Annotated in this window: 58 protein-coding genes and 7 pseudogenes (1 of these 65 cut by a window edge); 45 read left to right on the top strand and 20 right to left on the bottom strand. The window is 43.2% G+C overall.

Annotated features, from left to right (window positions below; translation table 11 throughout):
- On the bottom strand, positions 1-1,339 hold the 5' portion of the coding sequence (locus CDG76_RS00290; RefSeq protein ID WP_094347890.1) for a transglycosylase domain-containing protein. It extends 1,040 nt beyond the left edge of the window; only the first 1,339 of its 2,379 coding nucleotides appear in the window; its start codon is at positions 1,337-1,339; the stop codon falls past the left edge of the window.
- Positions 1,340-1,777: 438 nt separating this feature from the next.
- Between CDG76_RS00290 and folK the strand changes: the two genes are divergently transcribed.
- The 5 genes from folK to kdpA all read left to right on the top strand — a co-directional run bounded on the left by folK (position 1,778) and on the right by kdpA (position 6,855).
- Entirely contained in the window at positions 1,778-2,293 is a 516-nt protein-coding gene (gene folK / locus CDG76_RS00285) for a 2-amino-4-hydroxy-6-hydroxymethyldihydropteridine diphosphokinase (RefSeq protein ID WP_094347134.1), read from the top strand.
- A gap of 68 nt (positions 2,294-2,361) precedes the next feature.
- Positions 2,362-2,910, top strand: a complete 549-nt coding sequence (locus CDG76_RS00280; RefSeq protein WP_094347133.1) for an NUDIX hydrolase — start codon at positions 2,362-2,364, stop codon at positions 2,908-2,910.
- A gap of 7 nt (positions 2,911-2,917) precedes the next feature.
- Positions 2,918-3,784 carry an ADP-ribosylglycohydrolase family protein gene (locus CDG76_RS00275; protein WP_094347132.1) on the top strand — a complete coding sequence of 289 codons (867 nt, stop codon included), beginning with the start codon at positions 2,918-2,920 and terminating at the stop codon, positions 3,782-3,784.
- A 136-nt stretch (positions 3,785-3,920) separates the two neighbouring features.
- Positions 3,921-4,472, top strand: coding sequence for a hypothetical protein (locus tag CDG76_RS00270; RefSeq protein ID WP_094347131.1), 552 nt, complete (start codon positions 3,921-3,923; stop codon positions 4,470-4,472).
- Positions 4,473-5,109: 637 nt separating this feature from the next.
- Positions 5,110-6,855, top strand: coding sequence for a potassium-transporting ATPase subunit KdpA (gene kdpA / locus CDG76_RS00265; protein ID WP_094347130.1), 1,746 nt, complete (start codon positions 5,110-5,112; stop codon positions 6,853-6,855).
- A 113-nt stretch (positions 6,856-6,968) separates the two neighbouring features.
- On the opposite strand, the gene CDG76_RS35670 is transcribed toward kdpA, so the two are convergent.
- Entirely contained in the window at positions 6,969-7,250 is a 282-nt protein-coding gene (locus CDG76_RS35670; RefSeq protein WP_442946364.1) for a hypothetical protein, read from the bottom strand.
- A 134-nt stretch (positions 7,251-7,384) separates the two neighbouring features.
- On the opposite strand from CDG76_RS35670, the gene kdpB reads away from it, so the two are divergent.
- From kdpB to CDG76_RS00230, 7 genes and pseudogenes are all read left to right on the top strand, one after another.
- Positions 7,385-9,526, top strand: coding sequence for a potassium-transporting ATPase subunit KdpB (gene kdpB, locus CDG76_RS00260; RefSeq protein WP_094347129.1), 2,142 nt, complete (start codon positions 7,385-7,387; stop codon positions 9,524-9,526).
- A gap of 6 nt (positions 9,527-9,532) precedes the next feature.
- Positions 9,533-9,802, top strand: coding sequence for a potassium-transporting ATPase subunit F (locus CDG76_RS00255; protein ID WP_094347128.1), 270 nt, complete (start codon positions 9,533-9,535; stop codon positions 9,800-9,802).
- Entirely contained in the window at positions 9,802-10,440 is a 639-nt protein-coding gene (kdpC, locus tag CDG76_RS00250; protein WP_094347127.1) for a K(+)-transporting ATPase subunit C, read from the top strand. Before CDG76_RS00255 ends, kdpC begins: the two co-directional genes overlap by 1 nt.
- A gap of 116 nt (positions 10,441-10,556) precedes the next feature.
- Complete coding sequence (locus tag CDG76_RS38040) at positions 10,557-11,102, top strand: TrkA C-terminal domain-containing protein (RefSeq protein WP_223265085.1); 546 nt, start codon at positions 10,557-10,559, stop codon at positions 11,100-11,102.
- A gap of 136 nt (positions 11,103-11,238) precedes the next feature.
- Positions 11,239-11,637: a hypothetical protein gene (locus CDG76_RS00240; protein ID WP_094347126.1), complete on the top strand. Its 399-nt coding sequence runs from the start codon at positions 11,239-11,241 to the stop codon at positions 11,635-11,637.
- Between the two features lie 123 nt (positions 11,638-11,760).
- On the top strand, positions 11,761-13,221 hold the full coding sequence (locus CDG76_RS00235) for a hypothetical protein (protein ID WP_094347125.1): 1,461 nt from the start codon (positions 11,761-11,763) through the stop codon (positions 13,219-13,221).
- A 206-nt stretch (positions 13,222-13,427) separates the two neighbouring features.
- A pseudogene (locus CDG76_RS00230) lies at positions 13,428-13,657 on the top strand (transposase); the annotation flags it as partial.
- Between the two features lie 311 nt (positions 13,658-13,968).
- On the opposite strand, the gene CDG76_RS00225 reads toward CDG76_RS00230, so the two are convergent.
- Positions 13,969-14,256: a hypothetical protein gene (locus CDG76_RS00225; RefSeq protein WP_094347124.1), complete on the bottom strand. Its 288-nt coding sequence runs from the start codon at positions 14,254-14,256 to the stop codon at positions 13,969-13,971.
- A 277-nt stretch (positions 14,257-14,533) separates the two neighbouring features.
- Here CDG76_RS00225 and rpaB point away from each other — a divergent pair, with 277 nt between their 5' ends.
- Both rpaB and CDG76_RS00215 read left to right on the top strand, forming a co-directional pair.
- Positions 14,534-15,307 (top strand): response regulator transcription factor RpaB, encoded by a 774-nt coding sequence (gene rpaB / locus CDG76_RS00220; protein WP_094347123.1) that lies wholly within the window; start codon positions 14,534-14,536, stop codon positions 15,305-15,307.
- Between the two features lie 9 nt (positions 15,308-15,316).
- On the top strand, positions 15,317-15,997 hold the full coding sequence (locus tag CDG76_RS00215) for an SDR family oxidoreductase (protein ID WP_094347122.1): 681 nt from the start codon (positions 15,317-15,319) through the stop codon (positions 15,995-15,997).
- Between the two features lie 10 nt (positions 15,998-16,007).
- Here the strand turns inward: CDG76_RS00215 and CDG76_RS38035 are convergent, their stop codons facing one another.
- Positions 16,008-16,199 (bottom strand): hypothetical protein, encoded by a 192-nt coding sequence (locus CDG76_RS38035; RefSeq protein WP_223265084.1) that lies wholly within the window; start codon positions 16,197-16,199, stop codon positions 16,008-16,010.
- 401 nt (positions 16,200-16,600) lie between these two features.
- On the opposite strand from CDG76_RS38035, the gene CDG76_RS36910 reads away from it, so the two are divergent.
- From CDG76_RS36910 to CDG76_RS00190, 5 genes are all read left to right on the top strand, one after another.
- Entirely contained in the window at positions 16,601-16,768 is a 168-nt protein-coding gene (locus tag CDG76_RS36910) for a hypothetical protein (protein WP_180277612.1), read from the top strand.
- 412 nt (positions 16,769-17,180) lie between these two features.
- Positions 17,181-17,930 carry an SDR family NAD(P)-dependent oxidoreductase gene (locus CDG76_RS00205; protein WP_094347121.1) on the top strand — a complete coding sequence of 250 codons (750 nt, stop codon included), beginning with the start codon at positions 17,181-17,183 and terminating at the stop codon, positions 17,928-17,930.
- Between the two features lie 544 nt (positions 17,931-18,474).
- A complete protein-coding gene (locus tag CDG76_RS00200; protein ID WP_223265083.1) occupies positions 18,475-19,041 on the top strand; it encodes a cation:proton antiporter domain-containing protein in 567 nt (188 codons plus the stop codon).
- Positions 19,016-19,627: a GMC family oxidoreductase gene (locus CDG76_RS00195; RefSeq protein WP_223265082.1), complete on the top strand. Its 612-nt coding sequence runs from the start codon at positions 19,016-19,018 to the stop codon at positions 19,625-19,627. The genes CDG76_RS00200 and CDG76_RS00195 overlap by 26 nt, the downstream gene beginning before the upstream one ends.
- Positions 19,628-19,775: 148 nt before the next feature.
- Positions 19,776-19,937 carry a GMC oxidoreductase gene (locus CDG76_RS00190; RefSeq protein WP_094347119.1) on the top strand — a complete coding sequence of 54 codons (162 nt, stop codon included), beginning with the start codon at positions 19,776-19,778 and terminating at the stop codon, positions 19,935-19,937.
- Positions 19,938-20,038: 101 nt separating this feature from the next.
- Here CDG76_RS00190 and CDG76_RS00185 read toward each other — a convergent pair whose 3' ends face one another.
- From CDG76_RS00185 to CDG76_RS00175, 3 genes are all read right to left on the bottom strand, one after another.
- On the bottom strand, positions 20,039-20,803 hold the full coding sequence (locus CDG76_RS00185) for a gamma-glutamyl-gamma-aminobutyrate hydrolase family protein (protein WP_094347118.1): 765 nt from the start codon (positions 20,801-20,803) through the stop codon (positions 20,039-20,041).
- Positions 20,804-20,878: 75 nt separating this feature from the next.
- Entirely contained in the window at positions 20,879-22,225 is a 1,347-nt protein-coding gene (locus CDG76_RS00180; protein WP_094347117.1) for a glutamate-cysteine ligase family protein, read from the bottom strand.
- Positions 22,226-22,427: 202 nt separating this feature from the next.
- Positions 22,428-22,685 carry a hypothetical protein gene (locus CDG76_RS00175; protein WP_094347116.1) on the bottom strand — a complete coding sequence of 86 codons (258 nt, stop codon included), beginning with the start codon at positions 22,683-22,685 and terminating at the stop codon, positions 22,428-22,430.
- Between the two features lie 124 nt (positions 22,686-22,809).
- Here CDG76_RS00175 and CDG76_RS00170 point away from each other — a divergent pair.
- Positions 22,810-23,008: pseudogene (locus CDG76_RS00170) on the top strand (NblA/ycf18 family protein).
- Positions 23,009-23,216: 208 nt separating this feature from the next.
- Here the strand turns inward: CDG76_RS00170 and CDG76_RS36905 are convergent.
- The gene (locus tag CDG76_RS36905; RefSeq protein WP_190240716.1) at positions 23,217-23,381 is read right to left on the bottom strand and encodes a hypothetical protein; all 165 of its coding nucleotides are present in this window, start codon (positions 23,379-23,381) and stop codon (positions 23,217-23,219) included.
- 98 nt (positions 23,382-23,479) lie between these two features.
- On the opposite strand from CDG76_RS36905, the gene CDG76_RS36900 reads away from it, so the two are divergent.
- Entirely contained in the window at positions 23,480-23,647 is a 168-nt protein-coding gene (locus CDG76_RS36900) for a hypothetical protein (RefSeq protein WP_190240715.1), read from the top strand.
- 150 nt (positions 23,648-23,797) lie between these two features.
- On the opposite strand, the pseudogene CDG76_RS00165 reads toward CDG76_RS36900, so the two are convergent.
- Both CDG76_RS00165 and CDG76_RS00160 read right to left on the bottom strand, forming a co-directional pair.
- Positions 23,798-23,971 (bottom strand): annotated as a pseudogene (locus tag CDG76_RS00165) (DUF2254 family protein); the annotation flags it as partial.
- A gap of 19 nt (positions 23,972-23,990) precedes the next feature.
- Positions 23,991-24,278, bottom strand: a complete 288-nt coding sequence (locus CDG76_RS00160) for a hypothetical protein (protein WP_094347114.1) — start codon at positions 24,276-24,278, stop codon at positions 23,991-23,993.
- On the opposite strand from CDG76_RS00160, the gene CDG76_RS00155 reads away from it, so the two are divergent.
- Complete coding sequence (locus CDG76_RS00155; RefSeq protein ID WP_094347113.1) at positions 24,277-24,864, top strand: PEP-CTERM sorting domain-containing protein; 588 nt, start codon at positions 24,277-24,279, stop codon at positions 24,862-24,864. The two genes, CDG76_RS00160 and CDG76_RS00155, sit on opposite strands and share 2 nt — an antisense overlap.
- 142 nt (positions 24,865-25,006) lie before the next feature.
- Here CDG76_RS00155 and CDG76_RS00150 read toward each other — a convergent pair whose 3' ends face one another.
- A complete protein-coding gene (locus CDG76_RS00150; protein ID WP_094347112.1) occupies positions 25,007-25,240 on the bottom strand; it encodes an EF-hand domain-containing protein in 234 nt (77 codons plus the stop codon).
- 592 nt (positions 25,241-25,832) lie between these two features.
- Between CDG76_RS00150 and CDG76_RS39320 the strand changes: the two genes are divergently transcribed.
- From CDG76_RS39320 to CDG76_RS00090, 11 genes and pseudogenes are all read left to right on the top strand, one after another.
- Complete coding sequence (locus CDG76_RS39320) at positions 25,833-26,132, top strand: NAD(P)-binding protein (protein WP_317616109.1); 300 nt, start codon at positions 25,833-25,835, stop codon at positions 26,130-26,132.
- 157 nt (positions 26,133-26,289) lie between these two features.
- Positions 26,290-27,291 (top strand): ABC transporter substrate-binding protein, encoded by a 1,002-nt coding sequence (locus tag CDG76_RS00140; protein WP_223265081.1) that lies wholly within the window; start codon positions 26,290-26,292, stop codon positions 27,289-27,291.
- A gap of 283 nt (positions 27,292-27,574) precedes the next feature.
- Positions 27,575-27,886 carry a hypothetical protein gene (locus CDG76_RS00135; protein ID WP_094347111.1) on the top strand — a complete coding sequence of 104 codons (312 nt, stop codon included), beginning with the start codon at positions 27,575-27,577 and terminating at the stop codon, positions 27,884-27,886.
- 360 nt (positions 27,887-28,246) lie between these two features.
- Positions 28,247-29,833, top strand: coding sequence for a sugar ABC transporter ATP-binding protein (locus tag CDG76_RS00130; RefSeq protein ID WP_094347110.1), 1,587 nt, complete (start codon positions 28,247-28,249; stop codon positions 29,831-29,833).
- Positions 29,814-30,761 (top strand): ABC transporter permease, encoded by a 948-nt coding sequence (locus tag CDG76_RS00125; protein WP_094347109.1) that lies wholly within the window; start codon positions 29,814-29,816, stop codon positions 30,759-30,761. Before CDG76_RS00130 ends, CDG76_RS00125 begins: the two co-directional genes overlap by 20 nt.
- A 6-nt stretch (positions 30,762-30,767) precedes the next feature.
- On the top strand, positions 30,768-31,739 hold the full coding sequence (locus CDG76_RS00120) for an ABC transporter permease (RefSeq protein WP_094347108.1): 972 nt from the start codon (positions 30,768-30,770) through the stop codon (positions 31,737-31,739).
- A 309-nt stretch (positions 31,740-32,048) separates the two neighbouring features.
- A pseudogene (locus CDG76_RS00110) lies at positions 32,049-32,171 on the top strand (SDR family NAD(P)-dependent oxidoreductase); the annotation flags it as partial.
- A 671-nt stretch (positions 32,172-32,842) separates the two neighbouring features.
- Positions 32,843-34,696: a glycoside hydrolase family 2 protein gene (locus CDG76_RS00105; RefSeq protein WP_094347106.1), complete on the top strand. Its 1,854-nt coding sequence runs from the start codon at positions 32,843-32,845 to the stop codon at positions 34,694-34,696.
- Positions 34,675-35,775 (top strand): galactose-1-phosphate uridylyltransferase, encoded by a 1,101-nt coding sequence (gene galT / locus CDG76_RS00100; protein ID WP_094347105.1) that lies wholly within the window; start codon positions 34,675-34,677, stop codon positions 35,773-35,775. Before CDG76_RS00105 ends, galT begins: the two co-directional genes overlap by 22 nt.
- 222 nt (positions 35,776-35,997) lie before the next feature.
- The gene (locus CDG76_RS00095; protein WP_094347104.1) at positions 35,998-36,285 is read left to right on the top strand and encodes a hypothetical protein; all 288 of its coding nucleotides are present in this window, start codon (positions 35,998-36,000) and stop codon (positions 36,283-36,285) included.
- A pseudogene (locus CDG76_RS00090) lies at positions 36,285-36,680 on the top strand (type II toxin-antitoxin system VapC family toxin). The gene CDG76_RS00095 and the pseudogene CDG76_RS00090 overlap by 1 nt, the downstream one beginning before the upstream one ends.
- 7 nt (positions 36,681-36,687) lie before the next feature.
- Here the strand turns inward: CDG76_RS00090 and CDG76_RS38905 are convergent.
- On the bottom strand, positions 36,688-36,816 hold the full coding sequence (locus CDG76_RS38905; RefSeq protein WP_262984290.1) for a hypothetical protein: 129 nt from the start codon (positions 36,814-36,816) through the stop codon (positions 36,688-36,690).
- Between the two features lie 23 nt (positions 36,817-36,839).
- Here CDG76_RS38905 and CDG76_RS00085 point away from each other — a divergent pair, with 23 nt between their 5' ends.
- From CDG76_RS00085 to CDG76_RS00065, 5 genes are all read left to right on the top strand, one after another.
- Positions 36,840-37,934 carry a M24 family metallopeptidase gene (locus CDG76_RS00085; protein ID WP_094347103.1) on the top strand — a complete coding sequence of 365 codons (1,095 nt, stop codon included), beginning with the start codon at positions 36,840-36,842 and terminating at the stop codon, positions 37,932-37,934.
- Positions 37,935-37,939: 5 nt separating this feature from the next.
- Complete coding sequence (gene galK, locus CDG76_RS00080) at positions 37,940-39,019, top strand: galactokinase (protein WP_094347102.1); 1,080 nt, start codon at positions 37,940-37,942, stop codon at positions 39,017-39,019.
- Positions 39,009-39,395 (top strand): signal peptidase I, encoded by a 387-nt coding sequence (locus CDG76_RS00075; protein WP_094347101.1) that lies wholly within the window; start codon positions 39,009-39,011, stop codon positions 39,393-39,395. The genes galK and CDG76_RS00075 overlap by 11 nt, the downstream gene beginning before the upstream one ends.
- A gap of 340 nt (positions 39,396-39,735) precedes the next feature.
- Entirely contained in the window at positions 39,736-40,545 is an 810-nt protein-coding gene (locus CDG76_RS00070) for a phytanoyl-CoA dioxygenase family protein (RefSeq protein ID WP_094347100.1), read from the top strand.
- A 255-nt stretch (positions 40,546-40,800) separates the two neighbouring features.
- Positions 40,801-41,817, top strand: coding sequence for a glycoside hydrolase family 43 protein (locus tag CDG76_RS00065; protein ID WP_094347099.1), 1,017 nt, complete (start codon positions 40,801-40,803; stop codon positions 41,815-41,817).
- 81 nt (positions 41,818-41,898) lie between these two features.
- Here CDG76_RS00065 and CDG76_RS00060 read toward each other — a convergent pair whose 3' ends face one another.
- The 3 genes from CDG76_RS00060 to CDG76_RS36890 all read right to left on the bottom strand — a co-directional run bounded on the left by CDG76_RS00060 (position 41,899) and on the right by CDG76_RS36890 (position 44,158).
- The gene (locus CDG76_RS00060; protein WP_094347098.1) at positions 41,899-43,116 is read right to left on the bottom strand and encodes an RNA-guided endonuclease InsQ/TnpB family protein; all 1,218 of its coding nucleotides are present in this window, start codon (positions 43,114-43,116) and stop codon (positions 41,899-41,901) included.
- A gap of 40 nt (positions 43,117-43,156) precedes the next feature.
- Positions 43,157-43,639: a DUF4383 domain-containing protein gene (locus CDG76_RS00055; RefSeq protein WP_094347097.1), complete on the bottom strand. Its 483-nt coding sequence runs from the start codon at positions 43,637-43,639 to the stop codon at positions 43,157-43,159.
- 369 nt (positions 43,640-44,008) lie between these two features.
- Positions 44,009-44,158, bottom strand: a complete 150-nt coding sequence (locus CDG76_RS36890) for a hypothetical protein (protein ID WP_190240713.1) — start codon at positions 44,156-44,158, stop codon at positions 44,009-44,011.
- A 626-nt stretch (positions 44,159-44,784) separates the two neighbouring features.
- Between CDG76_RS36890 and glf the strand changes: the two genes are divergently transcribed.
- From glf to galE, 3 genes are all read left to right on the top strand, one after another.
- Positions 44,785-47,220, top strand: coding sequence for a UDP-galactopyranose mutase (glf, locus tag CDG76_RS00050; RefSeq protein ID WP_094347096.1), 2,436 nt, complete (start codon positions 44,785-44,787; stop codon positions 47,218-47,220).
- 664 nt (positions 47,221-47,884) lie between these two features.
- Positions 47,885-50,116, top strand: a complete 2,232-nt coding sequence (locus CDG76_RS00045) for a family 1 glycosylhydrolase (protein ID WP_094347095.1) — start codon at positions 47,885-47,887, stop codon at positions 50,114-50,116.
- A gap of 123 nt (positions 50,117-50,239) precedes the next feature.
- Positions 50,240-51,226: a UDP-glucose 4-epimerase GalE gene (galE, locus tag CDG76_RS00040; protein WP_094347094.1), complete on the top strand. Its 987-nt coding sequence runs from the start codon at positions 50,240-50,242 to the stop codon at positions 51,224-51,226.
- Here galE and CDG76_RS36885 read toward each other — a convergent pair.
- Complete coding sequence (locus tag CDG76_RS36885; protein ID WP_190240712.1) at positions 51,208-51,348, bottom strand: hypothetical protein; 141 nt, start codon at positions 51,346-51,348, stop codon at positions 51,208-51,210. The genes galE and CDG76_RS36885 overlap by 19 nt on opposite strands.
- Positions 51,349-51,367: 19 nt before the next feature.
- On the opposite strand from CDG76_RS36885, the gene CDG76_RS00035 reads away from it, so the two are divergent.
- From CDG76_RS00035 to CDG76_RS00025, 3 genes and pseudogenes are all read left to right on the top strand, one after another.
- Complete coding sequence (locus CDG76_RS00035; protein WP_094347093.1) at positions 51,368-52,240, top strand: isoaspartyl peptidase/L-asparaginase family protein; 873 nt, start codon at positions 51,368-51,370, stop codon at positions 52,238-52,240.
- A 519-nt stretch (positions 52,241-52,759) separates the two neighbouring features.
- Positions 52,760-52,966 (top strand): hypothetical protein, encoded by a 207-nt coding sequence (locus tag CDG76_RS00030; RefSeq protein ID WP_094347092.1) that lies wholly within the window; start codon positions 52,760-52,762, stop codon positions 52,964-52,966.
- A 138-nt stretch (positions 52,967-53,104) separates the two neighbouring features.
- Positions 53,105-53,541, top strand: a pseudogene (locus CDG76_RS00025) (DUF72 domain-containing protein); the annotation flags it as partial.
- Here the strand turns inward: CDG76_RS00025 and CDG76_RS00020 are convergent.
- The 4 genes from CDG76_RS00020 to CDG76_RS00005 all read right to left on the bottom strand — a co-directional run bounded on the left by CDG76_RS00020 (position 53,530) and on the right by CDG76_RS00005 (position 56,488).
- Complete coding sequence (locus CDG76_RS00020; RefSeq protein ID WP_094347091.1) at positions 53,530-54,993, bottom strand: MFS transporter; 1,464 nt, start codon at positions 54,991-54,993, stop codon at positions 53,530-53,532. The pseudogene CDG76_RS00025 and the gene CDG76_RS00020 overlap by 12 nt on opposite strands.
- A 249-nt stretch (positions 54,994-55,242) precedes the next feature.
- Complete coding sequence (locus tag CDG76_RS00015) at positions 55,243-55,569, bottom strand: hypothetical protein (protein WP_094347090.1); 327 nt, start codon at positions 55,567-55,569, stop codon at positions 55,243-55,245.
- A gap of 53 nt (positions 55,570-55,622) precedes the next feature.
- Positions 55,623-55,913 (bottom strand): hypothetical protein, encoded by a 291-nt coding sequence (locus CDG76_RS00010; protein ID WP_094347089.1) that lies wholly within the window; start codon positions 55,911-55,913, stop codon positions 55,623-55,625.
- 236 nt (positions 55,914-56,149) lie between these two features.
- Positions 56,150-56,488, bottom strand: coding sequence for a hypothetical protein (locus CDG76_RS00005; protein WP_223265078.1), 339 nt, complete (start codon positions 56,486-56,488; stop codon positions 56,150-56,152).
- Positions 56,489-56,570: 82 nt separating this feature from the next.
- Between CDG76_RS00005 and CDG76_RS38030 the strand changes: the two are divergent.
- Positions 56,571-56,821 (top strand): annotated as a pseudogene (locus CDG76_RS38030) (hypothetical protein); the annotation flags it as partial.

Here is a 56,821-nt window from a genome sequence, read left to right as displayed (position 1 = left end):
AGCCATCTACGACAAAGGGCGCATCCTCGTAGCTATCGTAGGGGCTTTTGCCAGTGGCGATCGCAGTTGCATATACAAACCCTTTAAATGTCGATCCTGGCTGCCGTTGTGCCTGGGTAACTCGATTAAACTGATTTTTACCAAAGTCTTTTCCCCCAACCATTGCCTTAATTTCACCGTTGCGGGGGTCTATGGCCACCATTGCTGCTTGCTTAAAGTTTTCCCAGCGTCCTTGATTTCGCAATGTTTTCGCAACTGCCTCTTCTGCCACCTTCTGCCAACTTGGGTTGAGGGTAGTTTCTACTACTAGACCCCCACTTTTTAGCACGTTAGGAGAAACATACTTGGGCAATTCTTTTTGGATGTAGCTGGTAAAGTAGGGTGATTCTACTTGCACTCGTTTGGGTAAACTGCTTTTGAGGGTTAATGGCTCCTGAACTGCTGCTTGCCTTTGCTCTGGTGTAATTACTTTATCTTCTTGCATCCGTAGCAATACTAAGTCACGCCGCCGTTTTGCCGCTTCGGGATTTTTGTCTGGGGCGTACAAGCTAGGAGCAGGAGCTAATCCCGCAATCGTTGCCATTTCCGCAAGGGAAAGTTGGTCTGGCGACTTACTAAAGTATACCCAGGCGGCATCTGCCACACCATAAGCTCCAGATCCCAAATAAACCAGATTCAGGTAACGCTCTAAAATCTGATCTTTGGTTAATTCTTGCTCCATTTTTTGAGCAAGGCGGACTTCCTTGAGTTTGCGCCAGATTGTCTGTTCTTGTTTCAAAAAGAGAATCCGCGTTAGCTGTTGGGTGATGGTGCTACCACCTTCTACCACACCTTGCGATCGCAAATTATTCAAACCCGCTCTGGCAATCCCTTGCGGATCGACTCCGTTGTGTTGCCTAAATCTTCTATCTTCTGAGGCGATGAAAGCTTTTTTTAAATTATCTGGTATTTGTTCTAGCTGTAGTTGTTCTCTGGTCGCTTCACCTTGTTGTTGTAATATAGTGCCATCAGCAGCTTTAATGGTCAGTGTTTGCTCTCGAAATACAGCATTCAACTCGGACTGATCTGGCAAAGTCCGATCTATTAAACTGATGCCGTAGATCAAAGCAACTATCCCACCACCAACACCCAAACCTGCCCAAAACCAGATGCGGCGATAGAGTGGTCTAGCGCCAGTTGCCCGATTGACCCTCATCTTAGATGGTAAAATTTTCATTTTGCTCAGTAACTGCCTCGTTTGCGCCAGATATGCTGGTGGTAAGCTCTCATTTGTTCCTCCTTGTCCAGAGTCACTCAAATTAGTTGGTCTTCGCTTGAACCAGGAGGTAAGCTTCCCCACGTCAGTTCCTCGCTCAAAGTAGTAAGCAATTATATAACCACCATCAATCAACTTTGGGGTTATAGCACTACCATTGTGTTAGTATAATATCCTATAAATAATTAACTGAATTCACTATAAAATAATGTTTTTTAAATTTAGTTAATTTAGTTTTGTAAAAAATGCGGCAATTTGAATCACTACTGCGAATATAAAAGCTATTGACCGGAAGAGGCAGGGGGAAAGGGAGCAGGGGGCAGGGGGAACAAGCCCTTTCCCCCAACGCGCTTTTCGGTGCGGAACATGGGTACAAGCTCCGTCCTTCCAGGAAGCTTATACGGGGCGGAGTTTAAGCTCCGTCCCGGTCTTCCCCCTTGCTCCCTGCCCCCTGCCCCTTTTCCTCTTTTTGACAAGTATCCGCAAAGACAGCCCAAAAACGGCTTATTTCAGGAAAGTCTAATGTCTACACAGCGCTACGACAAAGCAGAGCTAAGACGAAGCGCCGTTGCTCTTGGTAGTAATATTGGCGATTCCCAGACAATTTTAGAAGCAGCTATAGAGACTTTAGCCCAAACGCCAGGTATTGTTTTAGAAGCCAGATCCCATTGGTATCAAACCAAAGCTGTCGGGCCACCACAGCCAGATTACCTCAACGGCTGCGTCACATTGCAAGTAGAAATATTTCCCCAGCAGTTATTAGAAATTTTGTTAGGAATTGAACAACAATTTGGGCGCGTGCGTCAGGAGCGCTGGGGACCACGGACTCTAGATTTGGATTTGTTATTATATGATGACATTACTTTGGATACACCAAATCTCCAGATTCCTCATCCACGAATGCGGGATCGGGCCTTTGTATTAGTCCCCTTGGCAGAAATTGCCCCAGATTGGATAGAACCAGTTTCCGGGTGTGTTATTAAAGAGCTGCTGAAAGAGGTAGACTGTTCTGATGTACATTTATGGATGGACAATTAAAATTACCATCCTTAAAAGCAGAAGAACACTGATTTTGCCTCTGTATTCACAGATAATCAGATTTTACTATGCCATTAGGTAGAGAATTACCACAACTGCTGAGACAACGCCTGTTTTATAAAGGACGCAAGTTTGATTTTGAAGTTAATCGCTTGCGTTTGCCGAATAAATCGGAAGGAGAATGGGAATGTATTCGTCACCCTGGCGGTGCGTTAGCTGTGCCAGTGACAGCGGAAGGTAAACTTATACTGGTGCGCCAGTATCGTTTTGCAATTCAGGGACGGATATTAGAATTTCCGGCGGGGACATTGGAAGTAAATGAACAGCCTTTAGAAACAATACAGCGTGAAATTGCCGAAGAAACTGGTTATAGTGCCCAAAAATGGGACAAATTAGGCGAATTTTTCCTAGCTCCTGGCTATTCTGATGAAATTATCTATGCTTTTCTGGCGCGAGATTTAGAAAAGCTGGAGACACCACCACCACAAGATGGAGACGAGGATATCGAAACTGTGTTTATGACTCCTGAAGAATTAGAAAAAGCTATTCTGGAGGGAGAGCCGGTAGATGCTAAATCAGTTTCTAGCTTTTTTCTGGCGCGTCCGTTTTTAGTTTAATACCCTTATGCTGCTAGAGTTAGCGATGCCTTCGGCGGGCTACGCCTACGCAGATGCCTACGGTGCAGGCTTTGAATATGCAGACGAAATGATCGCTAACAACGATTTGAGTCGATACGTCGAACATCCGCGGTTTCGACTCATTCCTGGCAGCTATACCGACGACACCCAGATGAGCATTGCTATTACTGAAGTAATTGTTGCTCAATCAACATGGACACCAGAAGTTTTAGCCGATAGTTTTGTTAGAGCCTTCAAACGCGATGAGAGGGAAGGTTATTCTCGAAACTTCTACCATTTTCTGCTAGAAATTCAGAATGGGGAAGAGTTTTTAACCAAAATTAACCCTGATAGTGACAAAAGTGGGGCAGCAATGCGTGCAGCACCCATTGGCATCTACTCGACACCAGAAAAAGTCATTGAGGCAGCAACAATTCAAGCGGCAATTACCCACAATACACCCGATGGGATCAATGCTGCCGTTGCGGCTGCCTTAATGTCACATTATTTTATCTATCGACTGGGAGCAAAACGCAAATTAGGACGGTTTCTGGAAGGTTATGTATCTGGAGAGTGGAATAAACCGTGGGAAGGGAAAGTCAAGTCTAAAGGCTGGATGAGTGTTAGAGCAGCGATTACTGCGGTGATGCGAAATGACAGCATGAGCGAGCTTTTACAAGATTGTATCGCTTTTACTGGGGATGTAGATACAGTAGCTGCAATTGCCTTGGCTGCTGGTTCTTGTAGTGAGGAAATTAGACAAGACATTCCCAATCATCTTGTTACAGGCTTAGAGAATGGAGCTTACGGTAGAGATTACCTCATCGAACTAGATAAGCAGTTAATGAGTTTGGTGGGTAAAAAGATCGGCTAAATCTAATACATCAGAGTAGCACTAGGTAATCTTAATTTTCTAATTTTGGAGCGAGTTGAGTTCAGATGCTCAAAAGGCTAGATTTTAGTGTTTAATTTTAAGTTAGATAATCGAAAGCATATTTCAAGCCAAATTGATGAATCATACTCTAGCTTCTACTTTAGGAGAACTACAAACAAAAATATATTGGCTACATGATGCTGAAAAATTTGCTGAATTGGCAGAAGCAGCAACTGAAATATATATTAAACTTGGATACGATCAACAAAAAGCAGAAAATGTTGGTTATTTAATTAGTGAAGCCTATCAGTTATCTGATGATGCTGATTTATCATACAAGGCTGGAGAAATTGAAAAAGAAATAACATTTTATAATCAAGTCAAAGATAAATTTATAGAGATTGAGGCTATATTAGGTCTCCAAAAAAATATAGCGGAACATCAAACAAAATGGTGGATACATTTTCGCCATAGACAAAAACTTCAAGTTATATATCACCTATTTTTGCAACATTTAAAACCTTTGGGTTTAACTTATTTATTTATAGCTCTACAACTAACATATTATATGTTAAAGATAGGCAAAGGTCATAATTTGCGCGATATAGAAATAACTCAAAAAAATGCTACAAAATATTGGATACAATTATTGAAATGTAATATTACCAAATATCCATATTTAGGTTAATTTTGTGTTTTGTAAAATATTTCAAAGAAGCAACGCGTAGCATCTCGTAGAGAAAGTGATTTGATAAATTAAGCTTTTTGACGAATTGCGCGTAAATCGTGGTTTTGTTTGTATCGTTGCAGTTGATAACCACCTTTTTAAGGTTCTTATATCATGTCCGCTTGGTTACTTATTAAACCTCAAGAACCCCACCCCCAGCCCCTCCCCGCAAGCGGGGAGGGGCTGGGGGTGGGGTGCAATGATTGTGGAAATCATAACTAATTACCCGGACATGATATTACTCATTCCCTACGTAGTCAATCAAGCTGAAAATTACTGTAATCCTCAAAGACTCAGCTAGTTTTAGTGTCAAATAGCTATTTATTTAGTATTTAGCCGTCCTTCTATATTTGCAGATATATATCGAGATAAACACTCTTATACATATAAACATATATTTCTTATATAGCCTAGTTTAAATATCAATTTATACCTTGTGTTCTTTCAAAAAAAGCTCCATGATTGATTGAGAAAGCCCATAATTATAGGTTGGTTAGTTAATAAGTATGCCAATATACTTCATAAATATTTCCGATTTCTCACAAGAAAATATCTGATATTTATCTCAATTTTACTTAGGTTGGAGTTTGATTAACTCATGCTAGAAGGATGGATTCAAATTATATTAACGCTACTAATTGTAGTAGCAATTACTCCTGTTTTTGGGCGCTATATGGCGCGGGTCTACCTAGAGCAAAGTACTTTTCTCGATCCAATTTTGAATCCGGTTGAGCGAGTGCTTTATGCTTTGGTTGGCGTTAAAACCAAAGAAAATATGACTGGCTGGCAGTATGGGCGGGCAATCCTATACAGTAACGTCGCAATGGGGTTACTGATTTTCTTCATCATCATTAATCAAGGATGGTTGCCATTAAATCCAACCAAGATAAATGCCCCAACTTGGGATACAGTGCTGCATACGACTATTTCTTTTATTACTAACACCAACCAGCAGCACTATTCTGGTGAAACCTACATGAGCTATGGCAGCCAAATGTGGGGACTTGGTTATCATATGTTTACCTCTGCTGCCACTGGTTTAGCGGTAGGGATTGCCTTTATTCGAGGATTGACTGGTAGATCGTTAGGCAACTTTTATGTAGATTTAATTCGCTCGATTACGCGAATTTTGCTGCCTATTTGTCTTGTCGGTGGCATTGTCTTAATAGCAGCTGGCGTTCCCGAAACACTGGGGGGTGCGGTTGTATTCCCCACCTTGGAAGATGCGAATATCAGTCAGGCGATCGCTCGTGGCCCTGTTGCTCATTTTGAAATTATCAAGCAATTAGGGGAAAACGGCGGCGGCTTTTTCGCCATCAACTCAGCACACCCCTTTGAAAATCCCAACGGATTTTCTAACTTGATTCAGATTGTTGCCATGCTTGCGATTCCTACATCCCTAATCTACACTTATGGGTTGTTTGCGAATAACACTAAGCAAGCTTGGTTAGTCTACGGTATGGTAGGCGTTCTCTATTTAGTATTTATCATCGTCACTGCCATTGGTGAATACAACGGTAATCCGGCTGTGAATGCACTGCTGGGTAGTCAGCAACCAAATTTAGAGGGTAAAGAAGTCCGGTTTGGTTGGGCACAATCTGCACTATTTGCAACGAGTACAACTGGTACTATGTGCGGTGCAGTCAACAGTTTACACGATTCGTTTATGCCCAACGGCGGTTTTATTACCCTTTCCAATATGTTCCTGCAAATTATTTGGGGTGGACAGGGTACGGGAACCGCTTATCTATTTGCTTATCTGATTCTGGCTGTGTTCGCCACAGGGTTGATGGTGGGACGGACACCAGAATTTTTGGGACGCAAGATTGAGAAACGTGAAGTCGTGCTTGCTAGTTTCTTGCTTTTGCTGGTTCACCCGATCGCAATTATGATTCCCGCAGGTATCGCCCTAGCGTTTCCCGATCAACTAGCAGGAATTAGTAATCCCGGTTTCCACGGCTTTGCTCAAGTTATCTATGAATATGCGTCCGCTGCTGCTAACAACGGTTCTGGCTTTGAAGGTTTAGGAGATTCACAACCTTCACCTTTTGCAATATCTACAGGTACAGCACCAACTTTAACCGCTTTGTGGTGGAACTTGAGTACCTGCTTCAGTTTACTGGCTGGACGCTATGTTCCAATCATCGGTTTGCTGTTTTTAGCAGATAGTATGTCGCGCAAGCAAGCTGTTCCTTATACGACTGGTACATTGCGAACTGATACCGGACTATTTATAGGCGTTACCGCAGGCGTGATTTTAATCCTGGGCGCACTTACATTTTTCCCAGTCTTAGCATTGGGACCCATTGGTGAAGCTTTCTTTATCGCTAAAGGTATCGGCTAGGGATTGGGGATGAGAGGCATTGGTGTCAACTTAAGCTAAAACGCTTATTCCACTGGCGTTTTACCCCCCTTAATCCCCCCTTATAAAGGGGGGAAATAGGAAATCTAGTTCCCTCACCTTTCCAAGGGGAGGGTTAGGGTGGGGTAACGCAGATCGTGATGGGAAGCCAGAGAACTGATATCACGTTTTGACAAGGGGACAGGGGGAATTAGAGACTGATTCATCACTTCAGAACTCGATTCATCATCCTCGGAACACCATTCATCGACCTCGGAACTCAATTTATCGACCTCGGAACTCAATTTATCGACCTCGGAACTCAATTTATCGACCTCGGAACTCAATTTATCGACCTCGGAACACGATTCATCGACCTCGGAACTCGATTCATCCACCTCGGAACTCGATTCATCGACCTCGGAACTCGATTCATCGACCTCGGAACTCGATTCATCGACCTCGGAACTCGATTCATCCACCTCGGAACTCGATTCATCGACCTCAAAGACTCATGCTCAAAATTTAATGTATGCCAATTACTACTGATTCTCCCTCCTCCCGTATTCCATCTGGAACTCGTGACTCGCGCAAACACACCCCCAAAACAGATATGCGGGGACTTTACCAAAGAGCAATTCGTGAGTCATTTATTAAGCTCGATCCGCGAATTACTGTCAGAAACCCAGTGATGTTTGTTGTTTGGGTAGGAACAATTGTCACCTTGCTTGTTACCCTAAACCCAAATCTGTTTGGCACAGTCCAGGCAGATATTAACCAACAACGCGTATTAAACGGGTTGATTACCTTTATTCTCTTTTTCACCCTCGTTTTTGCCAACTTTGCCGAAGCCGTAGCCGAAGGGCGCGGCAAAGCACAAGCTGATTCACTGCGATCGACGCGATCGGATACTGTTGCCAACAAAATCCTCCCTGATGGTTCCATAGTAAAAGTCAATTCTACGGAACTGCGACGGGGCGATTTGGTAAAAGTCAGTGCCAATAATATGATTCCCGCCGATGGGGATGTTATTAAAGGCATTGGCTCAGTGGATGAGTCGGCAATTACTGGGGAATCTGCCCCTGTACTGAAGCAACCAGGTACAGATATTGCCAGTTCGGTGACAGGCGGTACACGCTTACTCTCAGATGAGTTGACAATTCGCATTAGTGCTGATCCTGGTCAAGGCTTTATCGATCGCATGATTTCCCTGGTAGAAGGAGCAGAACGCAGCAAAACTCCCAATGAGATTGCTTTGACGGTATTGTTGGCTGTGTTAACGCAAGTATTTTTGATTGTGGTGGCAACTATGCCTCCCTTCGTCGGCTACATCGCCAGCTTTATCAGCACAGCTTTTGGAGTTGAGGCGGGAAACAGTTTGCGGGCGGGTGCTAGCGTTGCTATTCTTATCTCGCTCTTGGTAGCATTAATTCCCACAACTATCGGTGGTTTACTCAGTGCGATCGGTATTGCAGGGATGGATAGAGTTGCCCAGTTTAACGTGATTGCGACCTCTGGTCGAGCAGTAGAAGCTTGCGGCGACATCAACACCTTGGTGCTGGATAAGACAGGCACGATCACCTTGGGGAATCGGATGGCTGATGAGTTTATTCCCCTGGATAACCACTCAATAATAGATGTGGCACGAGTCTCCCTAGCTGCTAGCTTGTTTGACGAAACGCCAGAAGGCAAATCGATTGTGATTTTAGCAGAAAAGTCCCAGGCTGGGGTAGACTTTAACATTGATAAAGCCGAAGGTGTAGAATTTTCCGCCAAAACCCGGATGAGTGGCACGAATTTATCCGATGGTAAACAAATTCGTAAAGGTGCAGTGGATGCCATTAAGGGATTTGTCCGTTCCCGTGGCGGCAATATTCCTGATGATATAGATGCAGCTTATGAGCGAGTTTCCCGGTTGGGCGGTACGCCCTTAGCTGTTTGCCAAGATGACAAAATTTATGGTGTTATCTATCTCAAAGATATTGTCAAACCCGGTTTGCGAGAGCGATTTGACCAACTCCGGCGCATGGGTGTTCGCACCATCATGCTTACAGGTGACAACCGGATTACCGCTTCGGTAATTGCCGAAGAAGCTGGGGTGGATGATTTCATTGCTGAAGCGACTCCAGAAGACAAAATTGAGGTGATTCGCTCGGAACAATCTCAAGGTAAACTAGTGGCAATGACCGGGGATGGTACGAACGATGCACCTGCTCTCGCTCAAGCAAATGTGGGTGTGGCAATGAATTCGGGGACGCAAGCTGCCAAAGAAGCTGCTAACATGGTGGACTTAGACTCAGATCCCACGAAGCTAATTGACTTAGTAACCATCGGTAAACAGTTGCTAATTACTCGTGGAGCGTTAACAACATTCTCCATCGCTAACGATATTGCCAAGTATTTTGCGATCATTCCCACAATCTTTGCTGCTGCTGGAATCGGCGCACTTAATATTATGGGATTAAAAAGTGCCCAATCTGCGATCGTCTCGGCGCTGATTTACAACGCCTTAATTATTCCGGCACTAATTCCGCTAGCACTCAAAGGTGTGAAGTTCTTACCTTTAACAGCAGATCAACTCCTACGTCGTAACATCTTCATCTTTGGTCTTGGCGGCATCGTTGCTCCATTCATTGCCATCAAACTGATAGATATTATCCTACCTTTGTCTTAATTTACTATGAAACCCGTTCATATCCGACGCACTATTGCTGCATCCCAAGTATTAGAAGAAATAACTGAAATCTGGTGTCAATGGCGTAGGCAAAAGCTGCCACTGTATTTATTTCTGGCGATGTGTTTCAACCTAGTGGTTGCACCTCTAGTTTATGCAGCTACTGGTGAAGAACTTTCCCGCAGTCAATCTTGGGGATTGGGGCTGTTAGGACTAACGACGCTGGGGCTTTCCATCTATTTATTTTTTGTAATGTTTGTACCGGAGAAATTCTAATGAGTTTTGCACGCGAAGCTAGTAGAGCTGTTCGTTCTACCTTGGTACTCTGGGTTATTGGAGCGATTATTTATCCTTTTGCGATGATTGCCATTGGGCAAATAGTGTTTCCATTTCAAGCAAATGGCAGTCTACTGAAAAATAGCGCCGGTCAAGTTGTGGGTTCTGCTTTGATTGGTCAACCTTTTACTAGCGATCGCTATTTTAACAGCCGTCCCAGCACTACGAGTTACAGCACAGCCGATCCCAAAAAGGATGATGCGGGAGTTTTGAAAACCGGTGTTTCTGGCGCTAGTAACTTGGCTCCCAGTAATCCCGCATTAATGGAACGCATTAAGGGTAAAGATGACCCAGACCCCAGCAAAAAAGTTGAGGGTGACTTTAATCGTCTGAAAAAAGCAGGTGTGCAGCCGACTGGCGATTTAGTCTACACCTCTGGTTCTAGCCTTGACCCCCACATTACCCCAGAAGCTGCGATCGCACAAATTGCACGAGTAGCAAAGGCGCGAGGAGTTCAACCGAATCAACTCGAAACTTTGATTTCCCAAAATACCGATGGTCGCTTTCTCGGCATTTTTGGCGAACCTGGAGTTAATGTGTTAAAGCTGAATTTAGCTCTGGATAAAATTAAGGCATAAGGGCTTGGGAAATAGTGAATATGCCTCCTCTTCGGAATAGTTATCTATAGTAATCTTTAATGATTACTTAGAATTGAAAACCTTAGATTCTCGATTTATTTAATAAATCGAGAATCTTGTTTTTAGTAGGGATAAATAAAATCTATACCTCTAAATATATACCTGTTTATCTAATTAATAAATACATATTTTATTTAATTAATACATCCTATATATCTTCAGAATATATCCTAAAAAAAGCATATTTTTTATGCAAAGTATTGCACAATATTATTAGAGTTAAAAACATTTTGTTTGTGTTGAAAAACAAAAAAGCTTTAGAGCCAAGCCTGGTTGGTGTTTTTATCGAAGACAATAGCATTTACTGTGGCATTCATTTAAGTGATATTAAGTTACCGGATAAATGCGTTTTTCTAGGGGTTTTAAGAGAAACTCAAGTCATTTCAGCAACAGATAATCCTAGTATTTTTGCCGGAGATTACATTTTGGCAATAGCAACCCATCCTATGATGATTCCCGCTCTCAAAGTTACTCTTAAAAAAATCCATTCTGTTTACTATTCCCTCAACAGTTGCTTATTAGAAGCTCGACCAGCAGACAGTCAATCTGTTGATTCAGATTACTCAGACCTATCAAGTACTTTCAATTCCACATATTATTAGAAAGATGAACATTTACCGAAGAAAAGCAGAGGTAAATTCGAGCTTGCGGCAGTAGAAAGAAAATATGTTTTTACCTCCTACCTCCTGCCTCCCTAACTTTACTGAATCTGAGTTCGACTAACTAAAGGTTTTTAATATGCATACTTCGGAGTTTTTCCGACTTTATGTATCCGCCCAAAAAAGTGTTCATCAGTCTACTCTGATTGAAGCTAACCTGGCAAAGGCAACACATAATGACACCAAACCACATGACGGAGACATTTCCTTTTTAGCAGTGTTTTTAGCTCACATTTCCTTCATGTTTGTTTGGGCAATTGTTGTTTTTCTCGTTTCATCTGTCTGCAAGGCACTAGAAGATCCCCCAGAAAATGCGGCACAAGATAAAGACGAAATAGTAAGCATCAAACATTTAGAGCAACATACCTGTAAAAAATGCCAATTTTTTAACAATAATTATTTCCTAAAGTGTGCAGTACATCCGACTACTGCTCTCACAAAAGAAGCACTCAATTGTTCTGACTACAGCCCGAAATAGGTGAGTTTCTCACTATATATAATTCTAATGTAGCTGTAATCAGAGTAATGCCGTGTTAACCTGAGAACCTTTAAACAAAGTTTGAAGCTTGGAAACTTCATTTGATAAACCTGAACAAATTTTATGAAACACAAAGAAACGGTATTTGTTATTCCGACTCATCGACTGAGAGATGTAGCACAGACCATCGAAAAGTATGATGAGAATTTCTGGGCAAATGGTCATGCTTTAAAAATTATCGTTTTTGACGATTCTAGCATTGCCAACCACGAAAAATATTATCCACTTTTAGAGCAGACTAAGACAGTCAATGACGTGTTTTATGTTGGGCCACAACAGAAAGAGCAATTTATTACATTTTTAAACGAAAGACTGCGCGATCGCAAGCTAGAATCACTAGTTAAAAACTTATTTCGACCTAGTTATGGAGGAAATCGCAACTTCACACTGATGTATACCCTTGGACATTTAATGGTTAGTGCAGATGACGATATGCGCCCAGATGCCTTAATTGAAACTAGCCCAGAATCTTTATCAGGTGATGAAATATGTCGAGGAAAATTAATCAAGTCTAGCCAACAAGGTGGCTACGTCCATAAATCTTTTGACTTACTCACAGCTTTTGGTGATGTTCTAGGTCAAAAAGCCAGTCATGTACCAGAAAACTTCGAGGCTGGAGAATTAGTTCTTGATACAGCAATGGATTTAGAAACCAATACAACTAAAGGTTACTTTCGAGAGAATAGCCTTTTATTACAACAGGGGAGAGTATTGAATAATGCGATCGTCAAGATTGCCCAAACTTTCCGCACAGGAACTAATGATATCGATACACTTGATTTTATTCACATGTATCTCAATGATGAAAACCAAATTAGTCCCAATGACCTGAATGATTTTTATATTCTTACTAATTTTCGACCCGTTATTACTAACAAAAATTGGAGAATGGATTGTGGAGTCGCTGGATATGATAATCAGCTAGGTTTACCACCCTTTTTTCCCACTCGACTCAGATTTGAAGATTATATCTATAGAATTTGGATACAGCAAGAAGGGATTGTGGCTGCACACGTTGATGCTGTCCAAAACCATATTAGAAATAACTATATGCGTAATCCTTTAGCTAGCGAACTATTTAATGAAGAAATATGTAGCTTGCTGAAAAAGAAGATTAAAAGCAGTGTTTATCATCTTGATGATTTGGGAATCAAGTTTGATTACTCTGGCGAAGTCACTTTACAAGACTCTGAGAAAATCCTGGAAAAAATCGCTGCTATCCACAGACAAGTAATCAAAGCCTCAATATCTGCCCAAAATGAAGAACGTAAACTGTCTCTTCAATTATTTGCTGAGAATTTATCGAGAGTATTTTATGGATTTGAACCAGACTTTTTTCAGCAAAACGTTTCCAGAATTATCGATGATGTCATTACCCAATTTCACGGTTCTCTAGAAATATGGCCAACTCTAGTGGAAATCTGTTACTTTTACAAAGACAAAAAAGACCTACCACAAATCAGGGTTAAAAACAAGAAGGTAAAGTCTAGAAATGGCACAAAATCGAGCGACATTCTTGTATAAATGCGACCTTTAGCAAACAAGCTATCATTCATCCGGGAAAACGTTCTGAAACTCTTTCTTTTTGAAGATGCGCCTATAGCAAGCCAAATTACAACATCTAGGGGCAATTCATGAATTGCCTCTAGATGAATAAAGCACAGCTTTACATAGAATTGTTATGATCTAGGTGCTATTCTAGATGCAAAAACCTTCTATGTGCTAGCTAATTTGCATCGATTGCTTACATTTTAATGAATGCCCTGCGAGAGCAATGTTTAGCAAAAACGGAATTCCAAAATGCAACTGTTGAGACTATCCGCGCAAAACTATTGAAGTTAGGGGCAGTTATTACTATTAGTAAACGACGAGTTTTAATCGCAATTAGCAGTGCTTGCCCTTATAAGGAGATTTTTACAACGGTTACAAGTGTTTATCTCAACTACCTTGTCATGGCTAATAATGGTCTAATTTAATTAACAAATAATAACTGAATTATGGTTTTTAATAACTAATTTTTTGGGTTATTTTACTTGGTTTAACCCATCAATTGCCATGTCAATTTTTATCACTAAAAGTTTTTTGCTTCAGTATTAAGCACCTATAATGTATTTTATCTGTCTTCAGATACTTCGGCTTTTACTTTAAAATACTCAGGCTCTGAAGGTATTTTGATAATGTATTAATTAAACCATCTTAAATTTGGCTAACCTAAGCGTTTTTTTCTGACTTGTGAGAAATCCGGGATGAGCGCTCTGTAATCATGGGGGTCTACCCACAGAAATCATCCACCCGAATATCCCGCCAGACATCAGAAACCTGCCAGCCAGAGTTGCCAACAGATTGTACTGGAGGATTGTCAAGGAATGGAATATAGTCAGGAACTCTAGGCTCTGAAATTGCTACTGGTTTCTCCTCAACCACAGGGGCTGAAGAATTGACAGTATTAGCTTGAAGAAGTTGGTCTTCTGCTTCTTCGATTAACTTCATCTGTCTCAGGGTAAGCTTGTCGGATTTTTTGATGATTTTCAAAGTATGTATCTCATTAGAAGTATTCATTGGCTGTTCCCTCGAAGGCATTGGCTCAAAATTTGGATGGCAGTAAAATTGGGAGAAGTTAGGTGTTAATGATTGCACGGAATTAACAAGGTACACCAAATCTATGGAAAATACGAGTCCCTTGCTGAAGAATTTATTAATTGTGTACAAATTTGTTTTTCGTGCAGATGCCTTGGCACAATAGGAAGACAGATGCAAGTATTAAGCGATCGCTTCTTGATCGTGACTGTACGTCAATACTGTTTTGCGGTTTTGACTCCTAATGAGCAGATAATAGATGGTTGAGAGTTCTCGCTGTGGAGGAACAGCGTTGAGAAACTTATCAGGTGATAAAGGCACAATCTTAGTAGTAGATGACGAAGCTAGCATTCGCCGAATTTTACAGACGCGTCTAGAAATGATTGGCTACAGCGTAGTGACAGCTAGTGATGGTGAAGAAGCTTTGTCAGCTTTTCGTCGAGAAATTCCTGATTTGATAGTTTTGGATGTGATGATGCCAAAACTAGATGGTTATGGTGTCTGTCAAGAATTACGGAAACAATCAGACGTACCAATCATCATGCTCACAGCTTTAGGAGATGTAGCAGACCGAATCACTGGGCTGGAGCTAGGTGCTGATGACTACATGACGAAACCTTTCTCACCCAAAGAACTGGAAGCTCGAATTGCCTGCGTACTAAAACGGCGCTCCCACAAAAGTAGTATCAATACTATTCCTAATTCTGGGATAATTCATGTGGGCAATCTTAAAATCGATATAAATAAACAGCAAGTCCACAAAAATGAGCAACGCATTCGGTTGACAGGTGTGGAGTTTAGCTTATTAGAGTTGTTAGTGAATCATTCAGGAAAGATTTTTTCACGGTTAGAAATATTACAGCAATTGTGGGGTTTTGTACCAGAGATGAATACAGACACCCGTGTGGTAGATGTGCATATTTCACGATTGCGGACAAAGGTAGAATCCGACCCCAACGACCCAGAATTTATTTTGACAGCAAGAGGTAGCGGTTATTTTTTCCCACGAATTATTGATTCAGAACAGGAATAACAGAAAAATATGAGTAAGCTCATCTTAATTACAGGCATAAGTAAAGGTTTAGGTTATGCGATGACCGAGGGTTTTATTCAACAAGGGCATACTGTTATTGGTTGCGCCCGTTCATCAGATAGGATCGATAAAATACGCCAAAAGTTTAGTGCGCCCAATGATTTCACATCTGTAGACGTGGCAAATGCACAGCTTGTAGAAAAATGGGCCCAAGACGTACTTCAAAAATATGCACCGCCAGATATAGTGATAAATAATGCGGCAATTACTAATTACCCAGCACCTTTGTGGGAAATACCATCTGAAGAATTTTCGGATCTAATAGATATCAATATCAAAGGAGTAGCGAATATAATTCGCCATTTCGTACCAGCAATGGTGAAAAACAAACGGGGTATTATTGTTAACTTTAGTTCTGGCTGGGGACGTTCGACTTCAGCCCAAGTTGCACCATATTGTGCTTCCAAGTGGGCAATAGAAGGATTAACTCGTTCTTTGGCACAAGAATTGCCAAATGGTATGGCAGCTATACCCCTCAATCCAGGTATTATTCATACAGATATGCTTTCTATTAGCTTTGGAGAAGAAGCTGCTAATTATACACCCGTGTCCGATTGGGTATTGAAAGCTGTTCCATTTATTCTCAATTTAAAATCCAAAGATAACGGGATTCCCTTGACTATACATTAAAGAGTGAATCTCAATTGCGTAGGCGTAGCCCGTCGTAGACATCGTTGCCATTAGGAGCAGACAGTTGAATCATCTCAGTAAAACCTGAATACTTAACCGCATCGGTAGGGGGATAATCCGCCGACACTGCAATTAACCCAATTTTTATATCCTCGAAATAAATCACACCCCCAATACGTCCATCAAGAAAGGAAAGCTCCATGAAACAAATGATATGGAGCGATGTATATCAGCAAAAAGTCACTAATCTTTATTGCCCTGCCAAACATCTGCTGACAAGTTTTTTGGAGGACAGCATCTAGATATTCATTATGGGCAGGCTCACCCAGGTCAGTGAATTCCGGCCAATCCGCAAAATGATCCATATAAAATAGCCAGATATCGGACAAGTCTGCGTCATTCGTCAGTTTTTGCTTAAGTGACGTACATGGATTATGGTAAGCGCTATTCTAGATGGTCTATTATTAAGGCTGAAATAAGCAAAGATGAAAAAGATTCTAGACTGGAAAGCTTTCGGGCTAACCATTCAATCATAGAAATTCTTATAACTACTCTTCTTATTGAGCGACAGTTTATAATATTCTATAAAGATGATTAAGAAAAATGATTAAGCCTAAAAATTTGTATCGCGGACACTCAATGGAAAAAGTTGGTCACGGTAAAAGAGCGGTATTTCAAACAACTATCAACGAAAAAGAATGGTCTGCCGTGACTGAATTAATGGTAAAAACAGCAATTGATGCTTGGATTGATGAAGGAATAGAGCCTTAGTTATTGCCTACATAGCTGAATGGCACTAAGAAAAGCCGAAACACTTGTGGTTAAGCAGTTTGCAATTGCTTTCGTAATTCGTGCCGGGGTTTAGTCATCAAGGGGTAAATTTTTGGGCGACGCAAGTGATAGCAAATCCATCTTCTGATTCATATCGTTTACCCTTTTCTCATGCTAGCGTCAAACAAAACAGGAGAGTGTGATAACTCCCTTTCAGACAAGGCGACGACGCTTGATTCAAGGGAAAAGGGGCAACAGTCCAAAATTTTTTTTGAGTTGTAATAGCCAGGAGCAAGCAATTCAATACATAAAGGTGTTCGGCTGTTTAATATACGTCGGAGCGTCTAAAGCCCTCAAACCGTCAATTGGCTTTTACGTGAAAAACGAAAAAACAACAACGGAGAAACTAACAATGGCTGGTAAGTTGATTGACAAAGTGGCAATTGTAACAGGGGCATCGTCTGGTATTGGTGAGGCTACAGCATTAGCGCTGGCATCAGTTGGCGCTACGGTAGTAATTGCTGCCCGTCGGAGCGATCGCTTGCAAGCCCTAGAAGCCCGTATTACTGGCACTGGTGGGAAAGCCTTATCCATTACTGCTGATGTTTCAGATGAAGTGCAGGTAGAAGCATTGGTGAACCAAACTCATGCAAAATTTGGCAGAGTTGATATTCTCATCAATAATGCAGGGGTGATGCTGTTAGGTCTGATTGACGGTGCAGATACAGAAGACTGGCGACGCATGATCAATCTCAATGTATTGGGATTGATGTATGCTACTCACAAAGTTTTACCTTTGATGAAGGCACAAGGTGCTGGGCACATCGTGAACATTTCATCAGTTGCAGGTAGAGTTGCTAATGCTGGAAGCGGTGTCTACAACGCCAGCAAATGGGCAGTTGGCGCATTTAGTGAAGCACTTCGCAAAGAGGTCTATCAAAATAACATCCGCGTCACGATTATTGAACCAGGGTTAGTGGCAACAGAGCTACCGCAGCACATTACGGATTCCGCTGCAAAAGAGCAGGCAAAAAACTTTTATGGTTCGGTCAAAAATCTTCTGAGTGAAGATATTGCCAATGCGATCGTTTATGCCGTCACACAGCCTCCACACGTTAACGTCAACGAAATCTTAATCCGCCCGACTGAACAAGAACGGTAATTGACACACTCTTAAAACTCAATACTTCCCCCTATAAAGTCACATGAGGAAAATCGCTCACCAAAATTGGCTTGAACCGCAAAATTGGAGCTATTATTCTTCGGGACGCTAGTTACACAGACGCTGTGTTCCATTGAAAATCAAAGAAAGTTTTATCTTCTGTATCTGCCTCTACTGAAGACCCTTCATTCACTGATAGGTTGTTTAGTGAGAATCCTAACAAGAGACTTTTCGCACTCCTCAAAAGTATAAAGCGGCGGTCATGCCCTTTATGTTGCTTATTATGTCTAACTTGTCCACCAGAACAACTTAATTGATTAAAAATAACACAAGAATGCTTTAAATTTTAAATAGATTTACTGAGAATCCTCTGTCTGACAGGAATGGAACCTTTAGTAACAGCAGTGACAGTATCATCTGTTAGCGAGACTTAAACATTTTTGAGGTCAAAACAAGCGTCAAACCCTTGTAGGGAAAGGGAAATACACAAAATACCCAAAAAAGCCTGAAAATAGCTGTAGTCTAACACTTCAACATTCACTTGATGCAAGGCATTTTCATTCAATATATTTGCCTGATCTTGATCATTCTCGGACTGGTCATGATCGCCAATAAGCTGCGATTGGCTTACCCGATCGTGCTCGTATTGGGCGGACTCGCGCTGAGTTTCATTGCTCAGTTTTCAAATATCATCATTAACCCAGAGCTCGTTTTCCTTATGTTCCTTCCGCCCCTGCTTTATGAAGCTGCGTGGCAAGTATCGTGGAAAGAATTCAGGAAATGGCGAGGGCTAATCATCGGGTTTGCTTTTCCCATTGTCATCTTAACGTCGTGCGTGATCGCAGTTGTCTCAAGCGCGATCATTCCCGGTTTTACTTTAGCGCTGGGCTTTCTTTTGGGTGGCATTATCTCCCCGCCTGATGCCGTTTCCGCGACGACGATCATGCGGCAAGTCAACGTGCCGAAATCGCTAATCAGCATTATCGAAGGCGAAAGTCTACTTAACGATGCCTCGTCGCTGATCGTGTTTCGCTTTGCATTGGCGGCAGTCCTCACCGGACAGTTCCAATTTCATCAGGCAGCCGTTGGGACTGTATCAATTAACTATTAAAGACGGGAAGCGGCACAGTGCCGCCGCCGCATTTCTAGTGCCAATTCTCGATCGTCCTAATTTAACGGTTCAAACTGGTGCATTAGTGACTCGAATTTTGTTTAAGGGAACTTCCACAATTGGGGTAGAGTATCTGCACCAAGGAACGCTGCAACAAGTTTATGTCAATCAGGAAGTGATTCTGTCGGCGGGTGTATTCGATTCTCCCAAACTGCTGATGCTTTCTGGAATTGGGAATGCAGAGCATCTGCTCCCGCTCAACATTCCTGTAATTGCTGATTTACCCGGTGTAGGTGAGAACTTGCACGATCACCCATTGGTTGCTGTTGGCTACAAGTCTACCCAAGCGCTACCTGCGATCGCATCAACCAGTAATCTAGTAGAAGCTGGATTATTTCTGCATAGTGGCAAAAGCAAGGAGCTTGCACCTGACTTACAGTTTCTCTTCAGCCCGGTTCTATGGGGTAGTTCGGACTCTGCCCCTGATGTTTCAGGTTCCACATTCATTTGTTGTCTGATCAATCCTCAAAGTCGTGGCACTGTGACGTTGCAATCAGCAAACCCTACTGATATCATGTCCGCTTGATTACTTACTAAACCCCAAGAACCCCACCCCGCCAAAGCTATGCTTTGTCTCCCCTCCCCGCCGGCGGGGAGGGGCTGGGGGTGGGGTGCAATGACTGTGGGAATCACAACTAATTACCCGGACATGATATGACTCACCTACCATTCGAGTGAACTACCTCCAACAGGAGGCTGATTTACAAGTGCTGGTAGAAGGATTGCGCGTTGTCGATGCCTCCGTGATGCCAACCATTTTATCTGGAAATACGAACGCATCTACGATCATGATTGGCGAGAAGGCAGCCGATTTAATTAAAGCCAGTCGTACTTGACAAACTATGATGACCAATTATCAACAGAGGTAACAATAGAAACAGCAGATGTATCGCAGTCGCCAATACCAATATCGCCTTCAGTGCGACTATCTTCCGAATCAGCTTGCCTCCGTCATCTTGTTCAACCAGTTCCGGGGTTGTTTTGTATGTGCAGCCTGAATGAGAGCTTGAAAAAGTCTTTGATGATTGGGATCGAGAATTGAAAGCTCAGGATGCCATTGCACACCAATTGCCCAAGGATGGTGTTCATGCTCCACAGCTTCAATGACTCCATCATCCGAAGCATGAGCAACAACCCGCCAACCAGGTGGTACTTTATCTACCGCTTGATGATGCCAAGAAACTACAGATATGTGAGAATTCTGTAAACAGTCAGCTAAAAGGCTTTCTACATCTATCCTGACGAAATGTTCTGTAGGTAAACGTCGTCCAGGTTCAGGCTCTAGACGATGTAATGCAGATGTACCGTAAACATCTGGAATGTGAGGAATTAGAGTACCCCCACAGGCGACGATGAGAATTTGTAAACCCCGGCAAATACCCAATATCGGCAGATGACGTTCAAGAGCAAACTTGCCAAGCTGCAATTCAAAAGCATCACGTTCGCGATCGACAGAATAAATAGTAGGATGAGCAAAGCCTTTGTAGCAAGCAGGGTCAATATCTCCACCACCAGAGATGATTAAACCATCCAAAGAATCTAGAAGTATGGCAGGCTCAACTTCTCCCGGTGGTAATAATATGGGAATGCCACCTGCGGCACGGACTGCATCTATATATTCACTTGGCAGAGAAAATGGTAATGCTGCAAGGCGACCGTAAGTTGTAATCCCAATCAATGGTTTTCGAGATTTTCTACTCATCTTGATGCTATTTCACTATTTAATCCCCGTTATAAAAGTGTACTTCCGACTTCCGACTTCCGACTTCCGACTTCTTTAATGCTGCTGTAGCAACAATCCTTCATCAGTATCGAAAGCTGCGAGGGGATTTTCTATATCTATCGATGAAACCTGTGCTTCTAACTTGTCACAACTTGAGCGCACTAAACGCAAACCGGCATCTAATGAAAGTTGAGTAGTTGTTGGGGTAAACTCTTGCAAGATGCTGGCTTCTATCGTCTGATACCGATCGAGGTTTCTGCTGAGTTTTGCCAGAAAATTTGCTCCTTCGCCACCAACAGCGCTGGCAAACTGCAAAATGGAATCGACGTAAGCTCTAACTTTGGGGTTTTTAATTCCTTCTGTAGCTGAGGCTAAGAGCAATTCCCCATTAAGATATTCAAAATCTGGTACATACAAGCGATTGCCAACTAGTTCAAATATCTGCATTCCTTTAAATGGTCTTACTGTTAACTTCTCGTGCCTGACTCGATAAGCCAATTTTTCCAGCAATGTAATTACAAGTAAAATTACAGAGGGAAAGTTGCTATCTATACATCTGATTTCTACTGTGTCGAGTTTGTTGAGTCGAACTGGATTCCAAGCTGACTTGAGTAAGCTAACTCCCGATTCTTTGAACAGGTTCGGTTCAATTGAGGCTTTTTCCATCGCTTGCAGCCAAGCATAATAACGAGCGAACTGCTGCTCAACTAAACCCTCAACACTTTCGGCATAAGGCATGAGTCCACCGACAGGTTGTAAATTAGTATAAACTCCCTCCCAACTGAAGGTTTCGCTACCTCGATAACGAATTGTATGTACGGCTAGTCCTAACGCCTGTCCTTCGTAAAAGGGACACGCCCGCGTCAGAGAAATAAGTGCAGAGTCGCAAGCTGTAGCTAAATTATAGATATTTAATAGTTCTTCTCGCTCAATTGATGTTGAGTTGTAAGATACTGCAACACGAGGGTCAATTACCCCAGGCGGGACTTCCAAATGCAGGTGTGTACCTGTACATTTTCCAGCGTGCAAAAATTTTGAAATGCCGACAGTCTGCGCTTGGATATGGTAATTAGGGTGATCTCGCATAACTGGCATAGTAGGTAAAGGATAGCTAGACAGAGGGTAAAGGCGTAAACCCATCTGTTGTGCTACAGAGATCGCCAATTTGAGATTTTTGAGATAGACTCTCGCTAGTTCCTTGGCAGTGTCGGCAGGAGGTGTGTTAATTTCTACCATGCTTTTAACGAACTCTGCCACAAAGTAATTGGGGTTTAAACCTTGTGCTTGAGCTTTAAAGTGACAACTCTTTAAAAACTCATCGGCGCGATCGCTCAAGCTACCAGCTTCGTCTACTAGAAAAAATTCTTGCTCCAGACCGATACGACGCTTGACTATCGCCATCTAGACCTCCACAAGGGTAATCGCCACAGCCTCAATATATGTAGCTTAAAGGATAAAGTTACCGCAAGACAAAACCTATTTGAGTCAATCGACTTGGAGAATTGTAGTATCAGATTGTTAGGGATTTTGTTGTCTAATCTGGATAATGTGAAATAAACCCAACTTTCTCACGCCATCCATTCAGTCCACTGCGGGGCATCTGTCACCAGTTGAGCAAATTTGTCATATTCAGATTCTCAAACTCCAGCATCACGCCACGACGCTCACCACTCTTGCCCAAAGTATTGCCCATCTTTTCTTTTGAGCGATGGCGCAAGCGCCCGCCGTAGGCGATCGCTAACTGCAAGCAGAGGCTAAAAATGCTTTTAAAAACCTCAAAGTAGGAAAATTGAGAGCTTAGGTTTTTACTTGGGTTGCCACAATGGAGTGATATCAAGGTTTTCAGCAGCAGATACGGCATTTATAACCTACTTAGTACGGTTTACACCCCTTTGATTTTTGTAAAGCCATCGTAACATTTATATATATAAAGCAATATTTGCTTACATAAGCAAACTCAAATAAAAGAGTAGGTAATAAAAGCGATGAATCAACCCATTGAATTATCTTTAGAACAAGAATTTAGCCTTAGAACTTTCTCCGATCAAGTGCAGCAGATGTCCCGTGAACAAGCTCAAGAGTTTTTGCTGATGCTGTATAAGCAGATGATAATTAGGGAAGCGACTTACCAAGAATTGCTCAAACATCAGTGGGTAAGTTGATTCAGGTTCAATCTTGAGCTAAAACAAACCTTGCTCTCGTTACTTTAAGCGACGGACAAGATAACGAACACACAATTGTCTTTTTCAAGGGCAAGGCAATAGAGATTATTTGCTCCAAACAAACTGGGAAACTGCAAAATAACCGATTCCCAGTAACGGTTTTGATGGAACAGTGAACTGCTTTGACCTACACCGCCACCAACCAATCGCACACCACAGACTTGCACCCGCTATCCATTGTTAACCCAAAGGAGCCACTGCCCCAGGTATGCGTTCCAGTAAGGCTCACCATCAGCAATGCCAACAGCCAAGCCTATTATGGAAACTAGCTGTTGGTAGAACTGACCAGCGATGTCCAAGCCTTGCTGCAATTTCAGATGGATAATTCTTATCATCAACTACCCTCCACTGGATACTCAAATATTACAAAGCATCCAAAAAACATTATTACGGTAAACGAAAGTACTCGCAGCGCAAATTTCATGAACATGCTTTGAGTAAACCTAATTATGTATTAACTGCATTGTTAGCTAATACAGGCAAAGCTGAAGACCCTATTAAATACTTTGCTGCAAAAGAGAATCAAGATTTAGGAGTAGTCAAAGCACTGCGAAAACCAGTCTCTAAGCTGGATTTATCCCCTTTTCCCGCACCCTCTTGACAAAAGTGCAATCAGTCTAACCTCTCACCGATGGATCATAAGGGGATTCCACTTCAATAGAATGTTTAGCATGAATTAAAATAGAGAAACTATCAAATCCCCAACATTTTACCCCGATAAATACTGTACTTATTACTCTTCTAACCAATAGACTCGAAAGCACAGCAATAAAATACCAACTGTGACTGCAAGTTGTGGTACAAACTGTTCGTATCCATCTCCTTGTCCATGAACTGTCCGAAGTACTAGTAAGCAGTAGATAAAAGTGCCAATGAATGTACTAAGTACAACCTGATTACCAGTATCTTGCATAAAATTACGCAAACAACTGCAAACTGCTTAATTAGCAAGTGTTTCCGCTTTTCTTAGTGCCATTCCTCTTTAGATTAGCGACCTTGCGATAATGCTCCTCATCAATTGCAATACCCGCTGCTTTCATCCACCGGGAAGCCCCTTCCGAAGCACCATCCCCCACGGGAATATAATATAGTATTGTCCATTTCTGGGCTTGAGCTATGGCAACGAGAACACCGTAGGCATAGCAGAACTTTTTGGTGTACTGAGTGTATCTTAAGTTGGCACGGATGTGATAGCATACCTTCAACAAATTTAAATAGCATAACCAATCCATGAATCAAGTTCGACTTCCCAAAGTTAGCGTCGCCGTGATTGGTTTAGTAGTTGCAAGCGTATTTTATGCTACTCCCGTGCTGGGAGCTATTCTAACTAGACAAGAATTTTCAGGCGATTTTACCTTAGTCGATGCTACTAGCCCATTCCTTACGAACTTTTTGCCAGAAGAGAGCGAATATTCGGGATTCGTGGTTTACTCAAAGTCCGGGACTTTGAGCGATTGGGAGCTTAACGTCAACAATCTAGACCTGAATTTGAAGAGAGGCTCTACTAATGGTGGTAACTTAACCCCGGATGTCGATTTTGAGCTTGATTCTAGGTCGAATTGGAATTTAGTAATTGATTTTGGCATTGCTTTTGATGCTCCAAGATATACCTTAGAAAGAACTTCAAGCTCTGAAATTACCTTGACGGGTGAAGTGGGAAGGGCAGGAACATACATCTATCAAGATTCTGCTGCCAATATTACCCTAAGTTCTTCATCTACATCAGTACCTGAACCAACTTCCCTACTAGGTCTATTGTTTGGAGTTGGTGCAATTGCTGTCTCTAAAAAAGCTAGTGAGACTAAATCTGAAGCATGAATTACTCAACTCTTTACCAAAGCTTTATCGATCTACACTGCCACCAACCAATCGCACACCACAGACGTACACCCGCTTCCAAACTATAACCCAAACCTGCCACCAAAGCGTGGCTAGAGAGGCATTTTTGGGTATTGGGTTACTAGTTTAAATTATTTGCTTTCTCAACTGCTTCCTTTAACTCCTCAAAGGTAATACTACCGTCTTTGTCTGAATCATAATTTACTAGTAATTCCTGGGGACTAGTGCTATTTGTTTCTGATGAGATGATTGCACTTAAGCCAGGACTTAAAAAAAGATCATTAATGGAGATTTTGCCGTCTCGATCGCTATCTAAGGTATTAAAAAGAGATTGAAGCTCTTGCTCGGTTGTCATAAGTTTTTATCTGAAGAACCGTTTTTCAACTTAGTATCTCATTAATCTCTCAAAATTAAATAAACTTGTATCTTTAGACGTAGAAACGGCTATTGCCGGGGCTTAGATCGGATGTACGTTGTGGGTTACAGGGTTTACAGTCTGATGATGAAAATAAATCGACATAGACGCGCCTTCTTTCTAACGTAGTCAGATATACAGCTAATCTTCAGTCATGGCTTAGACAATAATGGGGGGTGAGGGGAATGGCACTAAGTTAATCGCAAANCCTTGATATAACTTGCTTTTTGAGTGTGGGGAGTGTGGGGAGTGTGGGGAGTGTGGGGGGTAAGACTTCTTCCCCGTCCTCCCACACCTCCCACACCTCCCACACCCTGCCCTGACGAGGTTTCAGCTTTTCTTAGTGCCATTCGGGGGTGAGGGCGATCGCTCTTGGGTTTATCCTCTAAGAATGGGGCGATGGCGTACCCACCGATACCGTAGGCATCGCATCGGAGATATTGGTACGTTGTGGATAATTAAAGTATCACCGGTTGTATGTTCAGATGAGAGTCTGTAACTATGGAATGGATATCAGATGTTCGATTCAACTATGACCCAACCAAACGAACGCCACGCTCTTGTCATTGGGGGAAGTATCGCTGGACTGCTAGCAGCGCAAGTGCTGACTAAATACTTTAACCGGGTAACAATTATCGAACGCGATCATTTGAGCGCTCAACCAGAACAGCGTCCTGGTGTACCCCAAGCTCATCATCTCCACATCCTACTCAAACCCCCCAGCGTATTTTTCCATCTCAGTGTTCTAAGACAGGTGTTACAGCGAATCATCAAGAAGAGCGATCAAAACTGGAATAGAAGTGGGTACAACCGCATCCCCACTGTCTACTAAACTCTGCTTCTAGGAAACCCAGATATCCAAATATTAGACCTCTTGCAAAAAAGTTATCATTTCTCTTCTAAATGGTAATTTATACTTTAGGCAATACTTCTGTGATGTCGGCAAAATCTGAGATAAGCTCAATGTAGCGTTCAGACATGAGTGGGTTATGAAGAATAAAACCTGTTTTGGATGCTCAGGTATCGGAGCTTATATGCCAAAGTTCTTGGTATTTAGCGCCTACGTTGTGATTATTGTTGCGGCTTTTTCGCTGTCTGGTTGTATACGCGAGAAAACAAAAAAAATTGTCGGATTTTCGCAGACGGAGAACATCGGTCCGTGGCGCATTGCCGAAACGAACAGCATTAAAGAGGAGGCCGCCAAGCGTAAAAAAACTTATGATTTTCTGATGACGGATGCTCAGGGCCAGACATCGAAGCAATTTGCCGACATTGAGGATCTAATCGCACGACAAGTTGATGTCATATTTCTCGCACCACGTGAGTATGAGGGTCTTACGCCCGCCCTGGAAGCAGCGAGAGCGGCAAAAATACCGGTTTTTCTCATCGACCGTGAAGCGGCGGGAAGACCAGGCGAACATTTTGTCAGCTTTCTGGGGTCGGATTTTATCGCCCAAGGCCGCCGCGTTGGCGAATGGCTAGCTAAGGCAAGCAATGGCAGGGCATCCATCGTGGAACTTACCGGAACAGCCGGTTCATCGGTCGCAATTGATCGGGCTAAGGGGTTTCGTAATGCGATCGCCAGTTATCCCAACATGAAAATCATCGCCACGCAGACGGCGGATTTTTCGCGGGCTGCGGCGCAGCGTGTAATGGAAAACATCATCCAGGCGAAGGGTTCCGACATTACCGCAGTGTATGCTCACAACGACGAAATGGCATTGGGTGCGATCCAGGCTCTCAAATCCGCAGGTATGAAGCCTGGCAAGGATGTGATGGTCGGTTCAATCGATGGTCAGAAAGCCGCGCTTGAGGCGATAATTCGTGGTGAGCTTGGCGTGAGTGTCGAGTCGAACCCGCGTTTTGGCTCACTTGTTTTCGCCACGATGGAAGAGTATTTTGCTGGTAAGAAAATTCCTCCTAGAATCATTCTCAAGGACAGACTCTTCGACGTGACCAACGCCAAGGATTTTGTCGATGACGCATACTAATACCAATTCGTAATTCGTAATACTTCTCTACGAGAGGCTGCGCCAACGGCTACGCCCTTCGACTACGCTCAGGGCAAGCTCAGTACAAGTTCGTAATTCGTAATTAAGAAAATTTTGAAGATTTTAGGACTTACGCAAAAACCCTCTCAAACTCTCATTCCTCTGTGAACTCTGCGCCCTCTGTGGTTCGTTTTCCCTTATCCGTGCGTAAGTCCTAGATTTGTAGGGACTGTTTTAAAAGTCAAGCGACACCGAACAGCCCATCGTAGACATCGCTTTGTTTGTGGAGATTTATGAAAGCGATGCTTGTGGCGGGCTACGCCTACGCACCTCTATACTTGATTGCGGTGCGACAAAGTTTGAAGTACTCCAACACGACTTTCAAGTACCTCAACACGACTTTCAAGTACCTCAACACGACTTTCAAGTACCTCAACACGACTTTCAAGTACCTCAACACGACTTTCAAGTACCTCAACACGACTTTCAAGTACCTCAACACGACTTTCAAGTACCTCAACACGACTTTCAAGTACCTCAACACGACTTTCAAGTACCTCAACACGACTTTCAAGTACCTCAACACGACTTTTAAGTACTTCAACACGACTTTTAAGTACTTCAACACGACTTCGAGGTATCTGTTACTTATATAGCAGTCCTAAATCATTCGTGAGAATTTGAGATCGTTTTAACCCCCCTGTAGTCGCCCCGATGCTTTGGGGGGAAGGTCTAATACTGTTTCTAAGATACAAGGTTGGGTTGAACTTTAGTGTTACTCAACATTTCCAGGGCTACACATTTTTATTTTTTAGCGTTAACCAAGCAGTATTGGTTGTCACCCTAAAATAGAAAGAAATATCCTGAGCTTCCACGATGGACATAAAAACATTACTATAGTGCGAAGTGAAGGATCTCCACTATCGGCAATGAAGATAAAAACTGGGTAAAGCCGATGAATCAGGCGACTCAAAATGTCCTGTGCATGACGGGTATAAAAAAAAGTTTTTCTGGTGTGCCAGCGCTCTGGGGGGTGGATTTTGAACTGAAGGCAGGCGAAATTCATGCACTGGTCGGAGAGAATGGCGCTGGCAAATCGACGCTGATTAAGATCGTGACGGGAGCTTATCGACGGGATTCGGGTGTTATGGAGTACGACCAGAAAACCGTTGCATTCCAAACCCCGACTGAAGCGCAGGCGGCAGGTATCGTAGCCGTCTACCAGGAAATTCAACTCGTGGGTTTGAGAACTGTTGCCGAGAATATTTTTCTGGGCAGGGAGCCGCATCGCTTCGGCATCATTGATAGACGGGCGATGAACGCTAGGGCGACCGAGATCCTAGAGCGCCTGGGGTTGCATATCGACCCGCATTCAGTGGTTGGTTCGCTGAATATTGCCCATCGCCAGATGGTGGCGATCGCCCGCGCCATCTCCTTTGGGGCGCGGGTGCTGATCCTCGATGAACCCACGAGTTCGCTGACGGAAACTGAAGTTTCTGTTCTTTTTGATGTCATGCGGCGGCTAAAGTCGGAAGGGACAGCTATCGTCTACGTCAGCCACCGTTTTGAAGAACTTTACGCCGTGTGCGATCGCGTGACAGTATTGCGTGATGGGCACAACATTGTGACGCGATCGCTGTCCACGCTCACTCGTCTGGAACTCGTTTGTTTTATGCTAGGTCGTAAACCCGAAGAGGTGAGCAAAGGAGTCACGGCGTTTACAGGACAGTCGCAAAACACGCCTTGTCAGCCAGTACTACTGCAAGCGGAAGCTCTCAAATATAAAAAACGGCTTAATGGTGTTTCCATTGAAATGCGGCATGGCGAAATCGTTGGGCTTGCGGGTTTGCTCGGTTCTGGTCGTAGTGAAACGGTGCGTGCTTTGTTCGGGGCTGAACCCCTTGAAGGTGGAACTGTAAAACTCGAAGGTAGTCTTTTATCCCTGCGCGATCCTCATGATGCGATCGCTGCTGGCATCGCTTTCCTTTCAGAGGATCGTAAAGCGGACGGCATCATCCCTGAGCTTTCGGTGCGCGAAAACCTCACGCTTGCTGCCCTACCGAACCTTACACAATGGGGCATCGTTTCCAGGAAACGACAGAACGAACTTGTAGAGCGTTTCATGCAACGTCTTAACATCAAAGCAGCCAGCGCCGAGCAGAAGATCCACGAACTATCAGGCGGCAATCAGCAGAAGGTGCTTCTGGCGCGATGGCTGTGCAAGAATACAAAACTTCTTCTCCTCGATGAGCCAACTCGTGGTATTGATGTTGGTGCAAAGCGCGAGATCCAGCAGCTAATCGCCGAACTAGCAGAGCAAGGGCTGGGAGTTCTGATGATTTCCTCGGAAGTGGAAGAGTTAGTTGAAGGCTCGCAACGTGTCGTCGTTCTGCGTGACGGGCAGTCAATCGCGGAACTCAGTGGCGAGCAGAAGAACATAAAGGCAATTCTGCACGCAATGGCAGAAGGTGCAGATCGTCAGGAAGCCGTCGGTGGACAATCCCAAACAGAGCAAAACCCAAATGAAGAGCAAGAAGCCTGATCGGGGTTGGGGAACCCTATGGAATCCAAACTTCGGTGCATTTGCGGCACTCTTAATTCTCTATGTTGCGAACGCCGTCTTTACTCCGCGTTTTGCAACAGTTAGCAACACATTAAATATGTTGCTCCAAGTATCCACGACAATGTTGGTTGCTGTTGGCATGACCTTTGTGATTGCCTCCCGTGGCATCGACCTGACGGTTGGCTCTACTATGGCATTGGTTTCAGTTATTGTCGCATTGCTGATTAAGTATGGGATGACTGTTGCCATCTTGTTCGCTTTGAGCGCGGCTCTGTTGGTTGGTTTTATCAATGGCTTTCTGATCTCGCGTCTGAAACTTGATGCCTTGATTACCACCTTGGCGGCTCTGATCTTATGGCGTGGGATTGCTCAGGTTATCGGGGACGGTAAGCTCGTTCCTTTTGTCAATCCGACATTTGAAGCGCTGGGAAAGGGCTATCTCGGTTCTATACCAATTCAAGTTGTAATTGCGGGAATCGCGATCGCAGGAGCTTTTTTCTGTATCCGCTCTACGCTTTTCGGCCGTTATATCGTTGCAGTCGGCGGCAATGAGGAGGCTGCACGGCTTGCGGGTATCCGTGCGGAGCGCGTGAAATATATAGTCTATATAATTAGCGCCCTGCTTGCCGGGGTTGCCGGACTTGTGGAGACAGCGAGGCTGGGCATGGGCGATCCGAGTAAAGTCGGTGTCAATGCGGAATTTGATGCGATCGCGGCTGTCGTTGTTGGCGGTACACCCTTCTCCGGTGGTCGGGCAAATGTCCTCGGCACTGTTGTCGGAGCTTTGCTCATGCAGGTGATTTCCACAAGTTTCAATATGCTGCTCATTCCCTTTACCTGGTCATTAGTTTTGAAATCCGTAATCATTCTTTTCGCCATTTTTTTGCAGCGACCGAGGGAGGTTTAACGCGTCATGGCTGCCACAAAGTCTCTTGCGCTTACAAGTATGCGGCGTGTTGCCAAGCTCATCACCTCCCAGGGCGTCCTGCTCATGCTCCTTAGTTTGGCTATTTTCGCATCCTTTCGTTATCAAACCTTCCTGACACCTCTTAATCTGATGAATATTATGCGGCAGAATAGTATGCTGGCGATCGTGGCGCTGGGCATGACTGTCGTGATTCTGAGTGGGGGAATCGATCTGTCCGTGGGTTCCCTGGTTGCTTTGGGCGGTGTCGTCGCAGCAATGCTTGCCGGACAAGGAAGCTTTGTAGCGATCGCCGCCGGCATTGCTAGCACCACGTTGCTTGGTGTGGTCAATGGTCTTCTCGTGTCTCGCGCACGGCTTCAGCCGTTCGTTGTGACGTTATTCACTGCCAGCGCTGCACGTGGGCTGGCGTTGAGCATCACCGAGGAAAAGTCCGTTGCCGTATCATCGACAGCATCGGGATTTGTTTGGCTGGGTAGGGGGTTCATAGGTTGGGTTCCTGTACCCGTGCTGATAGTTGCACTCTTATATTTTGCAGCTTGGTTTATGCTGCACAGAAGCCGATTAGGTTTACACATATTCGCTATTGGCAACAACGAGGAAGCCTCCCGACTCATGGGCGTGAACCCAAACCGAGTAAAGCTAGCAGTCTACACATTTAGCGGGTTACTTTCAGGGCTTGCTGGTATTATTCTCGCAGGTCGTTTAGGAGCGGGTCAGCCTGTGGCTGCCTTTGGCTGGGAGACGGATGCAATCGCCGCCACCGTCATGGGAGGAACGTTTCTCGCAGGGGGTCAGGGGAGCGTGTTTCCGACGTTAGTCGGTGTGCTTTTACTAGGAATGATGTATAACCTTTTAAATCTTGAAGGAACCATTACTCCTTGGTGGCAGCTCGTACTCCGTGGTGGCTTCTTACTTTTGGTTGTGCTTTTTCAGCAGCGTATTGTGCAGAGGGGCTGAGTTTATTGAAACGGAAGTTGTAGTTGTTCAGATGTCAGAGATGTAATTAAACTTAAAGGTAGTGGTTGCTGACTAATGTTATTAACATAATCTGCACTCAAATAGGGAATGGAACAAAAAAATATCTTCAAAAAGGGACTTCCAACTAAAAAAATATCCCATCGCTTTGGCAAGCAGGGGGAGTAGGGGGAGCAGGGGGAGCAGGGGAGGAAAAATCTAACGATCATCTTTGCTCCAAAATTGAATAATTTAATTTCTGGAAGTCCATTAACAAATAAACCTACAAAAATCTTGTTTGAATGAAAAGTTATGGCTATTTCCCTGAAATCTCTCCGAAACCAAGTTGTTGTCATTACAGGTGCTTCTAGTGGTATTGGCTTAGTAACCGCTAGAATGGCGGCAAAACAGGGTGCAAAGCTTGTCCTGGCAGCATGAAATGAAGATGCTCTCCGTCAACTGGTTGATGAAATTCGTGGCAAAGGTGGGCAGGCGATCTATGTCGTAGTCGTGTCTCTTGCGATACCAATCATTGGCAGGCTTAATTGATGTCACCAAGCATTTATGCAAATCAGTTGCCCTTACACTGGCAAACTTGACTTTATCTTCAGAATTGGCGTGGTTGCAGGCAAAAATCCTATCTATCTAGCAATATTCAATGGATGGTTCCGTTATTCCCTTATATAACCTGATTTTAATGATTTTTCTTTTGTTTGCTAGTGCTTATTGACTAATAAATGATTTTAAAAAATTTACTTAAGCAATTTATATAATAAAACTTTCATGACAACCACTTTCTTCTGTGGCAAATTTATGATAGTTAATAGGCACCTAAATTTAATGCTTTTTTTTTAGATAACCTGGCAAAGATTAGTAATGTATATGCCATAATGTCACGAGCTAGGGGTATATAAACTTATTGTTATACTTCAACACGCAAGTAGAGAAGGTATCAGTATTGACTACGAAAAAATATAATGCTGCTAGCTCGAACCGATCAATCAATGATGCGGTGAAAACTCTTGCTATATCTGGGAATCCAATATTTGGGTCTGGATTTAATCTACAGCAGGGGTTGATTGAGTTATGGATAGGGAGGAAATTTGATGAAATTGTTAGATATAAAGAATCCTGAGGTTAAATTAGCCTCTAAAACTGATAGTAATTTTGTGGACTTAACAGCAACACACCCCCGACCATTGTTAAAGCGATCGCACTGGCTAAATTTAAACGGTGAGTGGAAGTTCGCTTTTGACGATGAAGGACGATGTGTTCAACCAAGCGATATCCAGGCGTGGAGTCATCATATACAAGTTCCCTTCGCTCCCGAATCTACCAAAAGTGGTATTGGTGATACAGGTTTTCATCCAAACTGCTGGTATGAGCGAGAATTTGAAACACCTGAAGGTGATGGCAGATTATTACTGCACTTTGGGGCTGTGGATTATCGCGCCCGTGTATGGGTCAATGGTCAATACATGCTAGAGCATGAAGGGGGACATACTCCTTTCACGCTGGATATTACCACAGTTTTGAATCAGAGTGGCATAACGAAAGTAACAGTCTGGGCCCAGGATGATCCTTCTGACCTTGCCAAGCCTAGAGGAAAGCAGGATTGGCAATTGGAACCGCACAGTATTTGGTATCCTCGCACCAGTGGTATTTGGCAAACAGTCTGGATTGAGCGTGTGGGTAGAACTTACATCGATAGTATTCGGTGGAGTCCCGATTTCGAGCGGTGGGAAGTTGGCTGTTATGCTGCGATCGCAGGTGATGCGCCTGCTGGTATCCAAATCAAGGTAAAACTGAGCATTGGCAATACCGTGCTGGCAAACGATACTTATGAAGTGTTTAACGGAGAAATTGGCCGTCGGATCTCCCTTTCCGATCCAGGTATCGACGACTACCGCAACGAATTGCTGTGGAGTCCAGAAAAGCCTACCCTAATGGATGCCCATATTGAACTTTGGCATAACAATCAACTCTTGGATGAAGCAAAATCCTATACAGCAATGCGGACTGTGGGGATACAGCGCGATCGCTTTATGCTCAATGGTCGTCCTTATTATTTGCGCTTAGTTTTGGATCAAGGCTACTGGCCGGATTCCCTAATGACAGCACCGGACGATGGGGCATTGCGGCGCGATGTCGAACTCGCCAAAGCAATGGGTTTTAACGGAGTCCGTAAGCACCAGAAAATTGAAGACCCACGATTTTTATATTGGGCAGATGTGCTGGGGTTGTTAGTATGGGAGGAGATGCCCAGTGCATATCGTTTCACACCTAAAGCAGTGGAACGCACAACGCGAGAGTGGGCTGAGGTGATTAAGCGGGATATCAGCCACCCTTGTATCGTAGCTTGGGTAACGTTTAATGAATCTTGGGGAGTTCCGAATCTGGTTGAAACTGCGGCTCACCGAAACTACGTTTTGGCAATGTATCACTTAACTAAAACTCTCGATCCGAGCCGCCCAGTGATTGCCAACGATGGCTGGGAAAGTACAGATACAGACATTCTGGCTATTCATGACTACGACACCCACGCACAACGATTAGGTCATCGCTATGGGCCAGAAGTGAAGCTATCAGATTTGTTTGACCGGAAGCGTCCTGGAGGGCGCATCCTGACACTGGATAACTTTCCACATCAGGGACAGCCAGTAATGCTGACTGAGTTTGGTGGTATTGCCTATGCCCCTGTTGATAACCCCGATGCAGATAAAGCTTGGGGATATGAGCGTTGCTCCAATATTTCCGAGCTAGAAATGAAATACGCTTCTTTGCTTGAAACGATTAATAACATTGAGCTATTTAGCGGATTCTGTTACACACAATTAACTGATACCTTTCAAGAAGCTAACGGTTTATTATACGGCGATCGCACTCCGAAATTTCCCATTGAGGCGATCCGCGCTGCAACCCTCTCAGGACAAGGATTATGTACTCCCACAAGCTGTTAAAGCCCGACGGACGCAAACTCAAATTATACAGTCGCTACCCAATTACTAGTCAGTTAGAAGCCACTAGCCCTAGTAATGAGCCAGTGCAAGCTAATCCCCACTTGCGCTGGCATCCCTTGCGGGGTGAATGGGTAGCTTATGCTAGTCACCGTCAAGGGCGGACATTCATGCCGCCCCCAGAATATAATCCTCTCGCACCTACCACCAACCCTGAGTTCCCAACGGAACTACCCCAAGGTAAGTATGACGTGGCAGTGTTTGATAACCGCTTTCCCTCAATGAGTCTGACAGCAAACAATCCACCTGATACCATCGTGGAAACGTTACCAGCGAATGGAGCCTGTGAGGTAGTGGTTTTTACTCAAGATGCCAGCGCCTCCTTGAGTTCCTTAGAGTTGGATCATCTAGATTTGCTATTGGAAGTGTGGGGCGATCGCACCCGCGAACTAGGACTAAATCCTGAAATTCAGTATGTGCTGCCCTTTGAAAATAAAGGTGTAGAGGTAGGTGTAACATTGCACCATCCCCACGGGCAAATTTACGCCTATCCTTTTATACCGCCTGTTCCGGCGCAAATGCTGGCAATGCAGCAGGAGTATTATGAAAAACATCGGCGGGGTTTACTGCAAGACTTGATTCAGAAGGAGATTGCAGACAATCAACGGATTATTTATCAAGATGAGTATGCGATCGCATTTGTCCCGGTATGCGCTCGTTACCCCTATGAAGTCTGGATGGCACCAAAAGAGCCAGTTAGCACTTTTATGGATCTCACCCCTGAACAACGTTGGGGACTCGCCAAAGCTTTAAAAACTGTCACTCTCAAGTATGACGGTTTGTGGAATCGCCCGTTTCCTTACTTGATGGCTTGGTTCCAAGCGCCAACTGACGGTTTAGCCCATCCCGAAGCGCATTTACACGCCGAGTTTTTTCCACCATATCGGACAAGCGAAAGGCTGAAATATCTGGCGGGAACCGAACTCGCAGCAGGGATGTTTGCCAATGATGCTTTACCGGAGGAGAAAGCGAAAGAGTTACAGGCTGTGGCTGTAGATATTGAAATGCTGATTTCCGCATAAAGAAAAAATAGGTAAACCAAAACAAGCGCATCCGTCACGAGATGCGCTTATTGTTCAGAAAAAAATCAAAGTCTCAGACTGGGAATACAGTTATAGAGGCTCTGCCTCTGCTGTCACTAAAGGCAGAGCATTTTAAAATTCATTTTCATACAGAATATGAAACAAAAGATGAAATCCAGATTTTACACTGATAATCTATCAAAATATCAAGGATAAAATAACATGAAAGTCAGAGGAATAAAACGCGGTCAAAATATAGAAATATTAGAGCAACTAAATAATATTCCCGATGGAACAGAAATAATTATAGATTTAGAATTTATTGAAAAGGAAATATGCGAACCAAAAGTGAATTTAACAGAAGAAGAGAGATTAGCTAAATTAAATAAATTATTTGGAGTGTGGAAAAATCAACCAGATTTAACAGAAATATTTGTAGAGGTTGACCAACAACGTCATACTTACCAAGGTAGAAGCATAGACTCAATTGATAATCAGGATAACGGCTAATGTATCTGTTAGACACTAACATTTGCATTGCACTTCTCAAAGAAAACACCCAAGCAGTGAAAAAATTTAATCGCTACTTTAGCCAATGTTATCTATCAACAATTATAGTTGCGGAACTTTATAAAGGCGTTTAGTATTCTCAACAGGTGTCCAAGAATCTGGAAAATTTGCAGCAGTTTACTGATCTATTACCCATAGAACCATTTGACTTAGAAGCAGCTATTGAATTTGGCAAGATTCAAAGCGAACTCAAAAATATTGGTAAACCCACTGGAGAATTAGACGCATTAATTGCTGCTATTGCTCGTTCTCGCAATGATATTCTCGTGACTAATAATATCAAAGATTTTAGTAATATTGATAACTTACAATTAGAGAACTGGTTAGAAAATTAGATATAGATTAATACAATTGATACACTGCCATATCAGGATTGTTGAGTAATCCGGCGGTAATTACGATCGCTAGTCTACCATTTGGAATACCAACCTCAGACAGACGCAGACAGACGTAAGTAAATTTGATAATCATCTGTATCTATCTGTGTTTTTGCTATGAACGAAGAAGTCTCCAAAAAACTAGAGTTAATCAGGGAAACCTTGCGTGAAACCGAAGTGCAAGTGCAAGGCGTCCGTTTGCGCGGTACAGATTGGTTTGCTTGGGCAACGGCTGGCGCTTCTAACACCGTGCTGCTGACTGCTGAAACTGGCGTAGCAGAAGTATTAGTAACTACTGACGAGGCTTGGGTATTGACAGATGAAATTGAAGCCCAGCGTCTTAAGGATGAAGAACTGCCTGCTAATTTTAAGGTGTATGTCAACCCTTGGGCTGATTATGCTGCCCGTGAGTCTTTCGTTCGTGATGTAATTGGTGGCGGAATAGCAATTAGCGATCGCCCCATCTCCAATTTAGAAAAGCCGTTACCCCCATCTCTGCAAAATCATAAACGGGTAATGATGTCAAGTGAATTAGAGCGATATCGTCAAGTTGGGCAAAAAGCTAGTCAGGCAATGACAGAGGTACTCAAAGCCGCCAAGCCAACTTGGACAGAATATCAATTAGCGGGTGCAGGTGCAGAGGCGTTATGGGCGCAAGGGCTGCATCCAGCGCTGACACTAGTAGCAGGTGAGAGGCGTTTACCCTTATACCGTCATGCTACAGCTACCGGAGAACAGATTGGACGGCAAGCGATGCTGGTGTTTTGCGCGAGAGGTTACGGTTTGTATGCAAATCTGACTCGATTTGTTTGTTTTGGTAAGCTTTCAGACGAACGGGCCGAATTGCATTCCCATGTGCGTGAAATAGAAGCAGTAATTTTGAATTTGTGCCAACCCGGAACCACACTCGATGCAGTTTATCACGCGCTAGCTCAGGCTTATGAGCAACATGGATTTCCCAATGCCATCCGCGAACACCACCAGGGAGGAACCACTGGATATTTAGCGCGAGAAATCGTAGCAAATCCAACCACTACTGATACTTTGGCAGAAGGTATTGCTGTCGCTTGGAACCCTAGTTTAGTAGGGGCAAAAATTGAAGATACTTTTGTGATTTTGAAAGATGGAAAGTTGGAAAATCTGACTTTTGATCCCAATTTTCCTAATGTTGAGGTAGAAGGAAGGTTACGCCCTGTACCTTTGTACAATTAAAAATTATGGATTTTCAACAAGTATTCGGTAAACCACCTGAAACTCAAGCCAGTGCGCCGGGAAGAGTAAATTTACTCGGCGAACATACTGACTATAACGATGGCTTCGTTCTGCCAACTGCGATTCCTCAATCCACGACGGTAGAGCTAGGTTTTAGTAGCGATGGCCATCATCACTTTTACTCGGAAAATCTCAACGAGGAAGTGAGCATTTTAGACAATCATACCCCGTCTGGATTTGCCAGTTATATTTTTGGCTGTATTGAGATTTTGCAAAAAGCAGGACACACAATACCATCGCTTTCTGTATACGTCAAATCATCGGTTCCGATGGGTTCGGGTTTGTCTAGTAGCGCAGCTTTGGAAGTGGCAACCCTGCGGGGATTACGCCAACTTCTGAAGCTTCCCATTGATGACGTTGAAATCGCCCAATTCGCCCAGCAAGCAGAAATTCAATATGCTGGCGTGCAATGCGGCATCATGGATCAGATGGCTTCTAGCTTGGCTGATACTGAGCATATCTTATTTTTAGATACTCGGACTTTAGAACGCCGGGTGATGCCTTTGCCTGAGAAAGCAGAGATTTTGGTTATTGATAGCGGCGTACCCCGCACCCTTGCCACTAGCGGTTATAACCAGCGTCGGGCTGAGTGTGAAGAAGCGGCGCGATCGCTAGGAGTTAAGGCACTACGAGATATTACTGATGTTGAAGTAACAGAAAAACTCCCCGAACCTCTACGCCGTCGTGCCCGTCATGTGGTTACAGAAGATAACCGCGTTTTGGAAGTATTGCAGGGAGTAACATCTGAGCGGTTTGGCGAATTGATGAACGCATCCCACGCCAGTTTGAGAGATGATTACGAAGTGTCCGTACCTGCCCTGGATACTCTAGTCGAACTGTTGCAAAAAACTCCGGGAGTGTTTGGTGCAAGACTTACAGGTGCTGGTTTTGGCGGTGCAAGTGTCGCTTTAGTTGCGGCTGGTGAAGCTAGAAGTATTGCAACTCATGTTCTTGAACAATACAAGCAAGCAGGTTACACCGGACAAATTTTGGTTCCTTCTTTGGAGTTAAGTGATGCAGCCTAAAGTTGTTTATGGAAATGCAGCCGTTGAAGGTGTAAATCGTTGGGGATGGTTCATGGGTCACTTTATCACCCCTGAAGACGATCCGCGTTCCACGGAAATGCTAGAAGTAAAATGGGCTGTTCACAAAGCAGGTGAGAGTAGAACTGAATGGGCAGTAAATAACCAAGCTGCAACGCTTTCAATTCTCATTCACGGACAATTTCGCCTGCAATTTGAAGATAGAGAAATTTTATTATCTCGTGAAGGTGATTATGTTCTTTGGTGTGCAGGTGTGTCCCATTGGTGGGTTGCTGAGTCCGACTGCACTATTCTGACTGTCAGATGGCCTTCAAAGCCAGGCGATAGTGTTGCATTGCCTGGAGCGTCAAACAGTTAGTTTGCTAAGTAATTGAGCATAATTAATTTTAATTAGGTTCGATGCTCCCTCATTTTTCAGGACTACTTTGCTTCTCAACATCAGATTTAAGATACAAAGTAGTAGGGGCGCAAGGCCTTGCGCCCCTACGACAGGTGTGGTTTAAATAGATGAAAACTGCTGTCAAAGAGTTTAGTTATGTTAAGTAATTCGTTATAATTAATATTAATTAATTGTTACAGAGGATTGGCATAAGCCACCAATTTTAAAAATATTGCGCTACTATCGACAAGCAATAAAAAATCTCCTAGAGGTCTGATATTAATACGCCTCTAGTTATAAGTTGAAGAGGATAAAAAAGATGGTTCAAAGTATAGGCGGTATAGCGAAATATTCAGCTACCGACCTAGACCGATTTGCTCAAGAACTGAATCAAGACGGAATTTGTGTGATTCCCGGTGTTTTTGAGCAAAAATTAATTGACGAGTGGGCACAAGCTTTTGAAAAATTATTTCACGAGCGTCAAAATCAACCAGGTGGGTTGGCTCCTCGTGAAGTTTCCCGCTACTATCTGACCTTGCCTTGGATTTACCCATTTGCTAATGAATTTGTTTTTGCCAATCCCGTGATTATGGGTATCCTAGAACGCGTCTTTTTCCAAGAATACGTAATGGTTCAGATGGGAGTTGATGTCCCATTCCAGGGTTCAGATTATCAGGAAACCCATCGGGATTTTCGCCCATTATTTAGCGATCGCATAGTAACCCCACTTTACGCCCTCGCAGTCAACTTTCCCCTTGTGGAAGTAACCGCAGAAAACGGCCCATTCCAAATGGCGCGTGGAACCCATGTTATACCACGTGAAGAGGGATTAGAAAAGGTTGCCAGTGGTGAAATTCCGATGGAATCTTTTTATATGCAGCCAGGTGATGTGATGGTGCGATCGCCTTTAGCACTACATCGCGGTTCCCCAAATCGGACAAACCACCCAAGACCGATGGTAGTCATGGGCTATGCCATGCATTGGTTGCACACACCAAAGGTAGATTTAACTCTCCCACAAGACTATTATCAAAGCCTCCCAGAAAAACTAAAGCAGATGTTACGGTGTCAGCTAGTAGAAAGCTTACCTAAGAACAAAGTCGAAACTTACGTGAATTTCAAATACTAGTAGTTTTTCAAGCTAACTTTGACGAGTGAGACACCTCTTAAACATCTCTTTTTTCTCTGATGTGCCCTCTGCGCCTCTGTGGTTCGTTCCTTTACCCTTCAAACTTCGCTTGACAGACTACTAAGTACTTTGTCTCATTAAATTAGAGGAATAAGAAAACGAACCGCATTCGCGTTAGCGTCTCCCCTTCAAACTTCGCTTGACAGACTACTAGTGGAAGAAGAATTTTTGTCATTCCATACATAGATAATTAAGATGCAAACTTATACTAATCCAGTCTACAAAGGTTATTTTGCCGATCCTTTTGTTTGGCAACACGAAGGCGTATATTATGCGATCGGTACTGGCGCAGCAGAAGCAGAAGGAACCGTAGATGAAATAGCGGACGCACCAAATGTTAACTCCAATAACAAATCGCGTGTCTTTCCTCTGTTACGGTCTTTCGACTTTGTAAATTGGGATTATGTGGGTAACGCGCTACAACGGCCAGATCCCGCCCTTGGCGATAATTTTTGGGCCCCCGAAATTGCTTACTGCGATCGCCAGTTTTATCTCTACTATTCTGTAGGGCATGAAGATAAGAATCATCAGTTACGTGTAGCTACAAGTGATACTCCATTAGGGCCATATCAAGATGTTGGTGAGCCAGTCGTAGATCCAAAATCTTGTCCCTTTGCGATCGATCCGCACCCATTCCGGGATGACGATGGACAGTGGTATTTGTTTTACGCCCGTGACTTTCTGGATACATCGGATGGAGTGCGTGCTGGCACAGCATTAGTTGTAGACAAACTCCAAAGCATGACTAAGCTTGCTGGTGAAGGAAAAGTAGTTTTACGTGCGCGATCGGATTGGCAACGGTTTTTAGCCAACCGTTTGATGTATGGTGAAATCTATGATTGGCATACTTTAGAAGGCCCTTGCGTTCGTAAGCATGAAGGGAAATACTACTGCTTTTATAGTGGTGGACGCTGGGAAACTGAGAACTACGGCGTAGATTATGGCGTTGCTGACAACGTGATGGGGCCTTACTCTGATGCAGGTAACGAAACCGGGCCACGGGTGTTAAAGTCTGTTCCTAATTTTGTTAGAGGGCCGGGACATAATTCTATTGTTCTTGGGCCAGATGGTAAGACTGAGTATGTTGTCTACCATGCTTGGACGGAAAACATGGATATGCGGCAAATCTGCTTAGATATCTTGGTCTGGAAACCAGAAGGGCCATCTTGCAATAGCCCTTCCTGGACACCGCAGATTATCAGTAACTATTAAAGATTTTGCGATACATTAACACCGCTCACTTTGGCTGGTTTGACATCCTCCCCGCCGTGAACGGTCGGGGATTCCTAAGACTCACGACTTAGGTTTCTGTTTCTTTCCCTTACGGGTTTTTTGCAACTGCCCTTCAGCCTTAAGGCTGTCAGGTCTTATGTTCGCTCCACAGACTGAAACTGCGAGTCCCGCAGCCAAAATATTCTTACTTGCGTTAATATCCCTATCGTGATGTGTACTGCATTTTGGGCAATCCCACTCTCTGATATTTAAAGGCAGTTTATCTACAATGTGTCCACAATGTCCACATCGCTTAGAACTGGGAAACCATCGATCAATTTTGATGAAAGTACGACCATACCAATCACACTTATATTCAAGCTGCCTAACTAGTTCACCCCAGCTAGCAGACGCTCGAAGACTCGCTAACGCTACGCTATCACTAATCGAGAGAGCGAGTTTTTTATTTTTTACCATATTCTTCACAGCTAAGTCCTCGACAGCAATCGTTTGGTTTTCACGCACCAATCGAGTCGTTAACTTATGAAGAAAATCGTTTCGGGCATCACTTATTTGGGCATGAACCTTGGCTACTTTCCTACGTGCTTTATGGCGATTATTAGACCCTTTTTGCTTACGAATTAAGGCTTTTTGCGCTTTACTTAATTTCGCTTTTTTTGCCTTAAAGCTTTTAGGATTAGCAATTTTTTCACCTGTACTCAAGGCAACTAAGCTAGTGATACCCAAGTCAATGCCAACTTGGGTTAAAGATTCAGGTAATTTTTGAATTTCGACATCTACCAACATTGAAACAGTCCAGCGTCCAGAGGGCGACAGTTTTACCGTAATAGTAGATGGTTCTATACCTTGGGGTAGCTGTCGGCTCCAACGAATGTCTAACGCTGTAGGACTTTTAGCAAGAAATATTTGCCCATCTCTAAACTTAAATGCCGAAGAGGTAAATTCAGCATTGCCCCCGTTGTGTTTCTTCTTGAAGTTTGGATATTTAGCCCGTCCTGCAAAAAAGTTGCTAAATGCTGTTTGCAGATGTCGCAAGCCCTGCTGTAATGGCACACTACTAACATCATTAAGAAATTGCAAGTCATCTTGCTTTTTCCAATTAGTCAGCATTGCTGAAGTTTCAATGTAACCAACTCGTTTTTGGTCTTCATACCATGCTTGTGTCCTTGCGGCGAGAGCGCGGTTATAGACTAAACGAGTACATCCCATCGTTTGCCGAAGCAAAGTTTCTTGCTCAGGTGTTGGATAGAATCGGTATTTGAAAGCTTTTTGTGTCATTCTTACATTATATCCGGTATTCTGTAAGAACACAAATTAATTAAAGCACTGACCGTAAACGGCGGGGTTTTAAACCCATTTTTCTGATAACAACACTGTAGTAGCCAGCTGCGATCGCTGCTAAGGCATTAAGCAAAACATTAGCGCCAAATAATGGCATTAAGCCGAAAAATGTCTTACCTAAAGGCAACAATCCGATGAGCGCCAGCAAAGCATAAGAAACTGCAAAACCACGATTGAATAGACGCGCAGTGGTAGTATTGTTGTAAGAAGTGATTCCTAACAATCCTACGGCACAACGTACAATGTTATGCAAAGAGTTGGTAGGAATTGCACCAAACATATAACCAAAACCCGCAGAATAAGCACCAGTAGATTCCTCAAGTGGAACAAAAGATTCACTCGTTCTTGGTAATGAAACCAAAGCTGGTATAAATCCAGCTAAACCTAAAAGTAAATAACTGATTCCGATAGCCAAAGCAACGTAACGCTCGATCATTTTTGCCTGGTTAATGTTTTCCATCTTTTTTCTCTTGGTAAGTATGTAGATGTTTACGAAATAGTAACCACTAGCTAAGAAATCATGAGAATCTAATTGCTTAATAATATAGGACTCATATTTGATTCTTGAAAAAATTCCCTATAAGGTTTTTTGACTGTTGCATATTGCCTATTCCCTGTTGCCTTCCTGCGCGAACAGAAATAAAATCAGATTGCTATAGGGTGATAACTAACGTTGTAGCTAATATAAAACTTGTGATTATCTGTCACAGGTTTTAATATATTCTCTGTCAGCCGTTTTAAGATTAAGTTTGAGTTTTTATACCTAAAGTCATAATTTTAATTGAACAAATTAAATCTTTCAGAGTAAAAAGCTTCCAGTACTACCTACCTATTTATTTGAAAACTCTGAGATAGAAAAACGCGATCGCTCCATCATTAGAAGCGATCGCGTGAGGTTTATGAATTGAATTACAACCAATGTTACACACAGCCAAAAGGCTTCTAATCCTACCCAAGGTTGAGAGAACAGATATATCATCAGGGTGAAAATTATAATACTTGTTTCTAATAAACCAACAATAAAAGAAATTACTTCATTTACTATGGTTTATAAAATAATTGTTACAGCAATATGTATTCAGCGTAACAAAATACTATGTTTGCTGTAAAAAATATTACTTTTCACTACTTAAAAATTCATCAATTTATATATACTATTAGGGTTAAATATTTAATATGAATAAAAAAGTCAGGTAATAAATAAGCTGATTTTATTAATTTTAATATTAATGATAATTGTTTTAATAATCTTGTGTACGAAACCGAACAGACAAGCATAAATATAGTTGCATATTTTTATAAGTATCAAATACTACCTTAAGTGAGCTAGTACTTAAGTTTGAATTTTAGATATTTATAAAAATATAGTGCTTAGGACTTAATAAAAAAACTAAATTTATATTTATTTAGGTAGATGAAATAAGTAGATATAAAATAGTACATTATTCTTAATGCAACCAAGTATTTATTATACCAATTCGATATTGAAAAGCAGCAAAATATGTTGCAAGCTTTTGCATGAAAGTAAGCTTGGTGCTACCTTACAAAGAAAAGGTATTAGCGTTTGGCTAGTCAGAATTAATAATTTAAATAACGAGACGAACTATGACAAGTGAAAAATCTCAAGTCAACAACAACGGTGTCAGCAATGTTATTTCGCCGAAGCAGCGTAAAACAAAGCGATCGCAGTTAGCCCAAACGCAATCATCGAGTCCGTCTCGGTTGAATTTAACTTCGTCTAACAAAAAAGTTCAATCAACAGAAACCTTTAAAGACACACCTGATATAGTTTGCTTATCTCATTTGCGTTGGAATTTCGTCTATCAAAGACCACAACATTTACTAACTCGCTGCGCTCAAGGAAAGCGAGTGTTCTTTATTGAGGAGCCAATTTTCTCTGAAGAACCCTTGGCAAGCTTAGATGTAAACGAAGATTCTAATGGAGTAGTTGTGGTTGTGCCACACCTACCACAAGGTTTAAGTGAAGAAGTAATAAATGCAGATTTACAAGTATTAATAGATAGTTTGTTTGCAGAGCATAATATCAACAAGTACATTTGTTGGTATTATACACCAATGGCGATCGCTTTTACCCGCCACTTGCAACCCCAAGCTGTGGTGTATGATTGCATGGATGAATTGTCTGCATTCCAAGGAGCATCACCCACTTTAAAGAATTACGAAGCCGAGTTATTCAGTCGTGCAGACTTAGTATTTACAGGTGGAGAAAGCCTTTACGAAAGTAAGGTGAACCAGCACCCCAACGTTTATGCCTTTCCCAGCAGTGTAGATGTCGCCCACTTTGGACAGGCAAGAAATCTTCAAGAACCAGAAGATCAAGCTCATATTCCCCATCCTCGTCTTGGTTTCTTTGGCGTAATTGATGAACGGATGGATATTGAACTGCTTGCTGGAATTGCCGAAGCACGTCCTGACTGGCATTTAGTAATTATTGGGCCAGTTGTCAAAATCGATCCAGCAAATCTGCCACAGCATGAAAATATTCATTATCTCGGTGGTAGAGACTATAAACAGCTACCTGCCTATTTAGCAGGGTGGGACTTGGCAATGTTGCCGTTTGCGCGTAACGAGTCAACACGTTTTATTAGCCCTACCAAAACTCCAGAGTATCTTGCCGCAGGTAGACCTGTAGTATCTACCTCAATTCGAGATGTAGTGCGTCCTTACGGAGAGTCGAAGCTGGTGCGAATTGCAGACACAGTTTCTGAGTTCGTCATCGCCGCAGAACAAGCAATGCAAGAAGACACCCCAGCCTCAGAATGGTTGAGTCGAGTAGATGTCTTTTTAGAGAAAATTTCTTGGGATCGCACTTGGGCATCAATGATGAAGCTGATTGACTCTGCGATCGCAGCCCGTGATGGTGAAGAAAAAGCTAACTCCACAGGTGCGGCTGGTAAACAAGCACCAAATATCATTACCAGAGATTTTGTCTTCGATTACTTGGTTGTCGGCGCTGGTTTTTCTGGTAGCGTCATTGCAGAACGTTTGGCAACTCAAGGTAAAAAAGTCCTAGTTGTAGACAAGCGCAACCACATAGGCGGCAATGCCTACGATCATTACAACGATGATGGCATTCTTGTACACAAATATGGCCCCCACATCTTTCACACCAACTCCCGCGAAGTCTTTGATTACCTTTCACGCTTTACTCAGTGGCGGTCTTACGAACATCGTGTCCTTGCCAGTGTAGACGGGCAACTCGTTCCGATTCCGATCAACCTTGACACCATCAACAAGCTGTATGGCATGAATCTCAATTCATTTGAGGTGGAAGAGTTTTATAAATCGCTTGCTGAACCCGTAGAAAACATCCGCACTAGTGAAGATGTGGTGGTCAGCAAAGTTGGTCGAGTGCTGTATGAAAAGTTTTTCCGTAATTATACCCGTAAGCAATGGGGACTCGACCCATCGGAACTTGACAAATCAGTAATTGCCAGAATTCCGACTCGTACCAATCGTGACGATCGCTATTTTACCGATAGCTACCAAGCGATGCCACTACACGGTTTTACCCGGATGTTTGACAATATGCTCAATCATCCGAACATCAAGGTAATGCTTAACACCGATTATCAAGAAATTCAAAAAGCTATACCTTGCCGCGAGATGGTTTACTCCGGGCCGGTTGACGAATACTTTGATTATCGCTACGGCAAACTACCCTATCGCTCACTTGATTTCAAGCATGAAACGCATAACACCTCTGTGTTTCAATCAGCGCCAGTAATTAACTATCCCAATGAACAGCTTTATACTCGTGTAACCGAGTTTAAATACTTGACTGGTCAGGAACATTCAAAAACTAGCATTGTTTACGAGTTTCCTAAAGCTGAGGGAGACCCTTATTATCCTGTACCACGTCCTGAGAATCAGGAAATTTACAAGAAATATAAGGTGCTGGCTGATGAAACTCCAGGGATCTATTTTGTCGGACGATTAGCGACATACAAGTACTACAACATGGATCAATGTGTTGCTCAAGCTCTGTCTGTGTACAAACAAATTGCGGTTAAGGCTTAAGTAATTCGTAATTCACGCCGCCGTGTGCAACTTTCTTTAAAACCTAACCCCAGCCCCTTCTCTACAAGCGTTGGGGAGCAAGAATCAAAGCCTCTCTTCCTGTGGAGGCTATGGTGTAATTACCCCCCTTAATCCCCCCTTATAAAGGGGGGAGACCGGAAATCTAGTTCCCTCACGCCACATGCTTCTCCCAAGGGGAGACGCTGCGCGAACAAGTCGGCGAAGCCGCCCAACGCAGTGGCTCCCCTTTATAAGGGGAGGGTTAGGGTGGGGTAAAAAACCTTGGTTAATCAGCTATTTCAGACTTGTGTGTACATCGTAGCTCCCTGTAGAGGAGAGGAATGGAAGCGGGGTTCTAAGAATAAGTTGCACATCGCATTAATTCGTAATTAGGGCTGCTCTGTATTTAGTAGGCTGCTGATGTCTGTAACGCACCGAAAATTTAGGATGGTGCGTTAGCCTCCGGCATAACACACCCTACTAGCGTGTCAAGACTAAATTTGTGCATTAGCAAACTCTTGTGGGATGGGCTTCTAGCCCGTCCTAATTGGCGGGCAAGATGCCCGCCCCACAAGAAAATTTATTGCAACATTTTAGCCTTGACATGCCACTACAAAACTGAAAAAGAACGCATCAAATAAAATATCAGCTTGAGTTGTAAATTATGACTTCTGCTTTCAACTCGACGCTCAACACTCCTAAATCAAAACTTCCCCTAGAAGTGTGGGCTGGTGTAGAGTGTACGGTTAATCGTGTGGGTGAAGAGTATCTCGATCAGTTGGAACGCAATGGTCATGCAACGCGCTTGGATGACCTAGATTTATTTGCCCAACTAGGTATACACGCCATCCGCTATCCAGTAATTTGGGAGCGCATAGCACCCAATGGTTTAGAGAATGCTGATTGGTCGTGGGCAGATGAACGACTGGAGCGTTTGCGCGAACTCGGCATCTGTCCAATTGTCGGGCTAGTGCATCATGGTAGTGGGCCGCGTGATACCAGCTTAGTAGATCCAGATTTTCCTGAGAAACTAGCGGTGTTTGCTCGTGCGGTTGCAGAACGCTATCCTTGGGTTACACATTACACACCTGTAAACGAGCCACTGACAACAGCGCGATTCAGTGGAATGTATGGTCACTGGTATCCTCACGGAAAGGACGATTTAACTTTCGCCCGTGCTTTGTTAGGGGAGTGTAAAGCGATCGCTCTTTCGATGCAAGCAATCCGGGAAATCAATCCCAACGCCCAACTCGTACAAACTGAGGATTTGGGTAAAACTCATAGTACACCAAAGCTGGCTTATCAAGCAGAATTTGAGAACGAGCGTCGTTGGTTGAGTTTGGATTTATTATGCGGTCGAATCAACCCAACTCATCCCATGTGGGGTTACTTGCGCGATTGTGGCATCAGCGAGACTGAACTTGAAGAATTTTTGCAATATACCTGTCCGCCTGACATTATCGGCATTAACCATTACCTGACGAGCGAGCGCTTTTTAGATGAAAATCTAGAAAACTATCCAGCTTGGACGCATGGTGGTAATGGTCGGGACAAGTATGCAGATGTAGAGGCAGTGCGAGTTTGTGCTGAGGGTTTGGCAGGGCCGCGGACATTGCTCAAAGAGACATGGGAACGCTACAAACTACCCTTTGCTGTCACTGAAGTTCACCTGAGTTGCACCCGTGAAGAGCAGCTACGCTGGCTCAATGAAGTGTGGAATGCAGCCCAAGAATTACGAGACCAGGGCGCAGATATCCGCGCTGTGACTGTTTGGGCACTTTTGGGCAGCTACGATTGGAATAGTTTAGTGACTCGCTCCGCAGGATACTACGAGCCAGGTGTGTTTGATTTGCGTTCGCGTAGCGTCTCCTCTGGAGAATCGCCACAGCCTAGACAAACTGCGATCGCTAAGATGGTGCGGGATTTAGCCACTGGGCATAAACCCAATCATCCACTACTTGATACACCAGGATGGTGGCATCGAGAAGAGCGCCTATTATACCCAGCTGTCAGTTGTCGCATATCTCCCCCATCTCTCCCGTTTTCTTCTCCTGCTTCTCTTCGTCCCTTGGCGATCGTGGGAGCCACAGGAACTCTAGGCAAGGCTTTTGCTCGGTTGTGTGAAGTGCGAGGAATTTCATATTGCCTGCTCAGACGCCAAGATATGGATATTGCCAATCCTGCTTCCGTCAATAAAGTACTTGCCGAGTTACAACCGTGGGCAGTTGTGAACGCTGCCGGATACGTGCGGGTGGACGATGCCGAACGCGAACCCGATGTTTGTTTAAAGGTAAACGCTGAAGGGGCAGCAATTTTAGCTGCTGCTTGCGCCCAACATAATGTGGCGCTGCTAACTTTCTCTTCAGATTTGGTATTCGATGGTGCTGAGTCTAATCCTTATGTCGAAACTGATACTGTTGCGCCCCTCAATATATATGGGTGCAGCAAAGTTTTGGCAGAAAAGCTGGTATTGCAGGCTCATCCGGCATCGCTAGTGATTCGCACCAGCGCATTTTTCGGCCCTTGGGATGATTACAACTTTGTGACGATCGCCCTACGACAATTAGCTGCTGGAAATACTTTTGTCGCAGCCGAAGATGCGATCATTTCGCCTACTTATGTACCCGATCTTGTCCATACCAGCCTTGATTTGCTGATTGATGGCGAGAATGGTTTGTGGCATTTGGCTAACAAAAGTGCTGTAGCTTGGTCTGACTTAGCCCGATTGGCGGCGAAAAAAGCAGGTGTGAGTGTCAGCAATCTAATTGCTCTTCCTACGCAAGAACTTGGTTGGATTGCTCCCCGCCCAGCTTACAGCGTTCTTGGTAGCAATCGAGGTGAATTAATGCCACACCTTGACAATGCAATTTCTCGCTACTTGGAAGAAAGAAATTAGTGGTCTGGCTGGCAATTTAATTTTAAGGGGAGCAGGGGAGGCCGGGAAAGCAGAATTAAATTATTGATTAATGCCCAATGCCCCATTCCCCATTCCCAATTCCCAATTTCCCATCGCAAAATTATGTCAACTATTTTAGTAACGGGAGGAGCCGGATACATTGGCTCCCATGCTGTATTAGCCCTGAAAAACGCAGGTTATGAAGTAATTGTTTTAGATAATCTGTCGAACGGACATCGAGAACTTGTAGAAGAAGTTTTACAGGTAAAATTGATTGTTGGAGATATGAGCGATCGCGCCCTACTTGATAATATATTTTCATCCCATAATATAGAGGCAGTAATGCATTTCGCTGCTTATATTGCAGTGGGTGAATCTGTCACCGATCCAGCCAAATATTACCAAAATAATGTTGCAGGCACTCTGACGCTTTTAGAAGCAATGATTGCTGCATCAGTTAACAAATTTATCTTTTCTTCTACTTGCGCTCTTTATGGTGTACCAAAGTTTGTTCCACTGACCGAAGACCATCCGCAAGATCCCATTAGTCCTTATGCTACTAGCAAGTGGATGGTAGAACGAATTCTCTCTGATTTTGATGCAGCCTATAATTTGAAGTCTGTACGTTTCCGTTACTTTAATGCCGCAGGTGCTGATCCTAATGGGTTGCTGGGTGAAGACCACGAACCTGAAACTCATCTCATACCATTAGTACTACTAACTGCTTTTGGTAAGCGTGAATCTATTTTGATTTTCGGTACTGATTACCCTACACTTGACGGGACTTGTATTCGGGATTATATTCATGTGACTGACTTGGCACAAGCCCATATTTTAGGTTTGGAATATCTGCTCAAAGGTGGAGAGAGTGAAGTATTTAATCTAGGAAATGGCAGTGGTTTTTCAGTCAGAGAAGTAATAGAAACAGCTAAAGAGATAACAGGCAAAGAAATTAAAATAGAAGAACGCGATCGCAGACCAGGCGACCCTCCTATTTTAGTTGGCAGCAGCGACAAAGCAACTAAGATATTGGGTTGGCATCCAGAGTATCCTAATCTGAACGAAATTATCGCCCATGCTTGGCAATGGCATCAACAACGACATAAGTAGGTTGGCGTAAATAATTCTTGTTGGAATAAGGCAGGGGCAGGGGGAGAAAGAGTGTTGCTGGTTGCGATCGCTACAACTAATTGACGAACCTGTGAAGGCGATCGCAGTCCTACAAAATTCATACTAACTAAAGGGAATTATATGACACCGACCATCATTGTTCACGGTGGAGCAAAAACCATCACAGACGACAAAGTTGCAGCCAACAATGCAGGCTGTACAGCAGCAGCAGAAGCTGGTTGGGCAGTCTTAATCAGTGGAGGTAGCGCCGCAGAAGCTGTTGAAGCAGCTATTCGAGTTCTGGAAACTGACCAGACATTTAACGCTGGTCTTGGTGCAACTCTCAACAGCGATGGAGAGGTGGAATTAGATGCGGCGATCATGGAAGGCTCATTAAGTTGGGGAGGGGTTGCAGCAGTTCAGGGTATACGCCATCCAATCTCGGTTGCACGAAAAATTATGGATGAAAAACCCAGGCTGCTAGTAGCGCGGGGTGGAGAACGCTTCGCCGTAGATTCCGGTGCCGAAATGTGTAAAAAAGAAGACTTAATAGCTGATGAACAGTGGCAGCAGTGGAAGGAAGATCGGGAAGTAATCGATCGCCCCAACACTGTAGGTTGTGTGGCTTTGGATGCTAGCGGCATCCTAGCTGCTGGTACTTCAACTGGCGGGACTACGAAGCAGCAACAAGGTCGCGTCGGTGACACTGCGCTTGTTGGCTGTGGCTTGTACGCTGATAATAAAATCGGCGGTTGCTCAACAACAGGTGATGGCGAGTCGATTATCCCGGTGGTTTTGGCTAAAACTGCGATCGATTTTTTAAGTGGAGACCGACATCCAGATGAAGCAGCACAGATGGCAATTGACGCTTTGGTTTCTAAGGTTAAAGGTGAAGCTGGGTGCATCCTCATAGATCGTCAAGGACGCGTTGGCTGGGCGTATAACTCATCACACATGGCTTGTGCTTATATGACCGCAGGACAACACAAGGTGGCTGCCTTTACTAAGAAATAACTCATACCAATTCGTAATGGGTTATGCTCCGCTACGAATTGGTAATGCGTAATTAATGAAGCCAAATTACATCTTGAGTTTTCAAGTTTAAATATACAGCTTTATTTTTTCAAGTTGGTATTATTTGGAAATCCAGGAGACTCGTTTTCTAAAAATAACCGCATCCCCTTTGTGGATGCGGTTTATCGGAGGACTAGATGAATTCAAAATATAATTTTCAATACTTTCAAGGGAATTCTCTTTCCAATCTGTTTGCTGAAGATATCACAGATGCATCTTATATCATGTCCGCATAATTAGTTATGCTAACCACAGTCATTACACCCCACCCCCAACCCCTCCCCGCAGGCGGGGAGACAAAGCGTAGCTTTGGCGGGGTGGGGTTCTTCGGGTTTAATAAGCAATCAAGCGGACATAATATTATGGGTTTATTTTTATAGATGTAAACATTCAAAAAAATATAAATATAAAATACATAATTTTCACTTCATTTAAATACATATATCCAGGAAAAGAGACATGAAATTTCAAATAGAATGTAATACAGGCGACATTAGCAAAATATGTTTAATTTGCCAGGAAAATTTTCAGACAGATGAAGCCAGGTTAATTGTATGCAATGACCAAGGCGAAGACTGTGGAGATATCTGCCATCAATGTATAGCCAAGGGCGGTAATTGGATTCAATTTCAACTCCAAAACTTCAGCCAGAAACTACTAGCTTGAAAACTATTTTAAGGATATTAAATGTTTGTAGTAAGCGGCTGTAGCCTTTAAAATAGAGCTATAGCCGCTTACTACGAGCAAATTTAATTAATTTTACATTGCATAACATCAGGAAAATAATATAACTGAGATAACTCAATGAGTAAGCTACAAATCGGTACTAGTGGCTGGGTTTATAAGCATTGGATAGATATTTTCTATCCACCACATTTGCCTAGTGGCGAGCAACTATCATTTTACGCCCAACATTTTGCCACTGTAGAAATTAACTTTTCCTTTTATCGTTTGCCAGAACGATCTGTCTTTGAAACTTGGCGCAAGCAAACCCCATCTAATACCATTTTAGATTTTAGATTTTGGATTGTGAAACATCCGTTGGATAATTGTTTCAGTTTTCCATCTGTCGCAATCATTTTTCAAATTGGTATAACTTTCTTTTTGCTGTTAAAGGTAGCCGCTATCTCACCCACATGAAGAAGTTAAAAGATCCGATAGAGCCGTTATCTCGCCTAATGGAACGCGCATCTGGATTGCAAGAAAAACTCGGCCCTATTGAAAACTTATTATTCCACTTCTATCAGATCAGTTGACTGCTTCATTGGGAATAAGAATCGCATTAGCTGTCCTAGTGGTATAGAGCGTTGCTCCTGAACAAAAACTAAGGGTACAAGTGCAGCCATCCGTAGTAAGCCTGAGAGAACAAACAACCCCAGTAAACCCGCAACACCGGGCAGAGTTGCTAGAAAGCTACCGACGGTAATACCCATTGCTCCAGTGATACCAGCAATTGCCCCTGCGATCGCAAAATAACTTGATTGATAACGTAGCGGTGCTATTCCCATCATCAAATTGTTAGTACACAAATCAATTGCGGCCCATGTCCCGCCAGCTAGTACGTGCAATAGAGGTAGCCAGATCCAAAAAGAAATTTGATCGCTTCCAACTAAAAGCCACAGCAGAGGTGTCACCGCCACTAAGACTCCCACTAATAGTAGTAGCGGGCGATTCCCAATCCGGTCAGCCAGTTTGCCCCACAAAAGCAGCATTAGCATATTTGCACCAGTTCCTAAGCCGTGATAAATCGTTACCACACTAATATCTATATCCAGGTTATCCAGCATATAGAGGTTAAAGAAGGGAGCGCTGATGTTAACAGCAAAGCACCAGATGCTCAGATAAAGCACAAACTTCAAAAAATTGGCATCTTTAAGGAAGCTAAAATCTATTCCTTGGGTCTGCGGCTGTGATGTGTCTGAATCCCCAACTTTTAAAAGCTGCGGGTTTATATCAGTCATCCAGAACTGACAGCCCACACTGATTATCCCTAGTATGATTCCTAAAACCAAGACTATGCCATAACCTTGAAGAGTTCCACCAGGCCAAGCTGATACTGCTAAACCTAGCAGAGGTATACCAATAAGGTTAGTCAAACCGAGAATACTATTGCGAAAGCCGAAATATCGCCCCCGCAACCGTTGAGGTACTAATACAGCTGACCACCCAAGCCAAGGCGCACGACCAAAAGCTTCGATGATATTAGCTACTAAGAGAATTGCTAATGTCAACTGTACTACTTCGTATCCAGTGATATGAGATGAAGTAACCAACCAAATCGCTGGTAGAAGAATCAACCATAGCAGCCGCGACGGGATGAAAATACACATAAAATACCAACGGAAGCTGGTACTTCGGTTTACCAAATACGCTCCCAGTGGTTGGAGCAGATTCACCACCTGAGGGATAGCGGCGAGTAGACCAATTTCGACTGGCCCAGCGCCTAACTCTAGCAAGAAATTACTGAGCAACGCGCCGCCGATGATGCTATAAAGAACCGTAGCAAAGACACTTTCATAAGTTAACGCCCTGAGACTTTGGCGAATTTGTAGCTTAGGAATTTTTAGAAAAAGTTTTGGAGTTGGGAAAAGTACCGTCTCTGTTAATACCCTATCTTCTGAGATTTCTTGAATGGGGACAGGAGGAAGAGAACTAGCTTCTACTGAAATGTCATCTTCTTGGGGTTGAACCATATTATTTAGTCAATATTTAAAGAATTAAATTGTTATAGTTACTATTAGTAACAATTAGTAAAACTTATATAAGATTTAATCAATAAGTTTTAAGGCATTGCAATTGCTTACTTGTCCCGAAAACTAGTCCATAGTAAGTATTGACTATAAACTCCTTGAACAGAAATAACTAACATAGCCCATTGCGTAGCTTGCTTCCCGCTTTGCAGGTATTGCGAATTGGTTTGACCACAGTATTACAATCGCATTTCAAGAATTATTTCTAATCAACTGTAACAAGATAGACTCAAGACTTTGTAATGCTGCGTTTGTGGTGCGTTGATGTTCTTCAAAATTACGCTGATGTTGTTCATGGCTATCACGTAACTCAAGTAACACATCATCCAAAATAGCACTACGAGCTAAAACACGATCAACATTATCTGTAAATGTGTCAACTCTAGTTGTAAGTTGCCTCATTTCCTGTCTTAGCTCAGACATTTCTAACTGGGCGTTAGCTTGTCTTTCCGCTAAACCCAAGATTATTTGCTCTGTGCGATCTAATCGGCTTGGGAAGTATTCAGGTGTGCCGGTCATTTTCAAGAGTGTTGAACTTCTACAAGTTTACTTTCTCGTTTAATTCTTAGTTGCTACAAACCAAACTTATGAGTTTGTACTACTGGTTTAAATCCTATCCATCCTGCTAACGAATAAAATTCAACATCATTAAAACCTTCACTATTTAGATAAGAAATAAGTTCTTCTTCGCTACGATTTTTGACAGCTTCTAAATTAGGATAGCCTTTGGTGTGAAAGGTGTATTTATATCTTCCTGGATACTCATGGTTATCGCTTTCTCTGATCGAGGCTTCATACTTTTGCATTTTATATGAAGAATAAAAACCGATATATTGAATGGCAATATTTTTTGTATTGGTCATAAAGAGAATCTAATTGTTGTACTAAAAACGATAGTACACAGATAGTTAGATTGTCAATTCTTCTGGTAGGTGCGAATACTCTTGTTTGAGGTGAGGGCAACCATTTGAGTAATATATTGTAACATTTTTACCTGTGAGTCCGGGTATGCTTTCTTCTATGCTTGCAGTGTTTCTGGAATTGGCGTAACTGCGATCGCCCAGGCACGGATGTGCTATAAACTGAAGCGCTTTTAAATTTATCTAATTCGCTGCCATAAAACGCTGATAAATAACACTGCAAATACTGAATGTACAATGATTACAAGTGTATTAATCATGCTGCCAACAAAACTGTAAATTTGGGCGATCGCTACAAGACTATGAAAAATAGACAAAGCGATTAATCCCGGTTTTAGTTCTTTTTTATCAGTCAAATCCAGCATTAAAAAACTCAAAGTCCCCAAAGACAAAGCACCGCATCCAATTACCCGTAGTAAAGAAATAGACAGTTGGCTATCCAGGGTAAGCAAAGTTGGAAACAAGAGAAATACGCAACCAATTCCTATTTCAAAAACAGTATTGGCTATTAATAGCATTCGCATTTAGGAAAACGCACTTCAGACTCGCACACACTTTAACATAACTTTATACGCAAGACTCACATACAGGCGATGTCTTTTGGTGCGTCGGCAGTCTTGTACACGCAAAGAGCGATCGCCTACGGCGGTACTCTTCGAGACCATCACTCTGTTTATCATGGTTAGGGGTGCGATCTACTTCTGGTGGTACACTACGCAAAGTTTGTGTAGTGGTGAGCAGAGGGGCAGACCCGGATTTCTCACGCATAGTGTAGGCAGAGGGGGAAAAGGAGTGTGGGGAGTGTGGGGAGTGTGGGAGGTGTGGGAGGATGGGGAAGAAGTCTTACCCCC

The organism is Nostoc sp. 'Peltigera membranacea cyanobiont' 210A, assembly GCF_002246015.1.
Classification (GTDB): Bacteria; Cyanobacteriota; Cyanobacteriia; order Cyanobacteriales; family Nostocaceae; genus Nostoc.
This window is presented reverse-complemented; position numbering and strand designations above follow the sequence as displayed.

What these genes read in the sequence shown, in the direction of transcription:
- CDG76_RS00070 (WP_094347100.1), top strand. Translation starts at nt 39,736, where the DNA reads ATGGTTCAAAGTATAGGCGGTATAGCGAAATATTCAGCTACCGACCTA.
- CDG76_RS00045 (WP_094347095.1), top strand. Translation starts at nt 47,885, where the DNA reads ATGACTTCTGCTTTCAACTCGACGCTCAACACTCCTAAATCAAAACTT.
- CDG76_RS00175 (WP_094347116.1), bottom strand. Translation starts at nt 22,685, where the DNA reads ATGCCGTATCTGCTGCTGAAAACCTTGATATCACTCCATTGTGGCAAC.
- CDG76_RS36910 (WP_180277612.1), top strand. Translation starts at nt 16,601, where the DNA reads ATGATTAAGCCTAAAAATTTGTATCGCGGACACTCAATGGAAAAAGTT.
- CDG76_RS00160 (WP_094347114.1), bottom strand. Translation starts at nt 24,278, where the DNA reads ATGGATTGGTTATGCTATTTAAATTTGTTGAAGGTATGCTATCACATC.
- CDG76_RS00150 (WP_094347112.1), bottom strand. Translation starts at nt 25,240, where the DNA reads ATGACAACCGAGCAAGAGCTTCAATCTCTTTTTAATACCTTAGATAGC.
- CDG76_RS00010 (WP_094347089.1), bottom strand. Translation starts at nt 55,913, where the DNA reads ATGACCAATACAAAAAATATTGCCATTCAATATATCGGTTTTTATTCT.
- CDG76_RS00200 (WP_223265083.1), top strand. Translation starts at nt 18,475, where the DNA reads ATGCAAGGCATTTTCATTCAATATATTTGCCTGATCTTGATCATTCTC.
- CDG76_RS00015 (WP_094347090.1), bottom strand. Translation starts at nt 55,569, where the DNA reads ATGACCGGCACACCTGAATACTTCCCAAGCCGATTAGATCGCACAGAG.
- folK (WP_094347134.1), top strand. Translation starts at nt 1,778, where the DNA reads ATGTCTACACAGCGCTACGACAAAGCAGAGCTAAGACGAAGCGCCGTT.
- kdpA (WP_094347130.1), top strand. Translation starts at nt 5,110, where the DNA reads ATGCTAGAAGGATGGATTCAAATTATATTAACGCTACTAATTGTAGTA.
- CDG76_RS00085 (WP_094347103.1), top strand. Translation starts at nt 36,840, where the DNA reads ATGAACGAAGAAGTCTCCAAAAAACTAGAGTTAATCAGGGAAACCTTG.
- CDG76_RS00095 (WP_094347104.1), top strand. Translation starts at nt 35,998, where the DNA reads ATGAAAGTCAGAGGAATAAAACGCGGTCAAAATATAGAAATATTAGAG.
- CDG76_RS38035 (WP_223265084.1), bottom strand. Translation starts at nt 16,199, where the DNA reads ATGGAGCTTTCCTTTCTTGATGGACGTATTGGGGGTGTGATTTATTTC.
- CDG76_RS00180 (WP_094347117.1), bottom strand. Translation starts at nt 22,225, where the DNA reads ATGGCGATAGTCAAGCGTCGTATCGGTCTGGAGCAAGAATTTTTTCTA.
- kdpC (WP_094347127.1), top strand. Translation starts at nt 9,802, where the DNA reads ATGAGTTTTGCACGCGAAGCTAGTAGAGCTGTTCGTTCTACCTTGGTA.
- CDG76_RS00215 (WP_094347122.1), top strand. Translation starts at nt 15,317, where the DNA reads ATGAGTAAGCTCATCTTAATTACAGGCATAAGTAAAGGTTTAGGTTAT.
- CDG76_RS00205 (WP_094347121.1), top strand. Translation starts at nt 17,181, where the DNA reads ATGGCTGGTAAGTTGATTGACAAAGTGGCAATTGTAACAGGGGCATCG.
- CDG76_RS36890 (WP_190240713.1), bottom strand. Translation starts at nt 44,158, where the DNA reads ATGATATATCTGTTCTCTCAACCTTGGGTAGGATTAGAAGCCTTTTGG.
- CDG76_RS00030 (WP_094347092.1), top strand. Translation starts at nt 52,760, where the DNA reads ATGAAATTTCAAATAGAATGTAATACAGGCGACATTAGCAAAATATGT.
- CDG76_RS00140 (WP_223265081.1), top strand. Translation starts at nt 26,290, where the DNA reads ATGAAGAATAAAACCTGTTTTGGATGCTCAGGTATCGGAGCTTATATG.
- CDG76_RS00185 (WP_094347118.1), bottom strand. Translation starts at nt 20,803, where the DNA reads ATGAGTAGAAAATCTCGAAAACCATTGATTGGGATTACAACTTACGGT.
- CDG76_RS39320 (WP_317616109.1), top strand. Translation starts at nt 25,833, where the DNA reads ATGACCCAACCAAACGAACGCCACGCTCTTGTCATTGGGGGAAGTATC.
- CDG76_RS00155 (WP_094347113.1), top strand. Translation starts at nt 24,277, where the DNA reads ATGAATCAAGTTCGACTTCCCAAAGTTAGCGTCGCCGTGATTGGTTTA.
- CDG76_RS00225 (WP_094347124.1), bottom strand. Translation starts at nt 14,256, where the DNA reads ATGAATACTTCTAATGAGATACATACTTTGAAAATCATCAAAAAATCC.
- CDG76_RS00130 (WP_094347110.1), top strand. Translation starts at nt 28,247, where the DNA reads ATGAATCAGGCGACTCAAAATGTCCTGTGCATGACGGGTATAAAAAAA.
- CDG76_RS36885 (WP_190240712.1), bottom strand. Translation starts at nt 51,348, where the DNA reads ATGAATTTTGTAGGACTGCGATCGCCTTCACAGGTTCGTCAATTAGTT.
- galE (WP_094347094.1), top strand. Translation starts at nt 50,240, where the DNA reads ATGTCAACTATTTTAGTAACGGGAGGAGCCGGATACATTGGCTCCCAT.
- kdpB (WP_094347129.1), top strand. Translation starts at nt 7,385, where the DNA reads ATGCCAATTACTACTGATTCTCCCTCCTCCCGTATTCCATCTGGAACT.
- CDG76_RS00240 (WP_094347126.1), top strand. Translation starts at nt 11,239, where the DNA reads ATGCATACTTCGGAGTTTTTCCGACTTTATGTATCCGCCCAAAAAAGT.
- CDG76_RS38905 (WP_262984290.1), bottom strand. Translation starts at nt 36,816, where the DNA reads ATGATTATCAAATTTACTTACGTCTGTCTGCGTCTGTCTGAGGTTGGT.
- CDG76_RS00105 (WP_094347106.1), top strand. Translation starts at nt 32,843, where the DNA reads ATGAAATTGTTAGATATAAAGAATCCTGAGGTTAAATTAGCCTCTAAA.
- galK (WP_094347102.1), top strand. Translation starts at nt 37,940, where the DNA reads ATGGATTTTCAACAAGTATTCGGTAAACCACCTGAAACTCAAGCCAGT.
- CDG76_RS00020 (WP_094347091.1), bottom strand. Translation starts at nt 54,993, where the DNA reads ATGGTTCAACCCCAAGAAGATGACATTTCAGTAGAAGCTAGTTCTCTT.
- CDG76_RS00235 (WP_094347125.1), top strand. Translation starts at nt 11,761, where the DNA reads ATGAAACACAAAGAAACGGTATTTGTTATTCCGACTCATCGACTGAGA.
- CDG76_RS00055 (WP_094347097.1), bottom strand. Translation starts at nt 43,639, where the DNA reads ATGGAAAACATTAACCAGGCAAAAATGATCGAGCGTTACGTTGCTTTG.
- CDG76_RS00280 (WP_094347133.1), top strand. Translation starts at nt 2,362, where the DNA reads ATGCCATTAGGTAGAGAATTACCACAACTGCTGAGACAACGCCTGTTT.
- CDG76_RS36905 (WP_190240716.1), bottom strand. Translation starts at nt 23,381, where the DNA reads ATGATAAGAATTATCCATCTGAAATTGCAGCAAGGCTTGGACATCGCT.
- CDG76_RS00120 (WP_094347108.1), top strand. Translation starts at nt 30,768, where the DNA reads ATGGCTGCCACAAAGTCTCTTGCGCTTACAAGTATGCGGCGTGTTGCC.
- CDG76_RS00125 (WP_094347109.1), top strand. Translation starts at nt 29,814, where the DNA reads ATGAAGAGCAAGAAGCCTGATCGGGGTTGGGGAACCCTATGGAATCCA.
- CDG76_RS00075 (WP_094347101.1), top strand. Translation starts at nt 39,009, where the DNA reads ATGCAGCCTAAAGTTGTTTATGGAAATGCAGCCGTTGAAGGTGTAAAT.
- CDG76_RS00275 (WP_094347132.1), top strand. Translation starts at nt 2,918, where the DNA reads ATGCTGCTAGAGTTAGCGATGCCTTCGGCGGGCTACGCCTACGCAGAT.
- CDG76_RS00005 (WP_223265078.1), bottom strand. Translation starts at nt 56,488, where the DNA reads ATGCTATTAATAGCCAATACTGTTTTTGAAATAGGAATTGGTTGCGTA.
- CDG76_RS00065 (WP_094347099.1), top strand. Translation starts at nt 40,801, where the DNA reads ATGCAAACTTATACTAATCCAGTCTACAAAGGTTATTTTGCCGATCCT.
- glf (WP_094347096.1), top strand. Translation starts at nt 44,785, where the DNA reads ATGACAAGTGAAAAATCTCAAGTCAACAACAACGGTGTCAGCAATGTT.
- CDG76_RS00060 (WP_094347098.1), bottom strand. Translation starts at nt 43,116, where the DNA reads ATGACACAAAAAGCTTTCAAATACCGATTCTATCCAACACCTGAGCAA.
- rpaB (WP_094347123.1), top strand. Translation starts at nt 14,534, where the DNA reads ATGGTTGAGAGTTCTCGCTGTGGAGGAACAGCGTTGAGAAACTTATCA.
- CDG76_RS00035 (WP_094347093.1), top strand. Translation starts at nt 51,368, where the DNA reads ATGACACCGACCATCATTGTTCACGGTGGAGCAAAAACCATCACAGAC.
- CDG76_RS00255 (WP_094347128.1), top strand. Translation starts at nt 9,533, where the DNA reads ATGAAACCCGTTCATATCCGACGCACTATTGCTGCATCCCAAGTATTA.
- galT (WP_094347105.1), top strand. Translation starts at nt 34,675, where the DNA reads ATGTACTCCCACAAGCTGTTAAAGCCCGACGGACGCAAACTCAAATTA.
- CDG76_RS00270 (WP_094347131.1), top strand. Translation starts at nt 3,921, where the DNA reads ATGAATCATACTCTAGCTTCTACTTTAGGAGAACTACAAACAAAAATA.